At 34.9% G+C, this 40517-nt stretch carries 35 protein-coding genes (1 of these 35 only partly in view); 25 read left to right on the top strand and 10 right to left on the bottom strand.

Translation table 11 applies throughout. From position 1 onward, the window contains the following. The 3 genes from F6K18_RS19885 to F6K18_RS19875 form a co-directional block, all read right to left on the bottom strand. Window positions 1-115: helix-turn-helix domain-containing protein (locus F6K18_RS19885; protein WP_287523231.1), on the bottom strand; the 115-nt coding region annotated here is incomplete at its 3' end. 465 nt (window positions 116-580) lie between these two features. Further along, the gene (locus F6K18_RS19880) at window positions 581-1462 is read right to left on the bottom strand and encodes a hypothetical protein (protein WP_287523222.1); all 882 of its coding nucleotides are present in this window, start codon (window positions 1460-1462) and stop codon (window positions 581-583) included. A 494-nt stretch (window positions 1463-1956) separates the two neighbouring features. Continuing rightward, window positions 1957-2334 (bottom strand): SH3 domain-containing protein, encoded by a 378-nt coding sequence (locus F6K18_RS19875; protein ID WP_287288271.1) that lies wholly within the window; start codon window positions 2332-2334, stop codon window positions 1957-1959. A gap of 245 nt (window positions 2335-2579) precedes the next feature. Here F6K18_RS19875 and purC point away from each other — a divergent pair, with 245 nt between their 5' ends. Both purC and F6K18_RS19865 read left to right on the top strand, forming a co-directional pair. Then, window positions 2580-3308 carry a phosphoribosylaminoimidazolesuccinocarboxamide synthase gene (purC, locus tag F6K18_RS19870; protein ID WP_287523220.1) on the top strand — a complete coding sequence of 243 codons (729 nt, stop codon included), beginning with the start codon at window positions 2580-2582 and terminating at the stop codon, window positions 3306-3308. A 79-nt stretch (window positions 3309-3387) separates the two neighbouring features. Then, on the top strand, window positions 3388-6336 hold the full coding sequence (locus tag F6K18_RS19865; RefSeq protein ID WP_287523217.1) for a BamA/TamA family outer membrane protein: 2949 nt from the start codon (window positions 3388-3390) through the stop codon (window positions 6334-6336). A 696-nt stretch (window positions 6337-7032) separates the two neighbouring features. On the opposite strand, the gene F6K18_RS19860 is transcribed toward F6K18_RS19865, so the two are convergent. Then, a complete protein-coding gene (locus F6K18_RS19860; RefSeq protein WP_287523215.1) occupies window positions 7033-7236 on the bottom strand; it encodes a hypothetical protein in 204 nt (67 codons plus the stop codon). A 778-nt stretch (window positions 7237-8014) separates the two neighbouring features. On the opposite strand from F6K18_RS19860, the gene F6K18_RS19855 reads away from it, so the two are divergent. From F6K18_RS19855 to F6K18_RS19805, 11 genes are all read left to right on the top strand, one after another. Further along, window positions 8015-8479 carry a PqqD family protein gene (locus F6K18_RS19855; protein WP_287523212.1) on the top strand — a complete coding sequence of 155 codons (465 nt, stop codon included), beginning with the start codon at window positions 8015-8017 and terminating at the stop codon, window positions 8477-8479. A gap of 22 nt (window positions 8480-8501) precedes the next feature. Continuing rightward, a complete protein-coding gene (locus F6K18_RS19850; RefSeq protein ID WP_287523210.1) occupies window positions 8502-9611 on the top strand; it encodes a serine kinase in 1110 nt (369 codons plus the stop codon). Beyond that, window positions 9601-10305: a glycosyltransferase family A protein gene (locus F6K18_RS19845; RefSeq protein WP_287523208.1), complete on the top strand. Its 705-nt coding sequence runs from the start codon at window positions 9601-9603 to the stop codon at window positions 10303-10305. The genes F6K18_RS19850 and F6K18_RS19845 overlap by 11 nt, the downstream gene beginning before the upstream one ends. 14 nt (window positions 10306-10319) lie before the next feature. Further along, a complete protein-coding gene (locus tag F6K18_RS19840) occupies window positions 10320-11171 on the top strand; it encodes a hypothetical protein (RefSeq protein ID WP_287523205.1) in 852 nt (283 codons plus the stop codon). A 181-nt stretch (window positions 11172-11352) separates the two neighbouring features. Further along, the gene (locus F6K18_RS19835) at window positions 11353-12039 is read left to right on the top strand and encodes a glycosyltransferase (RefSeq protein WP_287523203.1); all 687 of its coding nucleotides are present in this window, start codon (window positions 11353-11355) and stop codon (window positions 12037-12039) included. Window positions 12040-12186: 147 nt separating this feature from the next. Beyond that, the gene (locus F6K18_RS19830; protein WP_287523201.1) at window positions 12187-12795 is read left to right on the top strand and encodes a class I SAM-dependent methyltransferase; all 609 of its coding nucleotides are present in this window, start codon (window positions 12187-12189) and stop codon (window positions 12793-12795) included. Window positions 12796-12830: 35 nt separating this feature from the next. Then, on the top strand, window positions 12831-13535 hold the full coding sequence (locus F6K18_RS19825; RefSeq protein WP_287523199.1) for a glycosyltransferase family A protein: 705 nt from the start codon (window positions 12831-12833) through the stop codon (window positions 13533-13535). 17 nt (window positions 13536-13552) lie between these two features. Further along, window positions 13553-15970 carry a glycosyltransferase gene (locus F6K18_RS19820; RefSeq protein WP_287523197.1) on the top strand — a complete coding sequence of 806 codons (2418 nt, stop codon included), beginning with the start codon at window positions 13553-13555 and terminating at the stop codon, window positions 15968-15970. Between the two features lie 154 nt (window positions 15971-16124). Beyond that, the gene (locus tag F6K18_RS19815; RefSeq protein WP_287523195.1) at window positions 16125-16814 is read left to right on the top strand and encodes a hypothetical protein; all 690 of its coding nucleotides are present in this window, start codon (window positions 16125-16127) and stop codon (window positions 16812-16814) included. 42 nt (window positions 16815-16856) lie between these two features. Next, window positions 16857-17738 (top strand): SDR family oxidoreductase, encoded by an 882-nt coding sequence (locus tag F6K18_RS19810; protein ID WP_287523192.1) that lies wholly within the window; start codon window positions 16857-16859, stop codon window positions 17736-17738. A 254-nt stretch (window positions 17739-17992) separates the two neighbouring features. Beyond that, window positions 17993-18940, top strand: a complete 948-nt coding sequence (locus F6K18_RS19805) for an SMP-30/gluconolactonase/LRE family protein (RefSeq protein WP_287523190.1) — start codon at window positions 17993-17995, stop codon at window positions 18938-18940. Between the two features lie 60 nt (window positions 18941-19000). Here the strand turns inward: F6K18_RS19805 and F6K18_RS19800 are convergent, their stop codons facing one another. Together F6K18_RS19800 and F6K18_RS19795 are read right to left on the bottom strand one after the other, a co-directional pair. Then, a complete protein-coding gene (locus tag F6K18_RS19800; RefSeq protein WP_287523188.1) occupies window positions 19001-19162 on the bottom strand; it encodes a hypothetical protein in 162 nt (53 codons plus the stop codon). After that, window positions 19153-20397: a nucleotidyltransferase family protein gene (locus F6K18_RS19795; RefSeq protein WP_287523185.1), complete on the bottom strand. Its 1245-nt coding sequence runs from the start codon at window positions 20395-20397 to the stop codon at window positions 19153-19155. The genes F6K18_RS19800 and F6K18_RS19795 overlap by 10 nt, the downstream gene beginning before the upstream one ends. Window positions 20398-21191: 794 nt before the next feature. On the opposite strand from F6K18_RS19795, the gene F6K18_RS19790 reads away from it, so the two are divergent. The 4 genes from F6K18_RS19790 to F6K18_RS19775 all read left to right on the top strand — a co-directional run bounded on the left by F6K18_RS19790 (window position 21192) and on the right by F6K18_RS19775 (window position 24424). Next, window positions 21192-22328: a nucleotidyltransferase family protein gene (locus tag F6K18_RS19790; RefSeq protein ID WP_287523182.1), complete on the top strand. Its 1137-nt coding sequence runs from the start codon at window positions 21192-21194 to the stop codon at window positions 22326-22328. A gap of 373 nt (window positions 22329-22701) precedes the next feature. Next, window positions 22702-23187, top strand: a complete 486-nt coding sequence (locus F6K18_RS19785) for an allophycocyanin (protein ID WP_124143265.1) — start codon at window positions 22702-22704, stop codon at window positions 23185-23187. 173 nt (window positions 23188-23360) lie between these two features. Then, window positions 23361-23846, top strand: coding sequence for an allophycocyanin subunit beta (apcB, locus tag F6K18_RS19780; protein WP_287523180.1), 486 nt, complete (start codon window positions 23361-23363; stop codon window positions 23844-23846). A 374-nt stretch (window positions 23847-24220) separates the two neighbouring features. Next, window positions 24221-24424: a phycobilisome linker polypeptide gene (locus F6K18_RS19775; RefSeq protein ID WP_124143263.1), complete on the top strand. Its 204-nt coding sequence runs from the start codon at window positions 24221-24223 to the stop codon at window positions 24422-24424. Between the two features lie 101 nt (window positions 24425-24525). Here F6K18_RS19775 and F6K18_RS19770 read toward each other — a convergent pair whose 3' ends face one another. Continuing rightward, window positions 24526-24699 carry a hypothetical protein gene (locus F6K18_RS19770; RefSeq protein ID WP_287523178.1) on the bottom strand — a complete coding sequence of 58 codons (174 nt, stop codon included), beginning with the start codon at window positions 24697-24699 and terminating at the stop codon, window positions 24526-24528. 533 nt (window positions 24700-25232) lie between these two features. Here F6K18_RS19770 and F6K18_RS19765 point away from each other — a divergent pair. From F6K18_RS19765 to F6K18_RS19750, 4 genes are all read left to right on the top strand, one after another. Beyond that, entirely contained in the window at window positions 25233-26930 is a 1698-nt protein-coding gene (locus tag F6K18_RS19765) for an aromatic amino acid ammonia-lyase (protein WP_287523176.1), read from the top strand. A 946-nt stretch (window positions 26931-27876) separates the two neighbouring features. Continuing rightward, complete coding sequence (mutS, locus tag F6K18_RS19760; RefSeq protein WP_287523174.1) at window positions 27877-30582, top strand: DNA mismatch repair protein MutS; 2706 nt, start codon at window positions 27877-27879, stop codon at window positions 30580-30582. Window positions 30583-30799: 217 nt separating this feature from the next. Then, the gene (locus F6K18_RS19755) at window positions 30800-31348 is read left to right on the top strand and encodes a Uma2 family endonuclease (protein WP_287523172.1); all 549 of its coding nucleotides are present in this window, start codon (window positions 30800-30802) and stop codon (window positions 31346-31348) included. Then, entirely contained in the window at window positions 31323-31472 is a 150-nt protein-coding gene (locus F6K18_RS19750) for a hypothetical protein (protein ID WP_287523170.1), read from the top strand. The genes F6K18_RS19755 and F6K18_RS19750 overlap by 26 nt, the downstream gene beginning before the upstream one ends. Before the next feature lie 123 nt (window positions 31473-31595). Here F6K18_RS19750 and F6K18_RS19745 read toward each other — a convergent pair whose 3' ends face one another. Then, window positions 31596-33998, bottom strand: coding sequence for a COR domain-containing protein (locus F6K18_RS19745; protein ID WP_287523167.1), 2403 nt, complete (start codon window positions 33996-33998; stop codon window positions 31596-31598). Window positions 33999-34348: 350 nt separating this feature from the next. Here F6K18_RS19745 and F6K18_RS19740 point away from each other — a divergent pair, with 350 nt between their 5' ends. The 4 genes from F6K18_RS19740 to F6K18_RS19725 all read left to right on the top strand — a co-directional run bounded on the left by F6K18_RS19740 (window position 34349) and on the right by F6K18_RS19725 (window position 37753). After that, window positions 34349-34504, top strand: coding sequence for a hypothetical protein (locus F6K18_RS19740; protein ID WP_287523166.1), 156 nt, complete (start codon window positions 34349-34351; stop codon window positions 34502-34504). Between the two features lie 140 nt (window positions 34505-34644). Further along, window positions 34645-35151, top strand: coding sequence for a DUF6653 family protein (locus tag F6K18_RS19735; protein ID WP_287523164.1), 507 nt, complete (start codon window positions 34645-34647; stop codon window positions 35149-35151). A gap of 1114 nt (window positions 35152-36265) precedes the next feature. Next, window positions 36266-36997: a DNA repair protein RadC gene (gene radC, locus F6K18_RS19730; RefSeq protein WP_124143254.1), complete on the top strand. Its 732-nt coding sequence runs from the start codon at window positions 36266-36268 to the stop codon at window positions 36995-36997. A gap of 600 nt (window positions 36998-37597) precedes the next feature. Then, window positions 37598-37753, top strand: coding sequence for a hypothetical protein (locus F6K18_RS19725; RefSeq protein ID WP_287523161.1), 156 nt, complete (start codon window positions 37598-37600; stop codon window positions 37751-37753). Between the two features lie 69 nt (window positions 37754-37822). On the opposite strand, the gene F6K18_RS19720 is transcribed toward F6K18_RS19725, so the two are convergent. Together F6K18_RS19720 and F6K18_RS19715 are read right to left on the bottom strand one after the other, a co-directional pair. Further along, on the bottom strand, window positions 37823-40342 hold the full coding sequence (locus tag F6K18_RS19720) for an HD family phosphohydrolase (protein ID WP_287523160.1): 2520 nt from the start codon (window positions 40340-40342) through the stop codon (window positions 37823-37825). A gap of 30 nt (window positions 40343-40372) precedes the next feature. Continuing rightward, window positions 40373-40517, bottom strand: partial view of an ADP-ribosylglycohydrolase family protein gene (locus F6K18_RS19715; RefSeq protein WP_287523157.1) — the final stretch only. Its footprint extends 995 nt past the window's final position; the window shows 145 of its 1140 coding nt (coding positions 996-1140); the start codon falls outside the window, past its right edge; it ends in the stop codon at window positions 40373-40375.

Genomic DNA, 40517 nt, shown 5'->3' with positions numbered 1-40517 from the left:
AAAACCGCTCTCCTAACCTATAGTTGTACTGCCGACGCAACAATTCTAACCACATTTTTATTGTGGCTAACTGTTCTTTATTGGGCCTTAATTTATATTGGTAGGCAGTGCGCATGGTGGAAAATTTCCGGGGTGATAGCAAGATAATCATACAAGTTTTTCAACCAGGGCGAAAGCTTCTGCTGGGATGTTGGCCAATTGAATAGGTTCGATGCCCATTCAATTTGCCGCCGAGAAGCCTCACGCCATAATTTTTGATTTGGCGTGAGGCTTCTCGGCGATTCAGCTAAAATATTTAGGAGTGGCATTTTAGCTTGAAAAGGCTAAGACTTTATATTATCACGGTAGCGCTACATCAAATAGAGTTTGTTTGACACTCTCACCGTTAAATCTGGCGATTATAACGGGAGATTCTTGCGAGTGCTGGCGCAAAGCTACGCTAACACAGATTCATAGAAATGATAATTATCAAAATAATTGGGTTGCGCAACCCCGCCTTGATTGGCAAAGTGTTTTTGGAGGCTTGCTCAAATTCCCATTACAAAAATAACTTCTGACTTCTGACTTCTGACTTCGTTAATTATGCTTCTTCTGCTGCACGCTGTATCAACTTTCTAGCTACAGATTGAGTACCTGTATGTTGAAAGTAATTTGTGGTTTGATCTAGAAATGCAGCTACAACATCTAAAGCGTCATCGGAAAAGTCGATAAAGCCACCAATTTTGTCAAAAATACTTTCTGGGGTTAAACCAACTGACCCAACCAAGTTATCCATCCACCCTTGAGCTACTCCGAAGGTCTCACTAATAAAGCCAAATTTGTCATCTCCAGGAATGGTATCGCTAATTGCTCCAAAAACTGCATTATCTGCAAAAGCACTTTCACCTTCTCCATCAAGGGTATCTTGTACTTTTTGCAGGAAGTCTGGACCCAAAGGTATCAAACCATCAAGACAAACTAAGGCAGCCATTCGCATCAGAGATGGACCACTATACTCCTCAGTCAGGTTTGTGACAAATTCTCCTGGATTAAGAATTGGCAGACCATTGAGTTTACTATAAGCTATCAACTCTGCTACAATTTTTAGGCACAGGTCAACAGATTGAGTTGTGTCAGCTTTGGGAGTTAAGCCTCCTAAAAAGCTTAAAAAGGGGATTTTTTCACTGACTATTTCGGCCATAGCTGCTGCAGCAAGAGCGCCGTCTACATTATCAACTAGGTTGTAATACCATATAGCTCCCTGATATCCATTATCCGCATCATTGTATAGCTCAATGGCTTTATTGCGGATATCCATAATTCTATCTGCATCTGTCTCACCTGTAATTACTTCAATAGTTTTATCAAAACCTACTACATTTTCCCACTCGCCAGGTACTACGAAATCTAGAGCTTTGAGTGTTTTGACCGTTAGATTATTACTCGGTAGTTGGTCTAGTAAATCAATGATTGAATCGCTCATTTTGACCCCTTTTGCTTTGTTAGTTGTTTGCGTTGTCGTTCTTGATTTTTGATTCTTGATTCTATATTTGCATTGCCTTGACAGTTTCGGCGAAAAAAACTGATTTTTATGGTCTGTAACTACATCTCACTTTATATCATGTCTGCATTAATTAGTTACAAAAAACCTTCTCTATCTTCGTATTATCTGTTCCGTATTATTAGTTATTTTTGAGTACTCAACCGGAGATTGTATTACATTTTTTGATAATTTGACAATATGCAATAGCATAAGTCCTGATACATAAATTTCAAAGTCGCTATCGGAAGTAAGACCGCGGTAACTCTTAGTCATCCGCGATCATTCCTAGCAACATTTATTTCTACTTTAGCTGCATTACTTGCCTGTAGATTGTTCTTAGGAATCTACTCATGCATTTCAACCCAAGCTTTGAGTGTGCTGAAAGCTGAGTGCTGTTTGCGGAGCATTCCGGTACGGAAAATACTGATAGCTAGTTAACAATGTCTCAAATAACGACCATATACATAGCCATAATAAGGATATGAAATTCTTGCCCAACCATGACGGTAACCAATAACACGGACACGAGCGCCAGGATGTAAACCTCCTATAATTCTACCCCAAGGATATGTCCTAATTCGCAAGTTGCGATGACGAGTTGCCACTCGACGACAACTACCATAATGCTTACTACCATGACCATAACTATGAGCAAGTTGCTCTTCACCTTCAGTGGGAATTGTAGTGATAGACTGCTCTACACTTTTAGTGTTCTGAGGCGCTCCTACTGCTATAGAAGTAAGACTCATACTACCAATAGCAGCAATAGATAATAAAGTACTCATTGCTACAGATTTTGTCCAATTCATCATCTGTTTCATTCCTCGATCTGATTGCATAAATTCCGGTCTTTATATTATTTTCTCAGAAAAGAGACCCTCAGACAAGACATTGAGTATTAATTTTGTTTAATCTAATCTTGTTATTTGTCTATACTAATCTTCACAATATTTTATTTAAGATATTGACATTAAGCTTATACTGTGATAAGCACATAAAAGAGTAATTAGTAACGACCGCTCATCACTCTATTTTTACTTCCTATTCAATAAATTTTATGTCATCTAATCAAAAGCTTTACGAAGGTAAAGCGAAAATTCTATATACCACTAACGACTCAGAAATATTACTTACTTATTTTAAAGATGATGCCACAGCATTTAATGCTCAAAAAAGAGGCACAATAACAGGGAAAGGTAAAATAAATTGTACTATTTCTAGTCACATATTTAAACTACTCGAAGCTAATGGCATACCTACTCATTTTATTGACTGTCCTGCAGCAGATAAAATGAGAGTCCGAAAGGTTAAAATTTTGCTGATAGAAGTTATTGTGAGAAATATTGCTGCAGGTAGTCTTTGCAAACAAACTGGATTAGCAGAAGGAACAGTGTTGAAATTTCCTCTAGTAGAATATTGCTATAAAAATGATAGTCTCCAAGACCCACTTTTGACACGCGATCGCCTCTTAATAATGGAACTAGCTACCCCAGAACAATTAGAGCAAATACGGACTTTTGCCCTAAAAATTAATGATATTCTCAAAAATTTCTTTAACCAATGTCAAATTACTCTGGTGGACTTCAAACTCGAATTTGGCCTAGATCGGCAAAATAATCTGATTCTTGCGGATGAAATAAGTCCAGATAGCTGCCGACTTTGGGACCAATCTCAAACTGACTCAAACTTGAGAGTAATGGACAAAGACCGCTTCCGTCACGATCTTGGTAATGTAGAAACGGCATATCAACAAGTCTTAGAAAGGATTTTGGCTCAGACAGGTTGAGAACCCTGGCAATGGTGTACAATTTTACAGTTTGTATGGAAAATTTAACTGGTGTGTGGATTGTAGGGGATAGAATTATATGCGCTTGTCTCCGTTCTTAGTGGTAATTTTTGCTGCTTCAACAACTTTTGGAATCTCAAAATCTGCTAATGCTCAAATATCGAAAAGTAATACTGATATAGATAGTAATTTTATTGCTATATCTATTAATTCAAGAAAACAATTTAACAAATTTTCTTCTACTAAATCTTTTTTAGAGTTAGGATATAATTTCCCTTCACAAAAATTATTTGGTAGTATCAATAATAATTTCTCCCATATATCTTGGTCTAAAGAAGCAGTCAAACTTGATTTTTATGATTTAATTAAGGTTAGAGAAATTACAAAACCTGTAATTATTGGTAAAAGTTTAAATAGTAAATACAGTTCTGCTTTTAATAAGGAATTTGCTGAATTTTTCGCTTTTGCTTTAGAAAATCTTGAAAATCAACATATTCCTCAACTAGCTCTAATTAATAAAACAGTAGAAACTAAATTAGAACCAACCATCAATAAACAGTTTGCTGCGAAGATTCCTACTTCAGAAATTGTAGAAAATCAAAGGGAAAATCCTCAAAATATTGAGTTGGCAAAAGCTGTAGAAACTAAATTAGAACCAACCATCAATAAACAGTTTGCTGCGAAGATTCCTACTTCAGAAATTGTAGAAAATCAAAGGGAAAATCCTCAAAATATTGAGTTGGCAAAAGCTGTAGAAACTAAATTAGAACCAACCATCAATAAACAGTTTGCTGCGAAGATTCCTACTTCAGAAATTGTAGAAAATCAAAGGGAAAATCCTCAAAATATTGAGTTGGCAAAAGCTGTAGAAACTAAATTAGAACCAGTCACAAATAAACAGTTTGCTGCGAATATTCCTACTTCAGAAATTGTAGAAAATCAAAGGGAAAATCCTCAAAATATTGAGTTGGCAAAAGCTGTAGAAACTAAATTAGAACCAGTCACAAATAAACAGTTTGCTGCTGAAATTTCTCAAAAAATAAATTTATCTGATAGTGAAATTACTCAAAATCAACAGAAATTAACATTAGACCCATCAGACAAATTGGCCCAAATGCCATCCCCAGAAGAAGAAGTCCCCGAAGAACCAGATAGCAACACCCCACCCTCCGCAATAGAATCAGAAGAATTTACTCTTTCTCAATCACAACCAACAGAACCCTCTACAGGAGAAGCAGAACCCTTAGTGCTAGTCGCTGAAGTCGTAGTTAGTGGAGTAGACGGAGAACTAGAAGACCAAGTGTACCAAGTCATTACTACTCAAGCTGGACGTACCACAACTCGCTCTCAACTACAGAGAGACATTAACGCCATATTTGCCACTGGTTTCTTCCGAAACGTGAAAGCATTACCAGAAGATACTCCCCTGGGTGTACGAGTAACTTTTGAAGTTGAACCCAACCCTGTATTGACCTCTGTAACAATAGAAGGTTCTCAAGTATTGCCTGAAAGTGAAGTAGACAGAATATTCAGTGAGCAATATGGTGAAACTCTAAACCTGAAAATTTTTGAAGGGGGTGTAGAACAAGTCAACCAGTGGTATCAAGATAACGGTTACGTTCTCGGACAAGTTATCGGTGCCCCTCAAGTCAATGACGACGGTTCAGTTATTCTAGAAGTTGCAGAAGGAGAAATTAAAGATATTCAAGTACGCTTTGTGAATGCAGACGGAGAAACAACTGACGAAGAAGGTAATTTAATTGAAGGTCGTACTCGTGAATATATCATCACCAGAGAAATTCAACTTCAACCAGGAGATATCTTCCAACGAGAAACAGCAGAAAAAGATATTAGGAGAGTGTTTGGTTTAGGCATTTTTGAAGATGTTAGGTTGGGTTTAGAACCAGCAACAGACGATCCTAACAAAGCAAATGTTATTGTGAATATTGTAGAGAAAAGTACAGGTTCTCTCGCATTTGGTGGTGGAGTTAGTTCTGCGAGTGGATTATTTGGTACAGTCAGTTATCAACAACAAAATATTGGTGGTAATAATCAAAAATTAGGTGGCGAGTTTCAAGTAGGTGAGCGATTATTACTAGCGGATATTAGCTTTACCGATCCCTGGATAGGTGGAGATGACCACCGCCTTTCCTACACAGTTAATGCGTTCAGACGACGAGCAATATCGGTAATTTTTGATTCTGACGACGAAAACGATCAGCGCGATGTCGATCTGCCTAATGGTGACAACCCACGAGTCATTCGTACAGGAGGTGGAGTTAGTTTTACCCGTCCGTTTATTCCTAATCCATTTGTTGAACCGGAATGGACAGCTTCTTTGGGAATAAAATATGAACGAGTAGAAATTCAGGATAGTGATGGTGATACTGAACCTAGAGATGAATTAGGTAATAAATTGACTGTTGATGATTCTGGGGAAGACGATCTACTGACTATTCAATTTGGTATTGTCAACGATCGACGCAATAATCCCCGACAACCTACTTCTGGTAGTTTACTAAGATTTGGTACAGAACAGTCTATTCCTATAGGTTCATCAGAGATCGCGTTGAATCGTTTACGAGCTAATTATAGTTTCTATATTCCAGTAGACTTTACTAACTTCATTGATGGACCTGAAGCTTTGGCCTTTAACATACAAGGTGGTCATATAATTGGAGATTTACCTCCTTATGAAGCTTTTCCTCTAGGTGGTACTAATACAGTTCGTGGATATGATGAAGGTTCTGTAGGAGCAGGTCGTACATTCTTGTTGGGAACTGTTGAGTATCGCTTTCCTGTATTTGGATTTCTTGGAGGCGCTTTATTTATTGATGCTGCAACAGTATTTGATAGTCAAAGTTCTGTTATTGGTAACCCTGGAGGCGTGCGGGAGAAACCAGGAGATGGTATAGGTTATGGTGCTGGTATTCGGGTACAATCTCCTCTCGGTCCAATTAGAATTGATTACGCTATTAATGATGAAGGTGATACTCGTTTCCACTTCGGTATTGGTGAGCGTTTCTAATACTAAGTTCTAATTTGATAAATCTTTGCTACAAATAGTTAGGGTATTTATTAGAATTTAGAATGCAGAATTTAAAATGCAGAATGGATAGACTTATATAATGTCCGGTAGCATCGGTATTGTATAGCAAGGGTAGGGAACAGGGAACAGGGAAAACAGCCAGGAATACCTAAGAGTAAGAAAAAAACTTAAATTTCCTGTAGATATTCACCTTTGGGTTTACACAAACGATACCAGTGGACATGATATAAGGTTCTACCATCAAAAAGGAGCGAAAATTCCTATTTTGTAGAGGGTTTGGAGACCAAACCCCCCGTAGGGGGCGTGAATTATACCGATACTACCGGATTTGATATAAGCATTTCCTGCGGAATGCGGAGCTAACAGCTCTTAGCAGTCAGCTAGTCTCCGGAGGAGGAACTACGTTAACAGCAATTAGTAATTATTCATTATTTCTAAGGTTTAGTCCGGAGACTTTAACAGTAACTTTTATTCTGTCTCAATTTCTCAATTATTTTTACCTTCTTTTTGCTTCTTTACAGCGGTTTTCATTTCGGTAGACAATACACAGCAGAGACATTCCATAGAACGTCTCTACTGGGTGCGTGATTTTGACGTGAGGTCATCAATATGAAAAACGCTGTAAGTTATTCAAATAATTTTTATGACTTATTAATTCTTGACGATGCTGTATTTCTATTTCTCTTCGCTTTTTGTATCTGTACGACGGTCACCTGGTTTAAGTGGCTCTCTCTGAGCAATAAGCTCTGATTGAATATTGTGGTCTGATTGTAACTTATCTAGTTCTAGATTAGTTAAATTACTTGTTACTTCTGGGATAAAGGCGATTCCTGCTAATGCAAAGTTAACCAAAAGAATTGAAACGAGTTGTTTGTTCATAACTTTAAAGATTGATAATCGTCTATACCCGTTTATTCTCAATCTCTACATAGGAATCAGGATGATTTTAATTAAATCAATTTAATCCTCCTGAGTCATACATCCAACGCTAAAAATATATTTTCTCTAGAAAAAATTTCACATATTCGTCTGAGAAGGTGTTTGCAAAATATTTATTTTTTTTAAATCTTCTCTAATGTGAAATCCGCTTCATCAAAATTTAATATTGTGTCCCTTTATAATGCTTAACAATAAAGAAAGTAGGAAATAGGAAGTAAAGATATAAGGGGAAAAAAGTGAGTGAAGATAATTGCTTAATTAACTATAGGAAGTGAAAAATAGAGCAAATTATCTATCTAGTCATGTAATTAATTTTTTTGTTTTATAGAGACTATTTAGAATACTCCGCCCGCGTAAAAATTTTTGAATTACTACCTCGACCCTTATAAGGTAGAAATATATTCACTCCATACCCCCTAATCCCATCCTGAAAACTCCGGTATTTAATCCTACTTAATTATACGGATAGATTATCTGTAATTTTCTATGTGAAATTATGTATTTGAGAATGTGGGTTTTATTATTATTATTCAAATATATCGGTAATTAACTATTGACAATGTTGATGAAAATGCTATACTTAAAAAAAACACAAATAATTAAGTCAAAAAAAGTAAAGTTTGTACATTATATATCAAACTATAAGTGGTGTATTTATTTATCTATACAAGGTATTTTTTGACTCTATTCTACTTGATTTGGTGATTAAAAAATTAAAATGAAAAACACAGAAAGATTTCAAATAAATAGTCCCACAGTAGTTCAAGAAACAATCGAAGGCGAAGTAGTAATCGTCAACCTAGAGAAAGGAGACTATTATAGTTTACTGAATACGAGCGCAGACATTTGGTCAGCAATAGAAAAAGGCAATTCAACAACAGAAATAATCGCAGAAATAACAGAACGATATGAAGGCGATCGCGAAACAATAGAAACAGCAGTTAACTCTCTAATTGCCCAACTACAAGAAGAAGAAATTATTATTGTAGCTCCCAGAAATGAATTGACAAATGAAAATAGACAGGAAGTAAAAACCGCAACAGATAATAATCAACAAAAACTCCCTTTTGAACCTCCGGTTCTATCTAAATACACAGATATGGAAGAACTATTAGCTCTAGATCCAATCCATGAAGTTGATGAAATGGGTTGGCCGAATGCTAAAGTAGATACCCTGATTTAAGATAAAAAATAAGTGATTGACTATGCATAAAAATATGCAAAAACTGACTAAAAAAACAGATATTCCTAGTGAATTGTTACCCCAGAAAGAGCCTCTGGATTTTTTTAATGAAGTTTACGATTTATACCAAAAAGCAGAAACTAATATTGGAGGTGAAATCACTTGTTTTTATGAAATTTCTGGGTTAACAGTTCGTTTATGTTTTGCAGGAGAGGCTTTAATCTCTCGTTTAACTACTGCATTAGCACACTTAGAAATACAAGCGATCGCTAATCCTGACTTAACAATTTGTATTTGGGATAGCACCTCTACTAATACTATTATGCCACCTCCTCCCTGGCAAGGACAGCATCTACAAAAACGAGGAGAAGTTTGGGGATTAAATAGCGATCGGATTCACACATCTTTTCAATGGGGTGCTAATGCTTTAAGCTTATTAGATTATGAACGTAATTTAGGAATTTATTGGGTTAATAATTCTGAATTAGTACCCTATTGGGAAACCGGATCGCCTCTGCGAACAATTCTCCATCTTTGGTTAGGAAAAAGAGGTATTCAGATGGTTCATGCAGGTGCTGTAGGAGTTCCTAGCGGTGGTGTTTTATTAGTAGGAAAAGGTGGTTCGGGAAAGTCTACTACAGCGTTATCTTGTCTTGATTCTGAGTTATTGTATCTGAGTGATGATTATAGTTTAATAACTTCTGAACCTAAGCCTACAGCTTTTAGTATTTATGCTACAGGGAAGAAAAAGCCTGATGATGTAGATCGCTTACCTTTTTTGAAGCCAATCATTAGCAATTATGAAAAATTAGGAGAAGAAAAAGCTCTTTATTTTCTGAATGAACATTTCCCATACAAGATTATCAAACATTTTCCTCTCAAAGCAATTTTAATTCCTAGAATTACAGGAAAACAAGAGACAACTTTAACAAAAACTTCGGTGATTACTGCAATATCATCTCTTGTTCCTAGTACAGTTAAACAATTACCAGGAACAGGACAAGAAGCTTGTAAAATTATGACTAAAACTGCTGAAAAATTACCTTGTTATTATCTCAATCTGGGAACTGAAATTGAATCAATTCCTCAAGTAATCTTTGATTTAATCATCTCATTAAAAAATGTCGTTTAATAATCCTTTAATTAGTGTTATTGTCCCTGCTTATAATGCAGAAGAATATTTAGAAGAAGCACTGCAAAGCATTAGTAAGCAAAACTATGAACCTCTAGAAATTATAGTTATTGATGATGGATCAACGGACAAAACAGCAAGTATTGCTAAGGGGTTTAGCGATAAAATTAACTATATCTATCAAGAAAATACTGGACCAGCAGCAGCTAGAAATGCAGGTATTAAAATAGCACAAGGAGAGTATATTGCTTTTCTGGATAGTGATGATATATGGGGAGATAATCATCTAGAAATACTCTTAAATTATTTGACTCAAGAGCCTGATTTAGAAGCAGCTATGGGTAGGGTGCAATGTATGGTAGTGAAAGAAAATCAACAAGGAAAAAAAATATTTGAAGAATTTGGTGAAGCAACTATTAATGTCAATTTAGGAGCAGGTATATATAAGAAATCTTTATTTAGAAAACAAGGGTATTTTGACCCCAATTTACAACAAAGCGAAGATGTAGATTGGTTTATGAGAAATAAAGAAGCTGGCATCAAAATAGCGATGCTTGAAGAGACTACCTTATATTATCGTCTTCATCAAGATAATATTAGTAGAGATCGAAAGAGAGGTTATTCAACGTTTCTGAATGCTCTCAAAAAATCTTTAGATAGACGAAGAAATCAAAATACTCAACTTCCTGGTTAAATTTATTAATTAAAATGCGAGAAAAAGCAACTAAATTAATTATTAAAAAATATATTGAAGCTGGACAAATCCCTTGGTATCCCGGTTATTTAGTTTATCGTCAACAGCTAATTAGTGAAACATTATCTAATTCTGACCTGATGTCTAAATTTCAACTAAATCAGTCATTACCATCAGGATATGGTTATGGTGTAGATGAGAGATGTGTTGAATATCCTTGGTTATTTTGTCAATTAAATCATAACTCAGAGTCAATTCTTGATGCTGGTTCTGCTCTGAATCATGATTTTATTTTAGAACAACCAATATGGCAAAATAAGAAGTTACATATTTTAACTTTATCCCCGGAGTTTAATTGTCACTGGAAACGAGGTATTTCCTATTTATTTGAAGATTTACGCAGCATTCCCATTCAAGATAATTACTATGACCAAATCGCTTGTATTTCTACTTTAGAACATATTGGCTTAGATAATCGACAATTCACGGGTAAAGATACAGATAAACAAAAGAAAAGTCAAGATTTTTTATTAGCTATTCAGGAAATGCATCGTGTTATTAAAGCTTGTGGAAGTTTATTATTAACTGTTCCTTTTGGCAAATATTCTAACTTAGGAACTCAGCAGGTTTTTGATGATAATTTATTAGAACAAGCAATCTCTGCTTTCAACCCATCAGATATAACACGCACTTTTTTTTCTTATACTCAAAAAGGTTGGCAATTTTCCTCAGTTGAACAATGTAAAAAATGTGAATATGTTGATTGGATTATGTTACCAGAAGAAAAGCGTCCTAATAAATTTCCTGTTCAACTAGATAATGCTGCTGCTGCCAGAGCAGTTGCTTGTGTCAAATTAGTGAAATAACTCTAATATTGAAGAAGGAGTCAGTCCTCAGGAGTCAGTCCTCAGGAGGGAAAATTGCATGGGGATGTCTTCGACACGTCGCTCCGCGTCTACAGGTCCCCAAATAATTTTGAACACCGCGGGTGACGGTGGGGTATTAAACCCGCAAAAAAAAGATAATGATAAATTGGGATAAAATTTTATGATAAAAAATTCTCTTGTTAGTGCAATTATTGTTGTTAAAAATGGTGAGCGTTATTTACAAAATGCCATAGAAAGTATATTGAATCAAACCTATAGTAATTATGAAATTATTGTGATAGATGGAAGCTCCACGGATAACACCCCAAAAATAGCTCAATCTTATCCTCAAATTCGTTATTTCCTCCAAAATAATCATGGTATAGCTAATGCTTATAATCAAGGAATTGAGGTAGCAAAAGGAGAATTAATTGCCTTTCTTTCCCATGATGATACTTGGACTCCTGATAAACTAGAGACTCAAGTAATATACATGAGCGAGCATCCAGAAATTGAATATACAGTTGCTAAAGTTAACTTTTTTTTAGAACCAGGACATTCACCACCATCAGGATTTAGAACAGAATTATTAGAAGGGGAACATATCGGTAAAATTATGGAAACTTTAGTAGTACGAAAAACTTTATTTGAGAAAATTGGCAAGTTAAATCCTGAATTTACTGTAGCTGAGGATGTTGATTGGTTTGCTCGTGCTAATGATGCTCAAATTCCTATGGCTGTTATGCCCAAAGTATTACTAAATAAAAGAGTTCATGATACTAATTTATCTTTAAATTCTCAGCAAAATACACAGAATTTATTGAAGCTGATCAGAAATTCTATTCAAAGAAAACGTCAATTAAGCTAACCATTATTTATTAATAGAGTTAATACTTGAAAATAGGAGTTATTTGTGTCAAATAAAGATAAAATTTAAAAAAAAATATTTAATAAAATATTTAAAGCAGATGATTTTATTAAAAAAATTTGTTATGCGAATGCAGGTATGTTAAACATGGGAAATATTTGGTGTTTTGATTATGCTATTTCTCATATCCCAAGTAAAGCACCAATTATAGAAATAGGTTCATTTTGTGGTTTATCTGCTAATGTTATTACTTATCTTAAATTAAAACACAAAAAAAATAATCCTTTAATTTGTATAGATCCTTGGGATTTTAGTGAAGGAAATAAATTACAAAAATTAGGAGAACATCCTACTTTAAATAATCAAGATTATGGAGAATTTGTTAAAAGAAGCTTTCAAGAAAATGTGTTGTTATTTAGTAGTTATGATACCCCGTTTGCTATTCAAACTACATCAGATAATTTTTTCAGAAAATGGAATGGAAAAGAAAAGGTTAATGATATATTTCAAAAAACAATACAGTTAGGAGGTGATCTCAGTTTTGCTTATATAGATGGCAATCATGATTATGATTATGCTTATCGTGATTTTCAAAATGTCGATAGATGTTTAAATATAGGAGGATTTATTTTGTTTGATGATTCTGCTGATAATTCAGGGTGGGGAGTTTGTGAAGTAGTTAAAGAACTTTGTCGAAATGACAAATATAAGCTTATTAAACAAAATCCAAACTACTTTTTTCAAAAAATAAACTAACAATTAATTTAAAGCAATATAGATCGTCAAAAAATATGAAGACTCTTAATCCCCTAATTAGCATAATTATTCCTGTTTATAACGGCGATCGCTATATATCAGAAGCTATTAATAGTGTCTTACAACAAACCTATAATCCCATAGAAATCATCGTTATAGATGATGGTTCAACGGATAAAACAGCAGAAGTAGTTAAAAGTTTTGGTTCAGTTTTAAAATATTTTTATCAAGAGAATAGTGGTACAGCTACTGCTCGTAATTCTGGGATTAGTCTGGCTAAAGGTAACTTTTTTGCTTTTTTGGATGCTGACGATATTTGGGTAGAAAATAAGTTAAAAATTCAGATGGAAATATTTAATAATAATCCTGAAGTAGATCTAGTATTTGGTCAAGTTCAACAGTTTTACAGTCCAGAATTAGATGAAAATATCAAAAAACAAATTTATTGTAATCCTGAACTAATGACAGGATATATACCTTCTGGGATGATCATTAAACGAGATGCTTTTTTCCGTGTTGGTAAGTTTCAATCTCAGTGGCAACAGGGTGAATTTGCTGATTGGTATGTTCGAGCTACTGAGTTAAATTTAAAAATAATAAATCCACCTAATTTAGTAGCAAAAAGACGCTTACATAAAATGAATAAAGGTCTTCAACAACGCCAAGCTTCTCAAAGTGATTATCTACGAATTATTAAAGCATCTTTAGATCGCAAAAGACAACAAAAAAAAGAAAATTAAAATAATTCATAAATAATATGAAAGCTCAACAAGTAAATCATTTAGCTGAAATTCGTTATAGATTAGCGAAAGGATGGCAAATTAAAGGTAAAATTGAAACGGCGATAAGTGGTTACAAAGAAGTTATTAATATGAACTCAAATTATATACCAGCTTATCTCAGCTTAGGTGATTTACTATTAGCTAAAGGAGATTGGCAACAAGCACAACTTATTTACGATCGAGCAGTTAAAATTAATCCCAATTTTGATCGATTACATAAAAATTTGGTAAATGTTATTTCCAAATATCAAGGAATAGATGAGGCTTTTAATTACTATCAATTAACTAGACAAGACCATAGAAAAATCACTATTAACACTACAGATATTTTAGCTTGTGTTGTAGTTAGGAATGAATCCCTGCGCTTACCTTATTTTCTCTCCTATCATCGTCAACAAGGGATTGATAAATTTTTGATTGTTGATAATGGTTCAAATGATGAGACTTTAGCTTATTTATTACAACAACCAGATGTTTATCTTTGGCAAAGTTTTCTTTCCTTTAATCAAGCAAATTTTGGTTCAGCTTGGTTTGAAGTACTGTTAAGAAAGTATGGTTTAGATCATTGGTGCCTAATGGTTGATGCTGATGAATTGTTTTACTATCCTAACTGTGAAAGTAAGAAAATTAATCAGCTATGTGAGGAATTAGAGCAACAAGGAAAAAAAGCTTTAAATACAGTTTTGTTAGATATGTATTCAGATAAAGCCATTGCCGAAACTCATTATCAAAAAGGAGAAAATTTCTTAGAAGTTTGTCCTTACTTTGATAGACAATTCTATCACACAAAAAAAGAAAAAGCTGGACCATATCAAAATCACATTGGTTATTTTGGAGGAGTCAGACAAAGGGTATTTGGCGAAACAGGAGCTTATTATTTAACTAAAGTTCCTCTAATTAAATACAATTTGAATCTAGTTTTAACAGGAGGGCAACACTATACGAATTGTCCAGAGAATAAAATTGCAGGTGAGTGGGGTTGTTTATTACACTTTAAATATTTCTCATCTTTTTCTGCTTATGTTAAAGATCAAGTTGAGAGAAAAGAACATTATAATCAAGGAATGCAATATTTAGAGTATGCAAAAGGAATAGATAAAAATCACAATTTAACTCTATATAATCCTAAATATTCTCTTCAATTTAAAAACAGTCAACAATTATTGTATTTAGGAATTATGAAGATTCAGGAAAGTGCAGTTTTTTCTGAATTAAAAGATGATTTTATCTCACATCCAGATAGTATTCTTCTCTATACAGATTGTCCAGAAATATACGGTGCTGCTCAATGGAATCATGCTTTAATTTGTGCTTTAGCAGAAGCTGGATATCATGTTAATTGCGCTCAAAGCAAAGCCTCTCATCATTTAGTTACACATAGGAAACAATTAGGAATTCAACACTTATGGTTAGAAGAAGATAATATCTATCATCCTACTCAACCTGCAAGAGCATTTGTGAACATAACCGAAGCAGGAAATATTTTTGCAAAAGTTAAACCAAAACTGATTATTTTTAGTGATGGTTGTCCTGTTTCTAACTTAGCTGCTAAACAGGTAGCAATTGAACAGAAAATTCCTTTTATAATTATCAATCACTGTGTTTCAGATGATTGGGCTAAACTATTTTCTCCTTACTTAGATCATTTACCCAATATTTATCAACAAGCGAAAACTGTAATTGCTGTTTCTCAAGCAAATTTAAACTTACTACATAAATTATTTAATTTACCAAAAAATAAGGGTCAAGTTATTTATAATGGCAGACCAAAAGAATACTTTACTCAGACAAATTTAGCAACCAGAAATCATTTTCGTCAAAGTTTAAATATTCCTCAAAATGCCATAGTATGTTTCACTGCTGCCCGTTTAGAAGTAATAAAAGGGTATCAATATCAACTGAGTGCTATGGAAATTTTGAAACAAAAAGAAATTTGGTCAAAACTTTACTTTGTTTGGGCAGGAAGTGGCAGTTTAGAGAAGAAAATTATGCCAAAGATTAAAGAATTAGGAATAGAAAATAAAGTTAGATTAATAGGCGATCGCTCTGATATTCCTGATTTATTAGATATGGCTGACATTTTTATTTTACCTTCCCAATTTGAAGGAATGCCATTATCTATTATGGAGGCAATGGCAAAGGGAAAACCTGTAATAGCAACTGCGGTTAGTGGTATTCCTGAAGAATTAGGAGATACAGGGAAATTATTATCAGATCCTAAGATTAATGCTCAAGCTACAATTAAAGAATTGGCTGAAACCATTGAAAATTGGGCTAATAATTCTGATTTAGCTACTAAAATCGGTCTAGAATGTAAGCAAAGAGCAGAACAAATGTTTCAACAAGAAACAATGATTAAATATTATTTAGATTTAATTGACAAGGCAATATAATTAGCTACTTAATCTTTTTATTCCAACAAATTGAAACAAAAAAATAATGATAAGTAAACTTCAAAATGAATTAAAAATCAGACCAAAATAATTTTTCGATTACTTAACCTCTTTTTCGTTAAAATCAAGTTCAAATAAGCATAAATTTATTATCTTGGCCCACTATCGAACAGGTAGCACCTTACTCGCTAACTTACTAAACTGTCATCCAGAGATTTTTGTTGATGGAGAAATTTTTTCTAGCTTTTCTACATCCTACTTTAAAAAAGTTCTATTTCCTGAGACTTATATTAATATTCAATCTCAAAAAACGCCTTGTCAGTTTTATGGTTTTGACCTGAAAATCGATCAACTTATTCTCAGCTTATCGAAGTTTCATCGGACACCTCTAAAATTTATAGAGAATTTATGTAGAAATGGTTGGAAAATTATTTACTTAAAACGAAATAATCTTTTGCGAAAAGCTATTTCCGATCTAAGTGCTAATGCTAGAAGACAATGGCATGATACCCCTGAAAATCCTTTGCTAAAAGCTCCAATTAGTATAGATTGCCAAAAATTAATAAAATTTATAGAATGGTGTGAGAAAATGAATAGAAAAGAAGAACAAGTTATTCAAGAACTTTCTTGTTTACGTCTAATTTATGAAACTCATCTCTTAAATTCCGAGACACATCAACAAACTATAGATAATATTTTTAGTTATTTAGGCACTTATTCAGTTCCAGTTAAAACAAAAATGAAAAAAATATCTACTCATAATTTAGCTGATGATATTATAAACTATGAAGAAGTTGTTGATTTTATTCAGGCAACAAAATACCATCATTTTTTAGAAAACTAATTCTCTATCTTTGTGCTTCAATTTATAGTGAAGTAATTAACCATGAATCTCAAAACTCGATTAAAAGCTGCCTTAAATTCTTTTCTGAATCCATCGGCAAAAACACCCAAAATTATTATCCAAGAAAAATATCCAGAGCCATCATTAGTTTTCAATAATAAACTATTAGCAGGAAAAAATGTTCTGATTACCGGAGCAGGACAAAATATTGGTAAAAGTATTGCCTTGGAAATGGCTAAACAAGGAGCTAATATTTATTTTACAGATCTAGTTGAAGAAAAATGCTTAAAACTAGAGCGAGAACTTGCTCAATATCAAATAACATCTAAATGGTTTATTTCAGATATATCTAAAACTGAAGACATTGATAATTTACATAATGATTTTATTGAAAATAAGATTAAACTTGATATATTAATTAATAATGTAGGTATCCAATTTAATAAATTTGGCATTAAAAATTTTGAACTAGAAGAAGCAAATAAAGTATTTCAGACTAATATTTTTAAGCCAATGTATTTAACTAAGCTTATTGCTGAAATGATGATTAGCAATCAAATTTTTGGCTCAATTATATTTATAACATCCATACATCAATATACTTTATTTCGTGAGCTAAGTTATAGTGCATCCAAAGCATCTTTAGGAATGATTATAAAAGAATTAGCTATAGATTTAGCTGCACATAGAATCCGCGTTAATGGAATTGCTCCAGGTGTAGTACAAGAAAATCACAAAGGAGACCCTTTGTATTATAAATATACTCCCTTACATCAAAGTAGCATTAATCCTAAATATATAGGTCGTGCTGTAGTTTATTTAGCTTCAGATTATTTCTCACATTTTACTACAGGAACAGTGATTAAAATTGATGCTGGATTATCCTTAAGAAATTATATGGTAGAGATTCATTTTCCTCAATAATATATCGCAATCCTATTTGATTTGTGTATAAAAATCTTACAGCTTTTAGGGAAGAGGGAACAGCGAACAGGCAGGAGTTTCAGTTTTTTTATTTACTTTTTGATTACCCGCAACCAATTTAGGATTGCTATATCTTTCCTGTCAATTGAGAAGAATATGATTTTTTTATTTAATAAATTAGTTAATCAGGAAATTAAAGTATCTAGATTTCGTTAAATTCAGATTGATATATTTAAGTTAAGGGGTGGAATAATATGCAAGCACTAAAAAAAAAGCTCAAACAATTTGTAAAACAAAAGAAAGAACGATTAGAACTACAATTTAAAGTAGGTTATCTAGAAGCTAAATCAGAACAATTTTTCAGCTTATTTCCCCAAGAAGCAAAAATTAAGCGTGTTGTTACAGGATTTCAATTTACAGAAGGTCCGATTTGGTTTTCTGAAGCAAACTATCTTCTTTTTAGTGATATTCCTGCTAACAAAATTTATAAATTAACTCCAAATGGTAAAGTATCAATTTTTCGGCAATTTAGTAATAATTCTAACGGTTTAACTATAAATAAACAGGGAAAATTAATTGCTTGTGAACATGGCACAAGGAGGGTAACGCAAACAGAAAAAGATGGTTCAATTACTATTTTAGCTGAACAATTTCAAGGGAAAAAACTCAATAGTCCTAATGATGTTGTTGTGAAAAGTGATGGTAAAATTTATTTTACAGATCCTCCTTTTGGCATTAAATCAGAACAACAGGAACAACCTTATCAAGGAGTATATTGTCTCTCAAATGATGGTAAATTCACCCTAGTTGCTGATGATTTTGAGCGTCCCAATGGTTTAGCATTCTCACCTGATGAAAAAAAGCTTTATATTGATGATTCATACCGTCATCATCTCAGAGTTTTTGATGTTCAAGACAATGGAATACTAACTAATGGTAAAATTTTTTATGACATGAAAATCAATAAACCTGGTTGTCCCGATGGGATGAAAGTTGACATTCAAGGAAATATTTATTGTACAGGTGCAGGAGGAATTTGGGTATTTAATCTAGAAGGAAATCATTTCGGAACAATTGTTACTCCAGAAATACCAGCTAATTGTGCTTGGGGTGATGCAGATTTGCAGACTCTTTATATTACTGCACAAACATCAATTTATACAATTAGAGTTAATATTCCAGGAATAAAAGTTGGATTATAGGTTTAATTTTTAATTTATAGAAAATACAGTAGGGTGGACAATTTACTTGAAATTATTCAATCAAATAATAAATTTATCAAAATAATTGGGTCGCGCAACCCCCACTTGATCGGCGAAATATTTTTGGAGGGTTGCTCTAATCCCCGTTACAAAAACAACTTCTGTACGTCGCCAATCCGATGCCTCCCCTATCTGACTTCTGACTTCGTTATTTAATTGCACACCTTACTATCTATTGATTTTTGTTTTAAGCTATACTTAACTAACATTCTAATTGGTCGAATTAAATAATAAAAAATTGCCGGGAAATTAGATTTTGGCAATAGTACCCAATCAGAAGTAGTTGGAGTTAAAAAGAGGCTTAAAGCATACCAAATTTTATCTTTGAACCTTTCTTTAGTCCATAAATGAAAGGAAAATACTTTAATTTGTTGAGAACGTTCTTGAGAATCAAGAAACAACCAATTTTGAATTTGAGCAACAATTTTTTTGATTTCTATATCTAATTCAATCTTTTCTAAGACTAAATCAGGTAGAGGAGCTTTCAATAAATTATGTGCCAATAAAACCCCTGATAAAACAATACGCATTCCTCCTTTTTTTTCCGCTTGTTCCATAACAAATTTCCAATTTAACTGAGGATAAGCACAGATTAATTCTGCAAGATCACAAATTCTTGAAAGCTGATCCCAACAGTCTTTTGTTCCATGCCCACAAAGGAGTAATAAATAATTTTCTGGACTAAGATTAGGGATGCTAGTATTAAGTAATGTGACAGTAGTTAGGTCTTCTTTTAAATAGTCTATACTTAAAGGAAATGCAAAATATTTAGGGATTACTTCCCAGTGTAATTCAATGACAAATTGAGCATTATAATAATCAAATTCATAGGCAGATTCTTTCACAAATTGATGTATTGTTTCTGACTCAATAAATGCTGCTTCTTCCATTTCATCTAATTCAATAACATGGAAACGCATCTTATTACCTTGCTTGACTAGCAAATCTTTCCCTTTGACAACATCTTTTTCATAAACTAAAAGATCCAAATCACTAAACTGTCTTAAGGAAATATCCCCATAAACACATTGTGCTAAAGGCGGTCCTTTAAAACAAAAAACAGGAATATTTTCACTTGCAAATAAATCTAAAACTTTGAGTAATTCTCTTGTTAGATAGAGATTGCGGAGAGCATTAGTACGGAAATCTTTTTGGAGTTGAGTAAAAATTGTTTGGGGTACTGCATCTCGACAAATATTGTTTAGAGTTTGATATAAAAGTGGTTTTACTGAGTGAGATGTTGCTATTTTAATCAGATATTGCCAGTCTATTTCTTGTTTGACTAAAGCCTTAATTTTGTTTGCTGTTTCAGTATCTATATTTTTTCTAGCACAATTGAGAATTAACTGAATTTCTGTGCCATAGTTTCCTAATGTTTGAGTTTGATTTTTTTTCAATACTTCCGCTCCTATTTCCCTTTTTTGATCGAATTAATTAGATTTAATTACTATTTTATCTCAAGTTTTAAAAATTTGGTACTATATACAGCCTATTCCATGTAAGTGTGGCACAGTAATTCTAGTAGGTTTGATTAATAAGAATGGAAACTTTATTCCAGACTTCAAAAACTATTTAAAAATTTAGTGCCACTGTACTTCATAAACCTGGAATCCGCTGTATTTGAGAACTAAATAGAGAATTAAATAAAGGAAAATGGGAAGTTAATTAAACCATATTCCATAGACATCTCCAATAATCAAAAATAAAATCAATTATTGCACAGAAATTATCAATTCTTTCCCCCTATTCCCTACTCCCTCTTTTCCGGAGATGTCTCATGTAAATATGATATATTAATTAAATAGATACCCAAAAATTAGGCGTTGGTAAAGCGCGGGTATGATATTAATCTTAATTATTTAGGAGTCAGGAGTCAGGAGGACCGAGTCAGGAGGGAAGAAAGAAGAAGAAATAAGAAATAGAAGGGAAAAGTTTTTTGTTCGCGCTCTTATCCGGACAAGATATCATACCTCAAATCACCAACGCCAAATTACATATGATTCATTATATTTCCGTGAAAAAATAGTTAAATATTATGAAAAATGTGATACATCCATCTACTTTTTCTATTAGCCAATGAACTGTGGAATGTAAGATTCTCTAAACCCGCTCCTGACAAAAATGCTTACTTGCGGAGAATTAAACAGTCCTACTTGATTTATAACCCGACTCGTTTTCTTGGAGATAGTATATGAATTTAAACCTAAAATTTCAGCCATGCTCGCTGACTCACGAACAGAAATTACTATTACGGGTTTGTCTGCTTCAGGGAGAAGATGTCTTAAAAGCTTGGCAACAATGGGTAACAACAGTTGATATTAACAACCTTGACTCTGACTCTAATAGTTTACTTCCTTTACTGTACCGCAACTTATCGACCCACCAGGTAAATCATCCTGAAATGGCGAGACTTAAGGGAATTTATCGGAGTAAATTTTACAAAAATCAAATATTAATCCAAAAAATTACCAAAATTTTAAATTCTTTGCGGGATGCAGATATTGAAACAATACTTCTAAATGATGTTGCCATCAATTTACAGTATTATCCACATATTGCTCTCCGTCATATATATAATTTTGACCTGCTTATTAGAACAGAAAATGCCTCGAAAACAATAAATTTTTTAGATCGATTAGGATGGAAATATTCTGAGAATTTACCAATCAGAACTGTTGTCGGTAATGCTGCCATCTTCAAGGATGAATCAGGATGCCGATTAAGTATTCATTACCCAGTAGCTTTAGATGCCATACAGCAGAATGTTGAACAAAATTTTTGGCAGGAAGCGGAAATTAATCAAGTAGGAGAAATGTCAACATATTTATTAAACCCTACTAATCAGTTATTACAAGTTTGTTTACAAGGTTGGCCGTTTAAGCAAGTTTCTACTGCTATCTGGGTAGCAGATGCGATGATGATTCTAAATTCATCAGGAGATAAAATTGACTGGGATAAATTAATAAATCAGGCAAAAAAACGCCAAATTGTTTTACCACTAAAAAATACACTTCCCCTATTGGATAAAATACTCGATACTTCACTACCACCAGCAATTTTACAAGAAATTCAACAATTGCCTATTTCTAAATTAGAGCAGAAAGAATATCAGATAATTAATAGTAAAGCATACTCATTTATAGGCACTTTTTTGAGCAGATATTATCTATATTCAAGATTAGTTAGTAATAGCAATGCACAATTAAACTTAATAGAATTTACAAAGTATCTGCAAGCAGTATGGAGTTTGGCTAGTTTTTGGCAAGTACCTATCCAAGTAGTTAATAAGGCTATAAGAAAGGCTAAACCAGATATCTTCAAAATCTAGACAATTTATCTACATCAACGGTTCTTTCGATCGCCGGATTTAGTATGACAAACATTATAGACTAATTTTTCTCGTTAAGTTGTGTAAGTCCCACTAGAGAAGATGAGAAATGGCCTTTGCTTAGGATCGGAAATCAAATATTTTGATAAAAGTCTTAAAAAAAATGTCATTAGCTAAGGATCAAGGGCATTTTTGGCCCAAATACCCCTGACTGCTATGAAAATATTACAAACTATTAAGAAAATAATGAGAAAGTGAACAAAATGCCTCAAAATACTTGCTGAAGGTAGTTATGTCAGAGGGTACTTTGTCCTTCTTACTAGCTAACCAATTTTTAAGCAACCTTATTACCTTAACTCTGTTGGAATAAAGCATGAGTATAATTACCAAATCAATCGTTAATGCAGATGCTGAGGCTCGTTATCTGAGTCCCGGCGAATTAGACCGAATCAAGACTTTTGTTTCCTCTGGCGAGCGTCGCGTTCGGATTGCTCAAATTATGAGTGAATCTCGTGAGCGTATTCTTAAGGAGGCTGGAAACCAGCTTTTCCAAAAGCGTCCTGATGTTGTTTCTCCAGGTGGTAATGCCTACGGTGAACAAATGACTGCTACTTGCTTGCGCGATCTGGATTATTATTTGCGTTTGATAAGCTACGGTATTGTTGCTGGAGACGTTACTCCTATTGAAGAGATCGGACTCGTAGGCGTTACTGAAATGTATAAGTCTTTGGGCACTCCCATCGAAGCTGTTGCTGAAGGTGTTCGCTGCATGAAGAATGTTGCTGCTTCCCTTCTCTCAGGTGATGATGCTAGCGAAGCTGCTTCTTACTTTGACTATGTTATCGGTGCTATGAGTTAAGGCTAAATATTTTTTAGAGGTTAGATGAAAGTTGGTGAGAAGGAAACAAGAATTTAATAATTTAGAACTTCCTGAAATATCAAATTGAAGTCTACAATCAAATCTCTAAAATCCTGGCCTTCGCCTATCCAATAATTTTGAAGATTCAGCAAATTTAAGGAAATCAATCAATAATGCAAGACGCTATTACCTCCGTTATTAATTCTTCTGACATTCAAGGTAAATACCTTGATGCTGGTGCTCTAGAGAAGCTCACTAACTACTTTGCCACAGGTGAACTACGAGTTCGCGCTGCAACTTCTATCAGTGCGAATGCTGCAACTATTGTTAAAGAAGCTGTAGCTAAGTCTTTACTTTACTCTGATATTACTCGTCCTGGTGGTAATATGTACACCACTCGTCGTTATGCTGCTTGCATTCGCGATTTGGATTATTATCTACGTTACTCTACTTACGCTATGTTAGCTGGCGATCCTTCTATTTTAGATGAGCGTGTACTAAATGGCTTAAAAGAAACCTACAATTCTTTGGGTGTTCCCATCGGTGCTACTGTACAAGCTATTCAAGCTATGAAGGAAGTTACTGCTGGCTTAGTTGGTCCTGATGCTGGAAAGGAAATGGGCGTTTATTTTGACTACATTTGCTCTGGGTTGAGCTAATTTGGCAATCAGTAAAAAAGGCCAAAAAAGGTAGATTTACCTTTTTGATTTAACTGATGTTATACTATAAGGCTAGGGAAGCCTAGTATGATTGTTAGATTACCAAAGGCTAATTATTGAATAAATAATTTGTTTTAGTAAACTAGCATTGATTCTATAGGTTCCCTGCCTTAGGAGTTTTTAGGTTTGAGATTTGAGGCGATCGCATTACTTAGAAATTCTCGTGTTAGATTTAAGTATGGGGGTCGTCAATATATGGGTTTAGATAATCTCAAAACTCAATAATAATTAGATAAGTATTTGACTGTTTACCCTAATTGTTTTACAAAAGGATTTAAGAAAATCTTCACCAAGTATTAGGAGAAATTTGTATTATGAGAATGTTTAAGATTACTGCTTGTGTTCCGAGTCAAACTCGTATTCGTACTCAACGAGAATTGCAAAATACTTACTTTACCAAGCTTGTTCCTTATGATAGCTGGTTCCAGGAACAACAAAGAATTATGAAAATGGGTGGTAAAATTGTTAATGTCCAGTTAGCTACTGGTAAACCAGGAGCAAATACTGGGTTACTTTAATAAATTACTGAAAAATTGGGTTTAAAGTGAACAGAGGTCTTATGGCCTCTTTTTTTATCATTTCCCTTATGGGTTTAATACCCCACCGTCAACTGGAGTGCTCAAAATTGTTTGGGGGAGCGAATCCCCATGCAATTTTCCCTCCTGACTCCTGACTCCTGACTCCTGACTCCTTCTTCAAATGATTTTAGGGGGTAGGGAAGCTGACAAAATTCACTTATATCATGTCCGTTGGTATGGTCGCGTGTAAAAGTTGGGGAAATATCTACCGCCATATAAGGTTTTTCCTTCTCTTATGCTACCGGACATGATATTACCTATTAATTGCTTAATTAAGCGCGTGAAATTCTTCAATCTTCCATCTCCTTTAAAACTTCATAACTGGGGAAACACGCAAGTGTAGCTTGCTAACGCAAAGCTTTAGGTGCGGAATACTACAAACGCTAACGTCATGTTTACTTAGGGTTTGCTGAAAAAGTCTTATGGGTAGGAGACAGGAGACAGGAGACAGGAGACAGGAGACAACCCACCCCTCGCCCCTCCCCCTCCCAGGAGGGGAGAAATGGGAATGAGCGAGGAGGTAGGAGGAAGAATAATCCCTTGATTATTCTGCGCAACTCTTACCTAAAATGCTAATTTTTTGAACCATTACGACCATTAAGTTTGGATTTTTTTTACTAAAAAATGCTAAAACCTTTATATGTCAATGCTTTTAGATTTAATCAGCAAACCCTACTTATAATTGGGTAAAATAATGACTCAGCGATCGCAAATTTATGATTAAAATCAATTAAAAGGAGCTAGTGCAATGGAAAAGGAATTATTAAACGATAAACGTCTTCAGCAGTTTGAATGGAATTCAGCTATTTCCCCCATAATAGTTGGAGAAGGAATTCTAACTGTCAAACAGGTAGCTAAAGTAGCAAAATTAGGTACTCCTGTTGCCCTGACAAAACGTGAAGACATTTATCAGAGTATTCAAGATTCTTGCGACTACATTACCAACGCTGTAGAAACTGGAAAATCAATTTACGGAGTCACCACGGGATTTGGAGGCGTGGCAAATATACCAATTGCCCCAGAAGATGTTGCCGATCTGCAAGAAAACCTACTTTGGCATCTCAAAGCGGGGGCAGGAAATAGAATGTCTGTTGCTGACATTCGTGCCGCAATGCTGTTGCGGATGAACTCTCATACTCAAGGTGTTTCCGGTATTCGGTATGAAATCATTGAACGTATGGCAATATTCCTTAACGAAGGAGTTACCCCCCATGTCTATGATTTAGGTTCCATCGGTGCTAGCGGTGACTTAGTTCCCCTGTCACATATAACAGGAGCGTTAATAGGTTTAGACCCAGCGTTTACTGTGGATTTCAAAGGCATAGAAATGTCATGTATTGACGCTCTCAATCGACTGGAGTTACCTCCTTTGCGTTTGCAGGCCAAAGAAGGATTGGCAATGGTTAATGGTACTTCCGTGATGACTGGAGTCGCTGCTAACTGTGTATATGATGCTCATTCATTGTTCGCTGTAGCTATTGTGACTCACGCACTAATGATACAAGCATTGGGTGGTACGAATCAGTCATTTCATCCATTCATCCACGCCTGTAAACCTCACCCAGGTCAAGTTTGGGTAGCAGAACAAATGATAAATTTGCTATCTGGTTCCCGTTTAAGTCACGATGAGTTGAATGGTGAAAATCGCTTTGACGGTCATCAGTTAATTCAAGACCGTTACTCCATGCGCTGTTTGCCTCAGTATTTAGGTCCGGTTGTGGATGGTTTTCAGGAGATTACTCGTCAGATTGAGATTGAGGCGAATTCTGCAACTGATAATCCATTGATAGATATGGAACATCAAACTAGCTATCATGGTGGTAATTTTCTGGGTCAATATGTGGGAGTGGCAATGGATAGGTTGCGCTATTTAATAGGGTTAATTGCTAAACATTTAGACGTACAAATTGCTCTGTTAGTTACTCCGGAATTTAATGGTGGATTACCTGCTTGTTTGGTGGGCAATACTGAGAAGAAAGTAAATATGGGATTGAAAGGTTTGCAAACTGCGGGCAATTCTATTATGCCTTTGTTAACTTTTTATGGTAATTCTCTAGCCGACCATTTTCCTACTCATGCTGAACAGTTTAATCAAAATATTAATAGTCAGGGTTTTGGTTCTGCTAATTTGACAAGAAAATCCATAGATTTATTTCAACAATACTTGGCGATTTCCCTGATTTTTGCCATACAGGGAGTAGAGCAAAAAAATTATGCTGTTGATGGTAATTATGATGCAGAAAAAAACTTGTCTCCTACTACTATAAATTTGTATAATGCTGTGAGAAAAGTGTTAGAAGTACCACGGTCAAAACAACGACCTTTAATCTGGGATGACTACAACAGTAATTTAGATATTCATATTGCAAAAATTGTTAATGACCTAGTTATTGACGGTCATATTATCCAAGCTGTTTATGGAATTTTTGCTGAATTAATTGAGTAGAGCATTGAGTTAATCAGGACTTCATTAATGGATAATTGATAATGGATAATTGATAATTACCTCTGGTTAAAACCGTTACGGAATTGAATATAAGGAAATATTATTTCTTCTCTTGGTCGATTGGATATGGTTAGGAAGTCCATCCATCCCACCCTCCGGGAAGCTCCGAAGATAGAACTCCGTTCCGCTGTCGCGAACGACCGCTGTCTTGGTTGATTGGATATGGCGAGGGGACTAGCTCTTGACAGAGCCGCTCCGAAGATCGCCATCCCTCAATCGCTTTTTTCCCCTGAAAAGGGGAGGCTTCAAGGCGCGAATTATATCAAATCCGGTTAAACAACCATAGAATGGTTAAGTTAGGAGGAGTCAGGAGTCAACCCACCCCTCGCCCCTCCCCCTCCCAGGAGGGGAAGGACCGAGTCAGGAGAAGAAAGAATTACAAAGATGAGCGTAGTTATGACGATTGAAGATTTTTTTTATGTCCAATTAAACGGATTTGATATTATTTAATTATTAATTATTAATTATTAATTATTAATTATTTGGTAAGCATTTCCTGCGGACTGCTTATCAGTTATTAATTCATTCTGTTTGGAAGGAGGAGTTAATTTCCAAGGATAATTAAAAATTATCATAACCTAGGAAAAGCTGAGAGCTGACTGCCAATAGCTGTTTGCGCAGCAGTCCGCAGGAAATGCTTACATTAAAACTTTTATTATAGCAATCAGGAATCAGTTGTGAGAATTGAAGTGTTCCTTAAAAGTACAGAATATAGCAATTATTACATTCATATGATACGTTTTTTTCTTCTTCTCTGTTGCCAGATGAGCTGTTGCCTAAAAGTTTCCAATATCTCACAACTCAAATCATATTGCTATAGTTAAGTTTCTGAAAAAATTTAGAATATTTTTATTCCCTATTCCCTATTCCCTATTCCCTAATAATTATGAAATATTCCGCATCTACATCTGCTCAAAAATCTCCAAAAGCTAAACAAAATAAAGTAGAAAATTCTTTTCCTCCTAACACTGAGTATGACAAAATTGATGTTAGCAAACTATCAGAAATGATGCAGCGTTATGTGGAAGTAAAATTACAATATTCTCACGCTCTTTTGCTATTTCGAGTAGGTGATTTTTTTGAATGTTTTTTTCAGGATGCTGTGACGATCGCTCAAGAATTAGAGTTAGTACAAACTACTAAGCACGCTGGTAAAGAAATTGGCAGAGTACCGATGACTGGTGTACCCCATCATGCTGTGGAAAAATATGCTGCCATGTTGGTAGAAAAGGGTTACGCTGTGGTTGTTTGCGATCAAGTAGAAGATTCTGCTATTGCGAAAAAAGAAAACCGTCAAGTCAAGCGTGAAATTACTCGTATCCTTACTCCGGGTACTCTTACCGACGATGGAATGCTCAAACCTCGCTACAATAATTATTTAGCTGCTGTCGTTATTGCCAAAAATCATTGGGGTCTTGCTTACACTGATATTTCTACCGGAGAGTTTCTGACCACCCAGACCCAAGGTTTAGACCAACTCACTCAAGAATTGATGCGTTTGCAACCGTCGGAAGTGCTATTTCCTACAAATGCGCCGGATATCGGTTTTATGTTGCGACCGGGAGAAAAATCGGATCATCTTCCAGAATGTCTTCCGAATTCTTTCTGTTATTCTCTACGTCCGCAACAACCTTTTACTTTAGGGGAAGCAAAGGAGCGACTATTGGCAAAATTTCAACTGACATCCCTAGAAGGTATTGGTTGCGAACGTATTCCCCTGGGGGTGCGTGCTGCGGGTGGGTTGCTGGAATATCTCGAAGAAACTCAAAAGGAAAATCAAGTTCCTTTACAACGTCTGCGGAGCTATACTTTGGCAGATTTTTTGATTATCGACCACCAGACTCGCCGGAATTTGGAAATTACTCAAACGGTGCGAGATGGGAGTTATCAAGGGTCGCTATTATCGGCGATCGATAAAACTAGCACTGCAATGGGTGGTCGTGCTTTACGACGATGGTTGCAGCAACCACTTTTGAGTTTGAAGGGTATTCGTGCTAGACATGACACTATTGATGAACTGATAACTAATAACGATTTGCGTCAAGATATTCAAAGAGTATTGCGTCAAATTTATGATTTAGATCGTTTAACTGGGCGTACTGGTGCTGGTACGGCAAATGCTAGAGATTTAGTTTTTTTAGCTGATTCTTTAACGAAACTTCCTGAACTTTCGGCATTAGCATTGGCAGGTAATTCTCCTTATTTAAAAGTCTTGCAAAAAATTCCACCAATTTTACAAGAATTGGGAGAAAAAATTCATTCTCACTTAGTCGAGTCTCCTCCTCAAAAGTTAAAAGAAGGTGGGTTAATTTCTCCTGGTATAAATGAACAATTAGATAAGATGCGGAGGTTAGCTGAAGAAGACCAAAAATGGATTGCTAATTTGGAAGTTACGGAGAGAGAAAGGACGGGTATTTCTAATTTAAAGGTTGGTTATAATAAGGCTTTTGGTTATTACATTAGTATTTCTAAGTCAAAGGCAGATTTGGCTCCGGATGATTATACTCGGAAGCAGACTTTGACTAATGAGGAGCGTTATATTACTGAGGAATTAAAGGAAAGAGAAGTGAGAATTTTGACGGCACAAGATGATTTGAATGAGTTGGAATATGATATTTTTGTTGGTCTGAGAACTGAAGTGGGGGAATATGCAGAAGAGATTAGAAATGTTTCTAGGGCAGTAGCAGCTATTGATGTTTTGTGTGGTTTAGCGGAAGTAGCAATTTATCAAAATTATGTTCGTCCTACGATGACTGATAGTCGGGAATTGAAAATTATTGAGGGTCGGCATCCGGTGGTAGAAAAATATTTGCCTGCTGGTTTTTTTGTGCCGAATACTGCGATATTAGGTAGTAAAAATATAGAGGAAAATAATTCGGGAATTACTCCTTATTCTGCTCCAGATTTAATTATTTTAACTGGTCCGAATGCTAGTGGGAAAAGTTGTTATTTAAGGCAGGTAGGACTGATTCAATTAATGGCACAAACTGGTAGTTTTGTTCCGGCAAGTTCTGCTGTTTTGGGGGTGAGCGATCGGATATTTACTCGTGTTGGGGCAGTGGATGATTTAGCAACAGGTCAATCAACTTTTATGGTGGAGATGAATGAGACGGCAAATATTTTGAATCATGCTACGGAAAAGTCTTTAGTTTTGTTGGATGAAATTGGTAGGGGAACGGCAACTTTTGACGGAATTTCGATTGCTTGGTCGGTGGCAGAATATTTGGCAACGGAAATTTTATCTCGGACAATTTTTGCTACTCACTATCACGAATTAAATGAACTTTCTTCTATTTTGGATAATGTGGCAAATTATCAGGTAACGGTGAAAGAGTTGCCGGATAAAATTGTATTTTTGCATCAAGTACAACCTGGTGGAGCGGATAAATCTTATGGTATTGAAGCGGGAAGGTTAGCAGGTTTACCAGATTCCGTAATTCAACGTGCTAGACAGGTAATGCAGCAAATTGAAAAGCACAGTAAAATCGCTATTGGGTTACGGAAAGGTATTAAGAAAAAAGAGGAGGAAGAGATGATAACTGTGGAGCAATTAGATATTTTTAGTGAGGAATTTGGAGATAGTTTACTATGACAGTTATCAGTTAACAGTTATCAGTTATCAAGCGTAATGCAGCAGTTTTTATTCTCCCGTAGGGACGTTGCATGCAACGTCCTTACCCAAGTGTTTAAGCAAAATTAATTGTGCATTAACTTCTCACTTTGTCAGACTTAGAGACGAAATTATATACAAATAATTTTGCACGACTACTTACTCCCCTGCTCCCCTACTCTCCCAGGAGGCTAATTTTATGGTGGTTTCATCAGCTAATACCCAATCTTTTGTGAAACTTATCGAATACTTAAATTGTGACGGTCTTGATAGCGATGTAGCTACCGCTAGGCTCCGCCAACGCTTATTAATTTCTACTGACATAAGCTGGAATATTTATGAAAATCTATTAAATTATTTGGGAAATTCTCCTTATTTCAAGGTTATTTATCATCAAGGAACTTTACAAATTATCTCTCCTAGCAGTCGCCATGAAATTTACAAGAAAATGTTGGGGATGTTGGTAGAAAATTATTGTTTAGAAACAGGGATTCGTTTTTATCCCTTGGGTTCTACAACTTTGAAATCTCAAGAGAAATTAAAAGGAATTGAGCCAGACCAATGTTATTGTATTGGTAGTAAAAAAAATATTCCCGACCTAGCAATTGAGGTTGTTATTACTAGCGGAGGAATTCAAACTTTAGAAATTTATCAAGGTTTAGGTGTTTATGAAGTTTGGTTTTGGCAAAATGGAAAGTTACAGGTTTTTTGCCTAGAAAATTATGAATATTTGCAGAAAAAAAAATAGTCAGCTATTACCAAATCTTGATTTAGATTTATTAGTTAGTTATTTAGATTGGGACGATCCTTTTGATGCTATTTGGGATTTTAAAGAAAGAAGTAAGAAGGAAGAAGAAAGAAGGAAGAAGTAATAATTGTAGGTTGGGTTGAGGAACGTTAGCGGAGCTTATCCGTAGGATAAACCCAACAAAAATAAGGTGCGTTTTGTGTTTCACTGTCGTTCTACCCAACCTACATTTCCAATTTCTAGTTCTTTAACCATCCGATTCATTTTCTTTTTGTGGAGCTGGAATAATATCTTGAATTGGCTTTACCCATTCTGGTAATCCATTTGGAAATAATATAGGATGAATAATTAGTAAAATAATGCCGATAATAGCAGAAATAGCAGTTCCTAAGTTGAAAATAAATTGCCCATTCTGCCCCCAAGTCAAGAAATCAGAAAATCCAAATTTTTTGGGTTTATCTACTTTTGGCTGAGGAGAATTTATAGCTCGAAAGTAATTATCATTAAACTCTAACAAATCCCTACTTCTATCTTTCTCTATTACATCATCAATTAAACGTAATATATTAACTTGATGATAGGGAGGTTTACCACATTCAATTGTGTATTTCTGATTACTAATTCGTTCTTTTAATTCGGTAAAGTTGTAAAAGTAAGGATTCTGATTATTTTTACAAGTCCCACAATTACAAGGAATTAGTTGATTATATTTGAGTCGATTATTGTAAGAACTATGAATTTCATCTAACTTGTCAGTCAAAATAGTCATTAAATCTCGTTTTTGCTGCCCAGAAATCCTAATTTTTATTTCTCTCTTACTATAATATTCAATGACCTCTGCTCTAGTTTGATTTTTCTTGAGAATAACTCCACTTTTCCAAACATATTTTTGCTTCTCAATCTCCTTGTGCATGGCTACAATAAACTGAGTAATAATTCCCTTGGGCATAAATTCGTAAGTGTAACGTAATATCAAATTATTACTTTCATCCCAGTCATATTCTGGTTGATTTCCCGTTAGAAGTTGAGGCGCAATATAAGTTTGGGAAGTACCAGGAATCTTATAGCAAAGTTTAAATTTAATCATTAATTGCAGTAGCTCATCCTGCATATTGGCATATTGATCTTCATGCCAAATATTAGTTAAATCATCCTTGGTAAATCTGCCAAAATTTTCATAAACTTGGGGATTATCCAGAGCTTTATAAACTGCTGCTGTTCCCCATTCTGGTTTGAGAATAACTGTTTTATTTAACAACGGGTCATCCTGAAAATGAAGAAAAACTCCTAAATCGTGTAAATAGCCACTTAATAGTAATTTATCCTCTCGTTTCTTAAAGAGATTCTTTTCACAAATTGATAAATATTCTTCTAGACTAATATAGTTACGACCATCTGTTTCTAATACTTCACGGACTTTTTTCCAAGTTTTAGGAAGGGCACTACCAATATGAGGTAAATTACTGATGTAATATTGGATGTTTTTTCTAATTTCTTTTAAACCTCGGTTATCAGCAAGATTAGTGGCTAAGATTTCTTTAATATTAGAAAATTGACCTTGCAATGCCCGTTGATTAATTTCTCTTTTACGGTCTTGTTTCTCATTTTTGACAATTAATAAAGGGCTATTATCGCTTAATAATTCTGCTACATTCAGCCAATAATAAAAATCTGTATCTTCTTTACGAGTATCAGCTACTAGAATATATAAGGAGCGCTTGGTTAGAAAAAATTGGTGGGTAGCATGATAAATTTCTTGTCCGCCAAAATCCCAAATATTCATCTGAAAGTCATTTTTATTTGCTGTCTGAAAGTCCCACTGATGAACTTCAATTCCTTTAGTTGTATCTTCATCTTGGAGTTCATAGTCTGAGTTTTGAATTTTATTAGCTAGAGTAGTTTTACCAGCTCCACCTTCTCCAATAATTAGTAATTTGGCTTCATAGAGATAATCTATCCCTTCTTCTTCTATTTGTCGTAAATATTCTCTAATTGCTTCTATTCCTTTTTCGACAATTTCGATTGGTGGAGTTTCGAGAGGATTACCACTTAAATAAAGCCGACTTAAATTGGTGAGTTGATTGATTGATACTGGGATAATTTTTAATTGATTATTACTTAAATAAAGCTCTTCTAAATTGGTAAGTTTTCCGATTGATTCCGGGATTGTCATTAATTGATTATTACTTAAATAAAGCTCTTTTAAACTGGTAAGTTTTCCGATTGATTCCGGAATGGCCATTAATTGATTATCTCTTAAATAAAACGCTTTTAAATTGGTGAGTTTTCCGATTGATTCCGGGATAGTTTTTAATTCATTATATCTTAAATAAAGCTTGGTTAAATTAGTGAGCCTAGAGATTGATTTCGGAATGCTTTTTAATTGATTACCACTTAAATTGAGTTCAATTAAATTAGTGAGTTTAGAGATTGATTCCGGAATTCTTGTTAATTGATTAAACTTTAAATTTAATACTTCTAGTTGCTCTAACTCCAAAACTTCAGTAGGAATTTCAGTTAATTTTTCATTATCTTTGCTAAAAAGACTGCTTAAATCTAACTCCTTAAGTTTGTTGTCTTTAGCTGCTTGTATTCTTTCTCGAAAATGTCGTGGTATCTGATTCTGCTTATTTGTTTTAGGAGAAGTCATAGCCCAATAAAATAATTTTTACCATCATTGTAATACCTACAAATACAAATATTGATTTTCCATAACCATCAGAACTTTCTTACCTCAGACCAACCCACAAAAAATTCTGATAGATAACCACCCTATCCTTTAGCTAGAAATTTTCTTAGTATTTCAGTCGTGTGCTAAAATGCCATTCTAGTAAAAATCATATAATATAATAGTGAATAAATTAAAAAACTAAGACCTTGTAGTTTTCAGTGGCTGATTTTTCACCACCACAAAAGCTACAACATAAGAAAAACTAAGACGTTGTAGTTATCATCGCCTCATTTTCACACACTCTCAAGTTATGTGCTTCACAAAATGAAATGACTATTGCGACATCCGTAACAGAGAGAGGAGCTAGGTATAGCAGTCGCCTTCAAGATTCAGCACTTCGTACAAACCTTGCATACAACATCCCTACCTCCCAACCAAAGATATGTAGCAAAACTTTTGAGATTTCATATCAAAATATTGCTTAATTTATTTTTTAAACTGTCAGAAAAGAAACTTCCAAAATCATCAGTTACTTACCAAAATCACCTTTGATAACCAAACTACCAGCTTTAATATTAGCTGTTAAAATTTAAACTTATAACTTCCTTCAACACAAAAAAATATTATGACAACCGAACAAAAAATCGCTAACTTATTTCAAATGACAGACGAAGTTTGGGCACGTCATGCTAATCCTTGGAATGTCTTAACTCGATTCCCCATATTACCTTTAATTATTGTTTCTATTTGGAGTCGAACTTGGATTAATTGGTGGTGTCTAATTCCGATTATTATCGCCATTATTTGGACTTGGATTAATCCCCGAATTTTCCCAAAACCAACCTCAACAAATAATTGGTTCTCAAAAGCAGTTTTAGGAGAAAGAGTTTGGTTAAACCGTCACAAAATTGAAATTCCCAAACATCATCAACATATAATTAATATCCTTAATTTAATTTATTTTGTAGGTTTACCATTTTGTATTTGGGGATTAATTCAGTTGAATATCTGGCCGACTTTATTAGGAGTTGTTCTTGTACTTTTAGGTAAAATGTGGTTCCTCGATCACATGGTTTGGTTATACGAAGAAATGAAAGATGCTAATTCAGAATATCAGAGTTGGTTGTATTAGTAATAACCTGAAAATTATATGCAGAAAAATCTAGAGGAAAATTTACGATACTGCTGATGTAACCCTCGGTAATTACCAACTTCCTCTAATTTTAAATCAGCTTTATCTTGGTCTTAAACTATTATTTATCAAAGCTTTTTTCTATTTATCCTTTAAGTAGTAAAGTCATATTAATTAGACATCTCCTCCAAAAGAGGGAGTAGAAATTATGCATTAGGGATGCATGGAAGATTCGTAGGGAGTATACAGTAAAGAATTAATTATTTTTGTACGATATTAATTTGATTTTTTATTATTGGAGATGTCTATTGTATATTTGATTGTCAACTTAAATAGTTAGGAAAAAATACAGCATATTCGGTCGTATATAAAGTACAGATATTAACAATTAAATGTTCTCACTGCGAGCATATTGCCCGCTATGAGTGTACCTCACACTTTGATAGTCAGCTTAAATAGGTAGGAAAAAATACAGCATATTCGGTCGTATATAAAGTACAGATATTAACAATTAAATGTTCTCAGTGCAGGCATATTGCCCGCTATGGGTGTACCTAAAACTTGGTAGAATCTGCTGTGTTTTTAGATTGATATATTGTACACAAAAGTATATTTTTTATGCCCTACTCCCTACTCACTAATGTTCTCAGTGCAGGCATCTTGCCCGCTATGGGTGTACCTAAAATTTGGTAGAATCTGCTGTGTTTTTAGATTGATATATTGTACACAAATGTATATTTTTGATGCCCTACTCCCTACTCCCTACTGACAAATATTAAATTAATTTTGCACAGGTACTAATAGTTTCCTTGTCACCTGCTGAGACAACTCAGGGATAATCTGGAAGTAAAAATTCTAGATATCCAAAATAATACGGAGTTATATGAAGTTTTTGTTTTGTGTCTAGTTTCTTGGAGTCACTTATGTTATGTTTAGAAATTATCGACCTTAGTTTTTTCATAGTACATAAATGAGTAGTCGATAACCCAGAGTAATTCGGAATATTTAGAGTAATTTGATTTAGTTATACTCCATTTTACTCCAAATTACTGATAGTGTAGCTCCTCTCTCAAGAGGCTAACTAATAACTAATAACTAATAACTGATAACTGAAATGACCTACAGTCTCAGAATTGCAGACTTACCTAGCAATGAACGACCACGAGAAAGATTAATTGCCTCTGGTCCGAAAAGCCTTTCCACTGCAGAATTAATTGCTATTCTCTTAGGTACAGGTCAAGGAAAAGGGAAACTTTCTGCTGTAGGTCTCGGACAATATATACTCAATCAATTAAGTCAACATCAACGCGACCCCCTCTCAATTCTCCGTAATATTACAGTTCAAGAATTAACTCAAATTCATGGTATTGGTACAGCAAAAGCAACAACTATTTTGGCTGCCATTGAATTAGGAAAAAGAGTATTTCAATCTCGCCCTCCAGAATTAGCTCTTGTTGAAAGTCCACAAGCTGCTGCAGATGCTTTAAGTCAAGATTTAATGTGGCAAACCCAAGAAAAATTTGCAGTTTTACTCTTAGATGTAAATAACCGCTTACTCGGAACTCAAGTAATTACCATCGGTACCGCAACAGAAACATTAGCTCATCCCCGTGAAATTTTTCGAGAAGTGATTCGCCAGGGTGCAACCAGAGTTATTATTTCCCACAATCATCCTTCGGGAAATGTGGAACCTAGTCCCGAAGATATCAACTTAACACGCCAATTGTTAGCAGGAGCGCAATTTTTAGCTATTCCTCTACTCGACCATATCATTATGGGTAATGGAGAACATTCCAGTCTGCGCCAAGCGACTAATTTATGGGAAGAATATCCTCAAGGAGATTGATATATAGCGCTACGCGCAAGTCAGAAGTCAGAAGTAAGTAGGGGCGTTAGCGGCAGCTCTGCGTTAGCAAATGGCCATTTGCCCCTACAGAAGCGATCTCTGACCCTCGTTTGAGCATTTAGGAATGTCCTAAGCTTTGCTTCGACTGCTATAGCAGTAGGTTCTTTGGCGTTTGACAATAAATTTGAGTGAAAAGGGAGTAGGTAGCACAGAACAGGAAATAGAAGAATTTCCTAACTTATTTGTGTAGTGCTTATCATAAGCATATTTTCAAAGTATTAGAGAAAAGCGATCACCAATATATAGCAGTGGCCACTATAGTTAGGATTTGATATTATTAATTTTTATAGCAGTCGAAGGAAAGGGCAAGGACATATTAAAAGCTTAAAACTCAGACAACGCAAGATATTTCCTTCCCTCCTAGATAACTAAACGCCTCCTTCCTTCTTGCTTTTTATATCAAATCCGTTTTATTGGACATAAAAAAATTATCCAATAGTCATAACTACGCTCATCTTTGTAATTCTCTCTCCTCCTGACTCCTGACTCCTGACTCCTGACTCCTCCTAAGTTAACCATTCTATGGCTGTTTAACTGGATTTGATATTACTTCTTCCTTGTATTAGAGAAAAGCGATCGCCAATATATAGCAGTGGCCACTATAGTATAGTTAGGATATCAGGCAATTATGATGATTCATTACGCGAGCAAGATGCTCGCACTAATTGTCAAACACCAACTTGGCGGTTGCTATAACTAATCGCCTTTTTCCTTCTTCTTTCTTCTTTCTTCCTTCTTCCTTCTTCCTTCTTTGTTGAAAAACATTTAATTAGAACTAACAACTGACTTTACAGTTTTTACTTGGTTTGGATTCATTGCCGCTTTAGGATAAGCAATACGTTTGTGATTGTACTGTTCCCAAACTTGTACAAAAATTTCGGCAATAGTTGACATTTCTGCCCTTGTCAAACCAGAATCAGCCAATTGATTATCCTGCCAACGTGCCCGCATAATTTTCTTCACCATCTGTAAAGCATCTTTATGAGTAACATCTTTGAGCGATCGCAATGCTGCCTCACAAGAATCTGCCAACATCACAATAGCAGTTTCTCGCGATTGTGGAATCGGTCCTGCATAGCGAAACATCTCTTCCTTAACTACCTTTTCTCCCTTCTCAGATCTTTGTTTAGCTTGATAATAAAAATAAGCAATTAACATTGTACCCTGATGTTCAGGAATAAACGCCCTAATAGCCTTTGGCAATCGGTGTTTACGAGCCATTACCAATCCTTCCGTAACGTGCTTTCTGATAATTTCCACACTCACCCACGGATCTTTAATTTCATCATGTTTATTCGGTCCACCCATTTGATTTTCAATAAATCCTAATGGATCGTGCATTTTACCAATATCGTGATACAAAGTACCCGTTCTCACCAATTCTACATTACAACCAATTGCTCGTGCTGCCGCTTCTGCCAAACTTGCCACAAACAGAGTATGCTGAAAAGTACCAGGTGCTTCCGATGCCAAACGCTTCAACAGAGGGCGATTAGGATTAGCCAATTCAGACAAACGAATCGAAGTAATCAAATCAAACAAATGCTCCAAATATGGACTCAAACCCAAAGCAACAATACTCCAAACCAAACCTGTTACTGCACCTGTTACTGCTTGCGAACCTACCGGACCTATGATTGCATACCATAGTAATCCTGGTGTTTCACGGACAATCAAATTTATCAACAAATAAACAGTACCTTGAGTTAACCCTACCCCTAAACCTAACAATGCTTGTTCTTCACGCGATCGCATTTTTTCAGCTATTACACTGCCAACAATAGCACCAGCAGCACTGGCAAACCAATCTATTTTGTCAACATCCATCCCAATAGGTAGTATCACAGAGATTAATCCCACCACTGTCACTCCCATAGTTGAACCATAGAAAGTTCCTACCAATAATCCAATTGCTGGTAAACTACTCCCTGGTACTCTCAAGGTAATCAGTAATGGTGCGCTCAAACTCAAAAGCAACAAAAGTATATTATCTCTATGCCTTAGACAAGGTTTAAATTGCCTTTCTACTAGAACTACTATAACTACAGCTCCACTAACAATACCTACCAAAACCCGCAAACCATGCCAATTAACTGTACGGCCACTTAAGCGAAAATGATCTAGTAACACAAATGCCTTACGGCTAATATTTTTCCCCTGCTGAACAATAATTTCATTCTCTCTGACTTTGTATGTTACTGTTTCAATCTCTTGTGCTGCCAGTTCAACTGATTGTTTAGTGCCTTCTGAATCTAGAGATAAATTAGCTTCCAAAGCTACCTTCAAAACATTGATTGCTAAATCTTCCGCCACCACAGGAACTGCACCATTTACTTGTAACTTCAGTGCTTTAACCCATTCCTGCTTAGGTAGATTTGGCGATATTCCTTGAGCTAGCATTCGCTCTTTTACAGTTTCAATACCTGTTTGAGTTTTTTGCCAGTCAGTATCAGACAGTTCTAATAAAGTAGAATCGTATACCTCATAACCTTCGATTTCTTGCTGTTTAGCCAGAAATTCTGTTGCCTCCTTGTACAAATCACGAGCTTGTGAAATCTCGGACAAAACTCTTTTATAGTTTTGAAAAAAACTTTTTTTGCGATAAGCTAATAATTCTGAAATTGCTTGTCGATCCTTACTACTAATAACTATAGAATTTTGACTATATTCCTGATAGTCTGCTAGGACTGATACCTTAGTCAATAATCGATCGTCTATAACGTTATCATTGTTACTGACAAGTTCTATTGAGTTTTTAGTTAATATAGAATCAGAAGTTCTTCCTGGTTGAGGCCCTGGAGGTCTTTCTTTTAACTCTTCCTCTACTCTTTTTCGAATAACCACCCACTTTTCTTGGGAAACTTGCTGTAGGTGCAGCTGAGTATTTGTTGATAATATACCTGTATTCACAAATGGAAAATTAACAACTTTCTCTCTGACTTGATTACCCAGTGCCAGTATTTCAGCTAACTCTTTGTCAACTCTGTGATTAACTGACTTATTAATCATCAATACAGTGATGTCACCCAGTCTAGCTGATTTGCGCTGCTGTTCAGTTACTTTAATGTCGGGAACTATAGCACCTTTCGGAGCACGGATAGTTTGAGGAGCAACAGTTCCCTCATCTAACTTTGGCTGACTGTAGTAACGTTGACCCATAGTACCTGTTAGAGATGCTATTGTCAACACCACTAAAATTGGTGAAGTTGCCAGAGTTGACCAACTCGATAATTGTTGTTTTTTCTGGGGCTTCAATAATTTCCCAATTAAATGTGTCAGATGCATATTTGTTGATGTCTAAACATCATAGAGTTTTCAATATCCACTAGCTTTGCGTGGGCGAGGACGAATTATATTCCTGGCAGCAACTGCTGGCACTATATTTTGTGTCATATTATTTGGGTCATAAACTCCACACCAAACTGCCCAAAGTTTTTTGGCCAACTTCAGAATTTCTGCT

Source organism: Okeania sp. SIO2C2 (assembly GCF_010692625.1).
In the GTDB taxonomy this organism is placed as follows: domain Bacteria; phylum Cyanobacteriota; class Cyanobacteriia; order Cyanobacteriales; family Microcoleaceae; genus Okeania; species Okeania hirsuta.
This window is presented reverse-complemented; position numbering and strand designations above follow the sequence as displayed.

Excerpts from the sequence above, each read along its gene's own strand:
- radC (WP_124143254.1), top strand. The coding sequence starts at position 36,266 with ATGACCTACAGTCTCAGAATTGCAGACTTACCTAGCAATGAACGACCA.
- F6K18_RS19880 (WP_287523222.1), bottom strand. The coding sequence starts at position 1,462 with ATGAGCGATTCAATCATTGATTTACTAGACCAACTACCGAGTAATAAT.
- F6K18_RS19735 (WP_287523164.1), top strand. The coding sequence starts at position 34,645 with ATGACAACCGAACAAAAAATCGCTAACTTATTTCAAATGACAGACGAA.
- F6K18_RS19855 (WP_287523212.1), top strand. The coding sequence starts at position 8,015 with ATGAAAAACACAGAAAGATTTCAAATAAATAGTCCCACAGTAGTTCAA.
- F6K18_RS19825 (WP_287523199.1), top strand. The coding sequence starts at position 12,831 with ATGAAGACTCTTAATCCCCTAATTAGCATAATTATTCCTGTTTATAAC.
- F6K18_RS19875 (WP_287288271.1), bottom strand. The coding sequence starts at position 2,334 with ATGATGAATTGGACAAAATCTGTAGCAATGAGTACTTTATTATCTATT.
- F6K18_RS19785 (WP_124143265.1), top strand. The coding sequence starts at position 22,702 with ATGAGTATAATTACCAAATCAATCGTTAATGCAGATGCTGAGGCTCGT.
- F6K18_RS19765 (WP_287523176.1), top strand. The coding sequence starts at position 25,233 with ATGGAAAAGGAATTATTAAACGATAAACGTCTTCAGCAGTTTGAATGG.
- F6K18_RS19750 (WP_287523170.1), top strand. The coding sequence starts at position 31,323 with ATGAATATTTGCAGAAAAAAAAATAGTCAGCTATTACCAAATCTTGAT.
- F6K18_RS19830 (WP_287523201.1), top strand. The coding sequence starts at position 12,187 with ATGGGAAATATTTGGTGTTTTGATTATGCTATTTCTCATATCCCAAGT.
- F6K18_RS19775 (WP_124143263.1), top strand. The coding sequence starts at position 24,221 with ATGAGAATGTTTAAGATTACTGCTTGTGTTCCGAGTCAAACTCGTATT.
- F6K18_RS19860 (WP_287523215.1), bottom strand. The coding sequence starts at position 7,236 with ATGAACAAACAACTCGTTTCAATTCTTTTGGTTAACTTTGCATTAGCA.
- F6K18_RS19810 (WP_287523192.1), top strand. The coding sequence starts at position 16,857 with ATGAATCTCAAAACTCGATTAAAAGCTGCCTTAAATTCTTTTCTGAAT.
- F6K18_RS19755 (WP_287523172.1), top strand. The coding sequence starts at position 30,800 with ATGGTGGTTTCATCAGCTAATACCCAATCTTTTGTGAAACTTATCGAA.
- F6K18_RS19745 (WP_287523167.1), bottom strand. The coding sequence starts at position 33,998 with ATGACTTCTCCTAAAACAAATAAGCAGAATCAGATACCACGACATTTT.
- F6K18_RS19720 (WP_287523160.1), bottom strand. The coding sequence starts at position 40,342 with ATGCATCTGACACATTTAATTGGGAAATTATTGAAGCCCCAGAAAAAA.
- apcB (WP_287523180.1), top strand. The coding sequence starts at position 23,361 with ATGCAAGACGCTATTACCTCCGTTATTAATTCTTCTGACATTCAAGGT.
- F6K18_RS19865 (WP_287523217.1), top strand. The coding sequence starts at position 3,388 with ATGCGCTTGTCTCCGTTCTTAGTGGTAATTTTTGCTGCTTCAACAACT.
- purC (WP_287523220.1), top strand. The coding sequence starts at position 2,580 with ATGTCATCTAATCAAAAGCTTTACGAAGGTAAAGCGAAAATTCTATAT.
- F6K18_RS19835 (WP_287523203.1), top strand. The coding sequence starts at position 11,353 with ATGATAAAAAATTCTCTTGTTAGTGCAATTATTGTTGTTAAAAATGGT.
- mutS (WP_287523174.1), top strand. The coding sequence starts at position 27,877 with ATGAAATATTCCGCATCTACATCTGCTCAAAAATCTCCAAAAGCTAAA.
- F6K18_RS19805 (WP_287523190.1), top strand. The coding sequence starts at position 17,993 with ATGCAAGCACTAAAAAAAAAGCTCAAACAATTTGTAAAACAAAAGAAA.
- F6K18_RS19790 (WP_287523182.1), top strand. The coding sequence starts at position 21,192 with ATGAATTTAAACCTAAAATTTCAGCCATGCTCGCTGACTCACGAACAG.
- F6K18_RS19820 (WP_287523197.1), top strand. The coding sequence starts at position 13,553 with ATGAAAGCTCAACAAGTAAATCATTTAGCTGAAATTCGTTATAGATTA.
- F6K18_RS19840 (WP_287523205.1), top strand. The coding sequence starts at position 10,320 with ATGCGAGAAAAAGCAACTAAATTAATTATTAAAAAATATATTGAAGCT.
- F6K18_RS19740 (WP_287523166.1), top strand. The coding sequence starts at position 34,349 with ATGACTATTGCGACATCCGTAACAGAGAGAGGAGCTAGGTATAGCAGT.
- F6K18_RS19845 (WP_287523208.1), top strand. The coding sequence starts at position 9,601 with ATGTCGTTTAATAATCCTTTAATTAGTGTTATTGTCCCTGCTTATAAT.
- F6K18_RS19850 (WP_287523210.1), top strand. The coding sequence starts at position 8,502 with ATGCATAAAAATATGCAAAAACTGACTAAAAAAACAGATATTCCTAGT.
- F6K18_RS19770 (WP_287523178.1), bottom strand. The coding sequence starts at position 24,699 with ATGGCGGTAGATATTTCCCCAACTTTTACACGCGACCATACCAACGGA.